The 56308-nt window shown below is 61.5% G+C and carries 54 protein-coding genes (2 of these 54 only partly in view); 36 read left to right on the forward strand and 18 right to left on the reverse strand.

Annotation, left to right across the window (positions count from 1 at the left end):
• The 4 genes from AC07TV_RS01920 to mgtE all read left to right on the forward strand — a co-directional run.
• Positions 1-442: the 3' portion of an energy transducer TonB gene (locus AC07TV_RS01920; protein WP_494646708.1), read on the forward strand. It extends 455 nt beyond the left edge of the window; only the last 442 of its 897 coding nucleotides appear in the window; its start codon lies beyond the left edge, outside the window; its stop codon occupies positions 440-442.
• Positions 439-1263, forward strand: a complete 825-nt coding sequence (gene aroE, locus AC07TV_RS01925; protein ID WP_494646709.1) for a shikimate dehydrogenase — start codon at positions 439-441, stop codon at positions 1261-1263. Before AC07TV_RS01920 ends, aroE begins: the two co-directional genes overlap by 4 nt.
• The gene (gene mtgA / locus AC07TV_RS01930; RefSeq protein ID WP_494646710.1) at positions 1260-1955 is read left to right on the forward strand and encodes a monofunctional biosynthetic peptidoglycan transglycosylase; all 696 of its coding nucleotides are present in this window, start codon (positions 1260-1262) and stop codon (positions 1953-1955) included. The genes aroE and mtgA overlap by 4 nt, the downstream gene beginning before the upstream one ends.
• A gap of 94 nt (positions 1956-2049) precedes the next feature.
• Complete coding sequence (gene mgtE, locus AC07TV_RS01935; protein WP_494646711.1) at positions 2050-3492, forward strand: magnesium transporter; 1443 nt, start codon at positions 2050-2052, stop codon at positions 3490-3492.
• Here mgtE and AC07TV_RS01940 read toward each other — a convergent pair.
• From AC07TV_RS01940 to thiD, 5 genes are all read right to left on the reverse strand, one after another.
• On the reverse strand, positions 3473-6103 hold the full coding sequence (locus AC07TV_RS01940) for a chemotaxis protein CheW (protein WP_494646712.1): 2631 nt from the start codon (positions 6101-6103) through the stop codon (positions 3473-3475). The two genes, mgtE and AC07TV_RS01940, sit on opposite strands and share 20 nt — an antisense overlap.
• A gap of 174 nt (positions 6104-6277) precedes the next feature.
• Positions 6278-6616 (reverse strand): quaternary ammonium compound efflux SMR transporter SugE, encoded by a 339-nt coding sequence (gene sugE / locus AC07TV_RS01945; RefSeq protein ID WP_494646713.1) that lies wholly within the window; start codon positions 6614-6616, stop codon positions 6278-6280.
• The gene (gene hemL / locus AC07TV_RS01950; protein ID WP_494646714.1) at positions 6613-7896 is read right to left on the reverse strand and encodes a glutamate-1-semialdehyde 2,1-aminomutase; all 1284 of its coding nucleotides are present in this window, start codon (positions 7894-7896) and stop codon (positions 6613-6615) included. The genes sugE and hemL overlap by 4 nt, the downstream gene beginning before the upstream one ends.
• Positions 7893-8537, reverse strand: a complete 645-nt coding sequence (gene thiE / locus AC07TV_RS01955; RefSeq protein ID WP_494646715.1) for a thiamine phosphate synthase — start codon at positions 8535-8537, stop codon at positions 7893-7895. Before thiE ends, hemL begins: the two co-directional genes overlap by 4 nt.
• Positions 8530-9399, reverse strand: coding sequence for a bifunctional hydroxymethylpyrimidine kinase/phosphomethylpyrimidine kinase (thiD, locus tag AC07TV_RS01960; RefSeq protein ID WP_494646716.1), 870 nt, complete (start codon positions 9397-9399; stop codon positions 8530-8532). The genes thiE and thiD overlap by 8 nt, the downstream gene beginning before the upstream one ends.
• Before the next feature lie 220 nt (positions 9400-9619).
• On the opposite strand from thiD, the gene AC07TV_RS01965 reads away from it, so the two are divergent.
• Genes AC07TV_RS01965 through AC07TV_RS01985 form a run of 5 tightly spaced genes read left to right on the forward strand, consistent with a single transcriptional unit; the run spans position 9620 to position 18685 of the window.
• Positions 9620-9994, forward strand: coding sequence for a response regulator (locus AC07TV_RS01965; protein WP_494647370.1), 375 nt, complete (start codon positions 9620-9622; stop codon positions 9992-9994).
• Positions 9995-10008: 14 nt separating this feature from the next.
• Positions 10009-10374, forward strand: coding sequence for a response regulator (locus AC07TV_RS01970; RefSeq protein ID WP_494646717.1), 366 nt, complete (start codon positions 10009-10011; stop codon positions 10372-10374).
• A gap of 5 nt (positions 10375-10379) precedes the next feature.
• Positions 10380-10892, forward strand: coding sequence for a chemotaxis protein CheW (locus AC07TV_RS01975; RefSeq protein WP_494646718.1), 513 nt, complete (start codon positions 10380-10382; stop codon positions 10890-10892).
• 38 nt (positions 10893-10930) lie between these two features.
• The gene (locus tag AC07TV_RS01980; protein ID WP_494646719.1) at positions 10931-13051 is read left to right on the forward strand and encodes a methyl-accepting chemotaxis protein; all 2121 of its coding nucleotides are present in this window, start codon (positions 10931-10933) and stop codon (positions 13049-13051) included.
• Between the two features lie 18 nt (positions 13052-13069).
• Complete coding sequence (locus AC07TV_RS01985) at positions 13070-18685, forward strand: hybrid sensor histidine kinase/response regulator (RefSeq protein ID WP_494646720.1); 5616 nt, start codon at positions 13070-13072, stop codon at positions 18683-18685.
• A 50-nt stretch (positions 18686-18735) separates the two neighbouring features.
• Here the strand turns inward: AC07TV_RS01985 and AC07TV_RS01990 are convergent, their stop codons facing one another.
• Positions 18736-20142: a cryptochrome/photolyase family protein gene (locus AC07TV_RS01990; protein WP_494646721.1), complete on the reverse strand. Its 1407-nt coding sequence runs from the start codon at positions 20140-20142 to the stop codon at positions 18736-18738.
• Positions 20143-20180: 38 nt separating this feature from the next.
• Between AC07TV_RS01990 and AC07TV_RS01995 the strand changes: the two genes are divergently transcribed.
• The 7 genes from AC07TV_RS01995 (at position 20181) to AC07TV_RS02025 (ending at position 28261) form a co-directional block, all read left to right on the forward strand.
• Entirely contained in the window at positions 20181-20741 is a 561-nt protein-coding gene (locus tag AC07TV_RS01995; protein ID WP_494646722.1) for a YqgE/AlgH family protein, read from the forward strand.
• Positions 20742-20757: 16 nt separating this feature from the next.
• Positions 20758-21186: a Holliday junction resolvase RuvX gene (gene ruvX / locus AC07TV_RS02000; protein WP_226402640.1), complete on the forward strand. Its 429-nt coding sequence runs from the start codon at positions 20758-20760 to the stop codon at positions 21184-21186.
• Positions 21170-21679: a bifunctional pyr operon transcriptional regulator/uracil phosphoribosyltransferase PyrR gene (gene pyrR, locus AC07TV_RS02005; protein WP_494646723.1), complete on the forward strand. Its 510-nt coding sequence runs from the start codon at positions 21170-21172 to the stop codon at positions 21677-21679. Before ruvX ends, pyrR begins: the two co-directional genes overlap by 17 nt.
• A complete protein-coding gene (locus tag AC07TV_RS02010; protein WP_494646724.1) occupies positions 21672-22631 on the forward strand; it encodes an aspartate carbamoyltransferase catalytic subunit in 960 nt (319 codons plus the stop codon). The genes pyrR and AC07TV_RS02010 overlap by 8 nt, the downstream gene beginning before the upstream one ends.
• Before the next feature lie 4 nt (positions 22632-22635).
• Complete coding sequence (locus AC07TV_RS02015) at positions 22636-23883, forward strand: dihydroorotase (protein ID WP_494646725.1); 1248 nt, start codon at positions 22636-22638, stop codon at positions 23881-23883.
• A 72-nt stretch (positions 23884-23955) separates the two neighbouring features.
• Entirely contained in the window at positions 23956-27348 is a 3393-nt protein-coding gene (locus AC07TV_RS02020; protein WP_494646726.1) for a hybrid sensor histidine kinase/response regulator, read from the forward strand.
• Positions 27335-28261, forward strand: a complete 927-nt coding sequence (locus AC07TV_RS02025; RefSeq protein WP_494646727.1) for a response regulator — start codon at positions 27335-27337, stop codon at positions 28259-28261. The genes AC07TV_RS02020 and AC07TV_RS02025 overlap by 14 nt, the downstream gene beginning before the upstream one ends.
• A gap of 115 nt (positions 28262-28376) precedes the next feature.
• Here AC07TV_RS02025 and AC07TV_RS02030 read toward each other — a convergent pair whose 3' ends face one another.
• On the reverse strand, positions 28377-30986 hold the full coding sequence (locus AC07TV_RS02030) for a PAS domain S-box protein (RefSeq protein WP_494646728.1): 2610 nt from the start codon (positions 30984-30986) through the stop codon (positions 28377-28379).
• Between the two features lie 393 nt (positions 30987-31379).
• Here AC07TV_RS02030 and urtA point away from each other — a divergent pair, with 393 nt between their 5' ends.
• Together urtA and AC07TV_RS02040 are read left to right on the forward strand one after the other, a co-directional pair.
• Complete coding sequence (gene urtA / locus AC07TV_RS02035; protein WP_494646729.1) at positions 31380-32642, forward strand: urea ABC transporter substrate-binding protein; 1263 nt, start codon at positions 31380-31382, stop codon at positions 32640-32642.
• 226 nt (positions 32643-32868) lie between these two features.
• Positions 32869-33339 (forward strand): hypothetical protein, encoded by a 471-nt coding sequence (locus tag AC07TV_RS02040; protein WP_494646730.1) that lies wholly within the window; start codon positions 32869-32871, stop codon positions 33337-33339.
• Positions 33340-33353: 14 nt separating this feature from the next.
• On the opposite strand, the gene AC07TV_RS02045 is transcribed toward AC07TV_RS02040, so the two are convergent.
• From AC07TV_RS02045 to AC07TV_RS02055, 3 genes are all read right to left on the reverse strand, one after another.
• Complete coding sequence (locus AC07TV_RS02045) at positions 33354-33929, reverse strand: hypothetical protein (protein WP_494646731.1); 576 nt, start codon at positions 33927-33929, stop codon at positions 33354-33356.
• A gap of 171 nt (positions 33930-34100) precedes the next feature.
• Positions 34101-34319, reverse strand: coding sequence for a Nif11-like leader peptide family natural product precursor (locus AC07TV_RS02050; protein WP_226496396.1), 219 nt, complete (start codon positions 34317-34319; stop codon positions 34101-34103).
• 48 nt (positions 34320-34367) lie between these two features.
• The gene (locus AC07TV_RS02055) at positions 34368-34649 is read right to left on the reverse strand and encodes a DUF6156 family protein (protein ID WP_494646732.1); all 282 of its coding nucleotides are present in this window, start codon (positions 34647-34649) and stop codon (positions 34368-34370) included.
• 199 nt (positions 34650-34848) lie between these two features.
• Here AC07TV_RS02055 and urtB point away from each other — a divergent pair, with 199 nt between their 5' ends.
• From urtB to urtE, 4 genes are all read left to right on the forward strand, one after another.
• The gene (gene urtB, locus AC07TV_RS02060) at positions 34849-36426 is read left to right on the forward strand and encodes an urea ABC transporter permease subunit UrtB (protein WP_494646733.1); all 1578 of its coding nucleotides are present in this window, start codon (positions 34849-34851) and stop codon (positions 36424-36426) included.
• A gap of 161 nt (positions 36427-36587) precedes the next feature.
• Positions 36588-37703, forward strand: coding sequence for an urea ABC transporter permease subunit UrtC (gene urtC, locus AC07TV_RS02065; protein WP_494646734.1), 1116 nt, complete (start codon positions 36588-36590; stop codon positions 37701-37703).
• Between the two features lie 56 nt (positions 37704-37759).
• Positions 37760-38533, forward strand: coding sequence for an urea ABC transporter ATP-binding protein UrtD (urtD, locus tag AC07TV_RS02070; RefSeq protein ID WP_494647371.1), 774 nt, complete (start codon positions 37760-37762; stop codon positions 38531-38533).
• An 88-nt stretch (positions 38534-38621) separates the two neighbouring features.
• Entirely contained in the window at positions 38622-39314 is a 693-nt protein-coding gene (urtE, locus tag AC07TV_RS02075; RefSeq protein WP_494646735.1) for an urea ABC transporter ATP-binding subunit UrtE, read from the forward strand.
• A 75-nt stretch (positions 39315-39389) separates the two neighbouring features.
• Here the strand turns inward: urtE and AC07TV_RS02080 are convergent, their stop codons facing one another.
• Complete coding sequence (locus tag AC07TV_RS02080; RefSeq protein WP_494646736.1) at positions 39390-40664, reverse strand: AGE family epimerase/isomerase; 1275 nt, start codon at positions 40662-40664, stop codon at positions 39390-39392.
• A 180-nt stretch (positions 40665-40844) separates the two neighbouring features.
• On the opposite strand from AC07TV_RS02080, the gene AC07TV_RS02085 reads away from it, so the two are divergent.
• From AC07TV_RS02085 to ureG, 7 genes are read left to right on the forward strand one after another with little or no spacing between them, the layout of a single operon-like run.
• Complete coding sequence (locus tag AC07TV_RS02085) at positions 40845-41711, forward strand: urease accessory protein UreD (RefSeq protein WP_494646737.1); 867 nt, start codon at positions 40845-40847, stop codon at positions 41709-41711.
• Between the two features lie 9 nt (positions 41712-41720).
• Entirely contained in the window at positions 41721-42023 is a 303-nt protein-coding gene (gene ureA, locus AC07TV_RS02090) for an urease subunit gamma (RefSeq protein WP_494646738.1), read from the forward strand.
• Positions 42024-42032: 9 nt separating this feature from the next.
• Complete coding sequence (locus AC07TV_RS02095; RefSeq protein ID WP_226496389.1) at positions 42033-42338, forward strand: urease subunit beta; 306 nt, start codon at positions 42033-42035, stop codon at positions 42336-42338.
• Positions 42335-44041 (forward strand): urease subunit alpha, encoded by a 1707-nt coding sequence (gene ureC / locus AC07TV_RS02100; RefSeq protein ID WP_494646739.1) that lies wholly within the window; start codon positions 42335-42337, stop codon positions 44039-44041. Before AC07TV_RS02095 ends, ureC begins: the two co-directional genes overlap by 4 nt.
• A gap of 60 nt (positions 44042-44101) precedes the next feature.
• Positions 44102-44707, forward strand: coding sequence for an urease accessory protein UreE (gene ureE / locus AC07TV_RS02105; RefSeq protein ID WP_494646740.1), 606 nt, complete (start codon positions 44102-44104; stop codon positions 44705-44707).
• Entirely contained in the window at positions 44704-45390 is a 687-nt protein-coding gene (locus tag AC07TV_RS02110; protein ID WP_494646741.1) for an urease accessory protein UreF, read from the forward strand. The genes ureE and AC07TV_RS02110 overlap by 4 nt, the downstream gene beginning before the upstream one ends.
• 4 nt (positions 45391-45394) lie before the next feature.
• Complete coding sequence (gene ureG / locus AC07TV_RS02115) at positions 45395-46000, forward strand: urease accessory protein UreG (protein WP_494646742.1); 606 nt, start codon at positions 45395-45397, stop codon at positions 45998-46000.
• A gap of 10 nt (positions 46001-46010) precedes the next feature.
• Here ureG and AC07TV_RS02120 read toward each other — a convergent pair whose 3' ends face one another.
• Genes AC07TV_RS02120 through AC07TV_RS02135 form a run of 4 tightly spaced genes read right to left on the reverse strand, consistent with a single transcriptional unit; the run spans position 46011 to position 48332 of the window.
• The gene (locus AC07TV_RS02120) at positions 46011-46304 is read right to left on the reverse strand and encodes a DUF167 domain-containing protein (RefSeq protein WP_494646743.1); all 294 of its coding nucleotides are present in this window, start codon (positions 46302-46304) and stop codon (positions 46011-46013) included.
• Positions 46301-46834, reverse strand: a complete 534-nt coding sequence (locus AC07TV_RS02125) for a YggT family protein (protein WP_494646744.1) — start codon at positions 46832-46834, stop codon at positions 46301-46303. Before AC07TV_RS02125 ends, AC07TV_RS02120 begins: the two co-directional genes overlap by 4 nt.
• Complete coding sequence (gene proC / locus AC07TV_RS02130; RefSeq protein ID WP_494646745.1) at positions 46834-47646, reverse strand: pyrroline-5-carboxylate reductase; 813 nt, start codon at positions 47644-47646, stop codon at positions 46834-46836. Before proC ends, AC07TV_RS02125 begins: the two co-directional genes overlap by 1 nt.
• Entirely contained in the window at positions 47643-48332 is a 690-nt protein-coding gene (locus tag AC07TV_RS02135) for a YggS family pyridoxal phosphate-dependent enzyme (protein WP_494646746.1), read from the reverse strand. Before AC07TV_RS02135 ends, proC begins: the two co-directional genes overlap by 4 nt.
• 56 nt (positions 48333-48388) lie before the next feature.
• Here AC07TV_RS02135 and AC07TV_RS02140 point away from each other — a divergent pair, with 56 nt between their 5' ends.
• The 6 genes from AC07TV_RS02140 to AC07TV_RS02165 all read left to right on the forward strand — a co-directional run bounded on the left by AC07TV_RS02140 (position 48389) and on the right by AC07TV_RS02165 (position 54253).
• Entirely contained in the window at positions 48389-49432 is a 1044-nt protein-coding gene (locus AC07TV_RS02140) for a type IV pilus twitching motility protein PilT (RefSeq protein WP_494646747.1), read from the forward strand.
• Between the two features lie 33 nt (positions 49433-49465).
• Positions 49466-50602: a PilT/PilU family type 4a pilus ATPase gene (locus AC07TV_RS02145; RefSeq protein ID WP_494646748.1), complete on the forward strand. Its 1137-nt coding sequence runs from the start codon at positions 49466-49468 to the stop codon at positions 50600-50602.
• A gap of 16 nt (positions 50603-50618) precedes the next feature.
• The gene (locus AC07TV_RS02150) at positions 50619-51308 is read left to right on the forward strand and encodes a DUF4197 domain-containing protein (protein ID WP_494646749.1); all 690 of its coding nucleotides are present in this window, start codon (positions 50619-50621) and stop codon (positions 51306-51308) included.
• Positions 51309-51352: 44 nt separating this feature from the next.
• Positions 51353-51670, forward strand: a complete 318-nt coding sequence (locus tag AC07TV_RS02155; protein ID WP_494646750.1) for a hypothetical protein — start codon at positions 51353-51355, stop codon at positions 51668-51670.
• A gap of 137 nt (positions 51671-51807) precedes the next feature.
• Positions 51808-53799 (forward strand): UvrD-helicase domain-containing protein, encoded by a 1992-nt coding sequence (locus AC07TV_RS02160; RefSeq protein ID WP_494646751.1) that lies wholly within the window; start codon positions 51808-51810, stop codon positions 53797-53799.
• 139 nt (positions 53800-53938) lie between these two features.
• Positions 53939-54253 carry an amine oxidase gene (locus tag AC07TV_RS02165; protein WP_494646752.1) on the forward strand — a complete coding sequence of 105 codons (315 nt, stop codon included), beginning with the start codon at positions 53939-53941 and terminating at the stop codon, positions 54251-54253.
• A 140-nt stretch (positions 54254-54393) separates the two neighbouring features.
• Here the strand turns inward: AC07TV_RS02165 and AC07TV_RS02170 are convergent, their stop codons facing one another.
• From AC07TV_RS02170 to mobA, 3 genes are all read right to left on the reverse strand, one after another.
• Positions 54394-54837 carry a c-type cytochrome gene (locus AC07TV_RS02170; RefSeq protein WP_494646753.1) on the reverse strand — a complete coding sequence of 148 codons (444 nt, stop codon included), beginning with the start codon at positions 54835-54837 and terminating at the stop codon, positions 54394-54396.
• A 316-nt stretch (positions 54838-55153) separates the two neighbouring features.
• Positions 55154-55336, reverse strand: coding sequence for a hypothetical protein (locus AC07TV_RS02175; protein ID WP_494646754.1), 183 nt, complete (start codon positions 55334-55336; stop codon positions 55154-55156).
• A gap of 99 nt (positions 55337-55435) precedes the next feature.
• Positions 55436-56032: a molybdenum cofactor guanylyltransferase MobA gene (gene mobA, locus AC07TV_RS02180; RefSeq protein WP_494646755.1), complete on the reverse strand. Its 597-nt coding sequence runs from the start codon at positions 56030-56032 to the stop codon at positions 55436-55438.
• 32 nt (positions 56033-56064) lie between these two features.
• Between mobA and pncC the strand changes: the two genes are divergently transcribed.
• On the forward strand, positions 56065-56308 hold the 5' portion of the coding sequence (gene pncC / locus AC07TV_RS02185; RefSeq protein WP_494646756.1) for a nicotinamide-nucleotide amidase. The gene runs 257 nt beyond the window's last position; only the first 244 of its 501 coding nucleotides appear in the window; the start codon lies at positions 56065-56067; its stop codon lies beyond the right edge, outside the window.

Consider the following 56308-nt stretch of genomic DNA (forward strand, 5'->3'; position numbering starts at 1 on the left):
GGACCTTGCCGAGTCGGCGCGGGCGATGGCCCGTCTCGAGGGTGAGATCAGCAAGTCGGCCGACGAATACAGCAAGCGGCCACGCAAGAAATTTGTCGGTGCGCGGACCGAGGAATACGGCCTGGCCGCCTACCTTGACGCCTGGAAGCAGAAAATCGAGCGCATCGGCACACTCAACTATCCGCCCGAAGCGCGCGGCAAGCTCTACGGCGCGGTGGTGATCTTCGTCGAATTGCGGGCCGAGGATGGCAGCCTGTACAGCGCCGAGATTTCGCGTTCGTCCGGGCACAAGATTCTCGATCAGGCGGCGCTGCGCATCCTCAGAATGTCAGCGCCGTTCGGCGCCATTCCTCAGCAGGCTTTGGGCGGGGCGACCGTTCTTTCGTTTGCCCGGACCTGGTATTTCACGCAGGGCGATGCCCTCAATACGGCCAGCAAATGAGCGATCTGTACTGCGTGTTCGGCAACCCGATTGCCCATTCGAAATCGCCGGCCATCCATGCTGCCTTCGCCGCGGTTAGCGGGCAGGATCTGGTCTATGAAGCGCGTCTTGCTGCGGTCGACGGCTTTAAACAGGCGATTTCCGAATTCGTTGCGGCGGGTGGCAAGGGGGCGAATGTCACTGTACCTTTCAAAGAGGAGGCGTTTCGTCTGGCGACGCGCCTTTCCGAGCGCGCGGCGCGAGCTGGGGCGGTCAATACGCTGGCCTTCAACGGTGCCGAGATCTTCGGCGACAACACCGATGGCGCCGGGCTGGTTCGCGACATTACGCACAACCTTGGCTTTTCGCTGTTGGGCAAACGCATCCTGCTGCTCGGCGCCGGCGGTGCTTCGCGCGGCGTGATCGCGCCGCTGCTGGCTGAACAGCCGGTGTCACTGTTCATCGCCAATCGGAGCGCTGACAAGGCCGTTTTGCTGGCAGAGGCGTTTTCGGACATCGCTCCGGTCGATGCCGGAAGTTTTGCAAAAACTGCAGGTAAAAGCTTCGATCTGGTGGTTAACGCAACTTCAGCCAGTCTTTCCGGCGAAAGCCTGCCCTTGCCGCCGGGAATCTTTGCGTCGGGCAGTCTGGCCTACGACATGATGTACGGCAAAGGCGAAACGCCTTTTCTGGCGCTGGCCCGCGAGCAGGGTGCAGTGCAGCGGGCGGATGGCCTTGGCATGCTGGTCGAACAGGCAGCCGAAGCCTTTTTTGTCTGGCGCTCTGTGCGCCCGGCAACCGCTCAGGTGCTGGCTGACCTGAGAGCCAAACTGGCCGCATGAAAGTCGTCGGCCGCTGGTTGAAATGGGCCGTCCTTGGCCTGCTCGGGTTGTTCCTGATCTGGCAGTTGTGGCTGCTTGGCTGGGTTTTGCTTTGGAGTTGGATGAACCCCGGCGAAACCCGTTTCATGGAAATTCGTCTGGCCGAAATTCGCCAGAAGGCGCCCGACGCGCAGCTCAAAAAGCAGTGGGTGCCCTATGAGCGGATTTCGATTCATCTCAAGCGCGCCATCATCTCGGCCGAGGATGCCAAATTCGTCGATCATGAAGGCTTCGACTGGGAAGGGATGCAGAAGGCGCTGGAAAAGAACCAGAAGCGGGGTCGTTTGGCGGCTGGCGGTTCGACCATCAGTCAGCAGCTGGCGAAGAACCTGTTCCTGACACCGACGAAGTCCTACTTTCGCAAGGCCGAAGAGGCGATCATCACGTTGATGCTGGAAAACCTGTGGAGCAAGCGGCGCATTCTTGAGGTTTACCTCAACGTGATCGAGTGGGGCAACGGTGTCTTCGGGGCCGAAGCCGCCGCTCGCCATTACTACAACACCAGCGCCGCCCAACTCGGGCCGGAACAGGCTGCCCGACTGGCCGGCATGGTGCCGAATCCGCGCTTTTACGACCGCAATCGCAACGCGCCCGGTTTGGGGCGCAAGACTTCGATCATCCTCGGGCGGATGGCTGGTGCTGACGTGCCGTGAAATATCACCGGAATAGGGGTTTTCCGCAGTAATTTTGTCGGAACCCGGTCCTTCGCCCGGTGCTAAAATGCCCCACCTTTTGCGGCGCCGCACCATGAGCGAAGAAGCCCAGCTGACTGATACCGAAGACTTGCAGGAGCGCCTCGCCGAGGTGCAGACCCTGCTCGCCCGGCACAAGCTGGTGGAGGAACTGGTGCACCGGCAGGAAGGGCCGCGCCACGATCTGGTCGAAGACATGGTGCACAAGCAGCATCTGAATGCGCTGCAGGCCCGCCTCGAGCCGATGCACCCGGCCGACATTGCCTACGTTCTCGAAGCCTTGCCGCAGGACGATCGCCTGATTGCCTGGGGGTTGGTCAATCCGGAGCTCGAAGGCGAAATCCTGCTCGAAGTATCGGACGCCGTTCGGGAAACCCTGATCGACTCGATGGAGCGCACCGAGCTGGTCGCCGCCGCCGAAACACTCGACGCCGACGAACTGGCCGACCTCGCGCCCGACTTGCCACAAGGCGTTATCGACGACGTTTTCCGCGGTTTGCCAATCGAGGAGCGCGAGCAGTTGCGCGCCGCGATGTCTTATCCCGAAGAGTCGGTCGGTTCGATCATGGACTTTGACATGGTGACCGTCCGCGAGGACGTTTCTCTGGAAGTGGTGCTGCGTTATCTGCGCCGTTTCGACGAACTTCCCGACCATACCGACCAGCTTTTCGTCGTTGATCGCAACGAGCACCTCAAAGGCGTGCTGCCGCTCAACATCCTGCTCGTCAATGAGGTCGACGTCGAAGTCGGTACGCTGATGCAGACCGATTTCGTCGAGTTCGAACCCGACGACCTTGCTGAAGAGGCGGCCAAGGCCTTCGAACGTTACGACCTCGTCTCGGCACCGGTACTCGATCCGGATGGCAAGCTGGTCGGCCGCGTGACAGTCAATGAGGTGGTGGACTACATCCGCGAAGAAGCCGAGCACGAACAACTGGCCCAGGCCGGTCTGCGCGAGGAAGAAGATATTTTCGCCTCGGTCTGGGACTCGGTGAAAAACCGCTGGGCCTGGCTGGCGGTCAATCTGGTGACGGCCTTCATCGCCTCACGGGTGATCGGCGCGTTCGAGGATTCGATTGAAAAGCTGGTGGCGCTGGCGGCCCTGATGCCGATTGTTGCCGGGATCGGTGGCAATTCCGGCAACCAGACGATCACCATGATCGTCCGTGCCATCGCCATGGGGCAGGTCCAGCCCGATGCCATGCGCCGACTACTGCGCAAGGAACTCGGCGTGGCGACGATCAACGGCTTGATCTGGGGCAGCTTGCTCGGCATCGCCGCGTGGTGGCTCTACGGCAGCGTCAAACTCGGCCTGGTTATGACCTCGGCAATGACGCTGAACCTGCTGCTGGCGGCGTCGGCCGGCGTCGGCATTCCGCTGCTGCGCCAGAAATTCGGCGCCGATCCGGCGGTCGGCGGCTCGGTGATGATCACCGCACTGACCGACTCCGGTGGTTTCTTCATTTTCCTCGGGCTGGCTACGCTGCTCCTGATGTAAGGCTGCTACCGCCCAGGCGATGCAGCATGCGACTGGCGGAGAGCACCATCAGGATGCGGCGCTCGACGTCGTCGGCATGCGGCTTGACCAGACTTTCGATTGGCGAATTACCCTCGCTCAACATGCCGGGCAGTGTTTCGATGCGAACTGCCGGAATTTCGCTGACGGCGCCCAGGTGGTCGACCAGGATGCCGAAGCGGGCCTGCTGTTCCGGCACCTGGAGAACGACGATCTGCTGCTTGCCGCCCCTGTTCGCCCGGCGACGCTCGGTCGCTGGCTGGCGCGACGACAGGATGGCCGACAGGTCAAATACGCTGATCGCCTGGTCACGGTACATCAGGCAGCCGCAGAGAGCCTCCGAGACGCCGGGCAACGGAGTCAGGCGGTCGGTATCGACGGCTTCGACGATATGGCTGGAGCGCACGCCGTACCAGTTGCTGCCGACATAAAAACAGGCGACATCGACGCTGTCGACGGTAGCCGCCAGCGGCCGCCGGGCGTAGGTGTCGACCAGCGTATCGCGGCGCACTGCCAACTGTTCGGCGTCGACGATGCGATCCGACAGCGGCGAGAAGACCAGTGCTACGACCCCGCCACGCTGACCGTCGCCAGCTCCCTGGTATTCGCGGTAGCCGGCGCTCATTGACGAGCCGACGGCGTAGTAGCAACCGTTGTAGATGACTACATTGGTGCAGCTGTCGCCCGCTTGCAGCTTGAAAAACTCGTAGCCGATCATCAGCCGGCTGCCTGGCGGCAAATCGGGGTCGGTTGCGGCGATGACCCGGCCGTCGCGTCCGGCAAACACGGCAAAGGCGCCGGCTACCGGCTGGCCGTCGGTCCGGCGCGGCAACGCGTCGTGCAGCATGGCGCGAAACTGCGGCGTGGCATCGAAGACGATAGCGATGCCGCCGACCGGCTCGTCATCGGCAGCGCGCACCCCGGCCGCATAGATGTAGGTGGACTGATTGTCGTACAGCGCGCTCGGCTCGAAGCCTGACACGTTATAGCTCTGGGCATCAGCCAAGCCGAGGGCCGGCCGCACCCAGCTTTCGCTGAGTATTTTGCCCAGCCAGTCCTGGTAGGCTGGATTGGAGACGGCCAGCACGCGGCCACTCTGGTCGAACAGGATCAGGTTGCTGTAAACGGTGTAGAGGCCGTTGATCCGGCGCAGCACTTCGCTCAGTCGCTGGCGCTGTGCCTTGTCGTGCGGGTCGGCCTGGGCCAGTTCCTCGCGGAAACTGCGGGTCAGCGCCCACCAGCGGCAGTCATTGGCCCGTTCGTAAAGGTTGCGGTCCATCAGTTCAATGGCCAGTGCTGCCTGTCGCGTGCATGTGGAAAGCGCTGATGACACCACGGTCTTGTACAGACTGTCGGTCGATTCGCTGAACACCTGGTGGGTGCGCACGCCGGTGCTGCCGATTTCGCGCAGCAGTACCTTGGCGAAGTCGGCATTCTGGGCGGCCAGCGCATCGCGCACCAGCCAGACATAACCGTTCCAGACGGCGCGGTTCAACTCGCGCTGGATGCTCGTGGCACGCAGCGGAATATCGCGCAGTTCCGGGCTGAACAGGATGCTGGTCTCCAACACACCATCGAGAAAGTCTTCCGGCACCTGCTCCAGTTCGTGCGCCTCGGCCATCTCGAAGGCATGGTTGAGCGGGGCCAGCGCGTGACCGACCCAGCCAGGCCCGGCGTAGCCTTGGTAGCCTTGGGTTGGCCGGCTGGTTGCCAGGTATTCGCGGCCGGCGAAACGGACCACCCGGCAGGCAGCATCGTCCACGATTTCGAGCTGGACCCCGGCCGGAAACTGGTAGGGGTCACTGCTCGCAATAACTCGCCCCTGCGCGTCAAGCAGGGTGATCACCGTCCACTCGTCTTCGCCAATCAGGCTGTCGAAAATCCGCCGGCACTCGTCCTGGAAGCGGAAGCAGAGGCACAGCACGCCGAGCGGCCGACTACCGTCGGCAGCCATGACGCGATAGGCATAGACCAAAGGGCTGGTTTCGCCGGGCAGCAGATCGGTCGGGCGGAATACTTCGACATAGGCCTGTTCGGTCGTGAGCGCTTCATGGAGCAAGGGATCGGCCGAGTGGGCGACGGGATTGCCTTCATCAAGCTGGGCTAGCACATCGCCGGTTGGCGAGAGCAGGATGATGTTGTGGTAGACGGAGTATTTGCGCACATATTCGGCGAAGTGCGCCTGCAAGGCTTGGCGTTCGGCAGCCAAGCCGGCTGCCGGCACGGCTTCGGTTGCCTCGGCGAAGGCGCGGATTTCGGCATCGCTGGCCAGGAAGCCGATATCGGCTGTACGCTCGAATAGGTTGCGGGTCAGGATGTCGATGGCCACCCGGGCGCAGGAGTCGAGGTTGAGAGCGGCTTTCTGGTAGTGCTCGCGGGCCAGTTGGTCGAGCAACTGGCTGGCCAGCTTGTTGAAATCCTCGCGCATGCGGGAAATATCTGTACCGGAGCAGAGCAGTTGGCCGAGCAGGCTCAGGTTGTCGTAGGTGGCCTGGATTTCGGTCAGGCGCTTCTGGTCGGCGCGCAGCCCTCCCATGAAACCGGACAGATAATCGAGGGTGTTTTTCGAACGTGATCCGATGCGCTTGCTCATGCTGGCTCTCCCTGTTTGCAATGTACGGCGACCATCCTGGAGGATGTTGCAGTACAGCAAAAAGGGTGCCGGCTAGCTAAAGGCCGAATTTCACCGGGTGGGGCCAAACTGGGGCACCAAATGGGTGCTCTTGGTATTCAGGCATCATGGCGGGCACCGCGGCAGTGCGCCAACTCAGGGAGTGCCCGGCGTCACCAGTTTGAGGCCGACAATGCCGGCGACGATCAGCCCGATGCAAACAAAACGCATCACCTCGCGCGACTCGCCGAACAGGAAAATGCCGAGGATCGCCGTGCCGACGGCGCCGATGCCGGTCCACACGGCGTAGGCGGTGCCCAGCGGCAGCACCTTTAGCGACCAGCCGAGCAGGACGACGCTGGCGATCATCGCCACCAGCGTTGCGGCCGAGGGCCACAGGCGACTGAAACCTTCGGTGTATTTGAGGCCGACCGCCCAGCCAACCTCGCAGAGGCCGGCGATGAAGAGGATCAGCCAGGCGGAGCCGGTGCTCACTTGAGTGTGGCGAACCAGGCGTCGGCGGCGGCGATGGTTGCCGCGATGTCGGCGTCGGAGTGAGCAGCCGAGACGAAGCCGGCTTCGAAGGCCGACGGCGCGAAGTAGTGGCCGGCGTCGAGCATGGCGTGGAAGAAGCGGTTGAAGGCTTCCTTGTCGCAGGCCAGTACTTCGTCGTAGGTGCCTGGGCACTTCTCGGCGAAATAGAGGCCGAACATGCCGCCAATGTTCTGGGCGGAGAATGCAACGCCGTGTTTTTTCGCGGCGGCAACCAGTCCGTCGCACAGAGCCTTGGTCTTGGCGGTCAGGTTTTCGTAGAAACCGGGCGCCTGAATGAGCTTCAAAGTGGCCAGACCGGCGGCCGTGGCAATCGGGTTGCCGGACAGCGTGCCGGCCTGGTAGACCGGACCGAGCGGGGCGATCTGTTCCATGATTTCGCGCTTGCCGCCAAAGGCGCCGAGCGGCATGCCGCCGCCAACCACCTTGCCGAAAGTGGACAGGTCGGGCGTGATGCCAAACAGTCCCTGCGCGCTCTTCAGGCCGACGCGGAAACCGGTCATCACTTCGTCGAAAATCAGCACCGAGCCGTTTTTCGTACACAGCTCGCGCATGGCGTTGAGGAAGGCTTGGGTCGGGGCGATCAGGTTCATGTTGCCGACCACCGGCTCGACGATCACAGCGGCGATTTTGTCGCCATGTTTGGCAAATGCCTCGGCCAGTTCCTGCGGGTCGTTGTAGGTGAGCACCATGGTGTTCTCGGCAACGCCGGCCGGGACGCCGCTCGACGAAGGATTGCCGAAGGTCAGCAGGCCGGATCCGGCTTTGACCAGCAGGCCGTCGGAATGGCCGTGGTAGCAGCCTTCGAACTTGATCAGGATGTCGCGACCGGTGTAGCCGCGGGCCAGCCGGATGGCGCTCATCGTCGCTTCGGTACCCGAGGAAACCAGACGCACCATGTCCATCGACGGGACCAGTTCGCAGAGCAGGTCGGCGATGTCGACTTCCTTCTCGGTCGGCGCGCCGAAGGACAGGCCGTCGACGACAGCGGCCTGCACGGCAGCGATGACGTCAGGGTGAGCGTGACCAAGGATCATAGGGCCCCACGAGCCAACGTAGTCGGTGTACCACTTGCCATCCGCATCCTGCACCTTCGGGCCAATGCCCTTCTGGAAGAAACAGGGCGTGCCGCCGACCGAACGGAAGGCGCGGACGGGCGAATTGACGCCGCCCGGGATGTGGCGCTGGGCGCGCTCGAACAGTTGCTGGTTGCGTGAGGTCATGACTGGGCTTCCTCGAAAAGACGTTGATAGGCAGCAGCGCGGGCCGCGATGTCGGGGGCGCTGAACAGGTCGGTGATGACGGCGAGCAGGTCGGCGCCGGCGGCGATCAGTGGTGGGGCGTTGGCGAGCGTGATGCCGCCGATGGCGCAGGTTGCCACGGTCAACCGGGTTTTTGCCGCAAAAAACAAATCGGTTCCGGCGAGCGGGGCGTTCGGTTTGGTCGGTGACGGATAGACGGCGCCGAAGGCGACGTAGTCGACCCCGGCCGTTTCGGCCGCCTGTGCGGCTGCGAAGTCGGCGTAGCACGAGGCGCCAAGGATGCGCTTCGGCCCGAGTATGGCGCGGGCGGCCATGAGGTTGCCATCGTCCTTGCCCAGGTGCACGCCGTCAGCTTCGACCAGAAAGGACAGGGCAAGATCGTCGTTGATCAGCAGCTTTGCATTGTGATGGCGGGTCAGTTCGCGCAGCGCCCGGGCGCGAGCGACGCATTCGGGCATCGCACTGGTTTTGTCGCGGTATTGAACGATGCGGCAACCGCCGACCAGCGCGGCTTCAACCTCGCTGAGCAGCCGGGCGCCATCAGCGTGCTCCGGCGTGATGGCGTAAAGGCCACGCAATTCAGGCCTCATCTGATTAGACATCGGGCTTCTCATCCTTGTTTTTTGCTGCCTCGTCGTCCTCTCCGCGCGCCCAGAAAAAGCGGTCCGGAATGAACTGGCCCATGCCGGCCCGGAAGCCGGCGGCCAAGGCTTGCCACGTGTAATCCTGGGCATCGTGCACAGCATCCTCCATGCTGGCCCCGCCGGCGATGCAGCCAGCAACGGCCGAGGCCAGCGTGCAGCCGGAACCGTGGTAGCTGCCCGGCAGACGTTCCCACTGGTCGCGCCGAATGACCCCGTCGGCGCCGTACAGCGTGTTGACTACTTGCGGGGTGTTTTCATGCGTGCCGGTAATCAGCACATACTGCGCGCCCATTTCAATCAGGCGCTGGGCGCACACGTCGATCGACGGCTCGCCTTCGTCCTCATCGCTTTCGGCCAGTCGCCGCGCTTCCGGCGCATTCGGTGTGAGCAGCGTGGTCTGTGGCAGCAGCATTTCACGAATTGCGGAAATGACATCCTCGCTCGACAGCTCATCGCCCCGCCCGGAAGCCAGCACCGGATCGAAAATTACCGGGATTTCCGGGTAGTCCGAAATGATTTCGGCCACTGCGATGACGTTCTCGACGCTACCCAGCATGCCGATCTTGAAGGCAGCGACCGGCATGTCCTCCAGAACGGTTCGTGCCTGCTGTTCAAGCAATTCGGCGCTAACCGGCTGAACGCTCTGCACGCCCACCGTGTCCTGCACCGTCAGTGCCGTCAAAGCGCTGAGCGGATGGCAGCCAAGACTGACCAAAGTGAGGATGTCGGCCTGCATGCCGGCACCGGCTGACGGGTCGCTGGCGGAAAAGACCAGCACCATCGGTGGGCAGGGCGGCGTTGGTGCGGTGGTATTCATCATTTTTCGCACCCTTGGCGGGAGCGAAGGGAATTGGGTAAGATGGCCGCGATTTTATCCGAATCTCGAGGCGGTCGAAGTAGTCATCAAAAAGCTGTAACACTGTTGTTGGCATTGCCTCGCGGTAATACTTCCGTAGTATGATGCACCGATAGAGCCTCCATCAGAGGCACAGGGGACAGGGAAAGTGGCTGATTTATCCAGACTGCGCGGCGTCAGGGTCATGGTCATTGACGACAGCAATACGATACGGCGCAGCGCCGAGATTTTTCTCGTGCAGGCAGGGTGTCAGGTCGTCCTCGCCGAAGATGGCTTCGATGCGCTGGCCAAGATCGCCGACCACCAGCCGAGCGTCATCTTCTGCGACATCATGATGCCGCGCCTTGATGGCTATCAAACCTGTTCGCTGATCAAGAAGAACCCGAAATTCAAGGCTACGCCGGTCATCATGCTCTCGTCCAAGGACGGGTTGTTCGATCGGGCGCGGGGCCGCATGGTCGGCTCCGACCAGTATCTGACCAAACCATTTACAAAAGACAGCCTGCTGCAAACGGTTGCTGCGTTTGCCTTGCCGGCCGAGACAGAATCCAATACGTAGCTCAGGGAGAGCACATGCCCGTAAAGAATATTCTCGTTGTCGACGATTCGCCCACTGAGCGCTTTTTTACCGTCGATGTGCTGACCAAGGCCGGCTATCAGGTAACCACAGCGGAAAATGGCGAAGAGGGGATCGCCAAGGCCAAGGCCAACAAGCCTGACCTGATCCTGATGGATGTCGTGATGCCTGGGTTGAACGGCTATCAGGCAACGCGCACCCTGACTCGCGATGAAGAAACGAAAAACATTCCGATCATTGTCTGTACCTCCAAAGGGCAGGAAACCGACAAGATCTGGGGCTTGCGTCAGGGCGCGGTGGACTACCTTGTCAAGCCGTTGATTCCGGAAGAGTTGCTGCAACGAGTCGCTGCGCTGCCGTAATCCAGATGGCCCGGAAAACCAGCCTTCGTGATTTTCAGGAATATCTGGCGACGCGTCTGAGCAATGCGGCCAAGGGTAAGGGATCGTCGTCCTGGCTTGGTGTTGAGGCCGGCGGCGAATCTTGGCTGGTTGATCTTTCCGATGGCGGAGAAATTGTCCAAGCCTCGCTTCTTGCGCCTGTTCCGATGACCCGGCCATGGTTCGCCGGGATCGCCAATATTCGCGGCAACCTGCACGCTGTCAGCGATTTTTCGCTCTTTCGCGGTGGCCCGCCCATCGTCCAGAACGCCAACGCGCGCTTGCTGTTGATCGGTGCCCGTCACGGCGTCAATGCCGCCCTGCTTGTATCGCGCATGCTCGGCCTGAAAAACCCTGACGATTTCACTGTCGAACCGGCCGATGTTTCGATGCCGGCCTGGGGCAGGCAGCGTTTTGCCGATACGCAGGGAAAAATCTGGCACAAACTTTCGGTGCGCGAACTGCTCGCCGATCAGGATTTCATGAATATCGGGGTTTGACAGAGGGCTTTCGCCCCTACCCCAAGTGGAGGATTTCCATGGCTTTCAGCTTCAAGCTTCCCAAGATTGCTGGTCTCGGCAACGGTGGTTCATCGGGGCAGATGACCGTTTCGGCAGATATGCCTCCCGGCAAAATGCCGTTGCCCGGGTTCCTCGCGGGGCAGCCTGTTGTACAACAGATGAAGACACTGGGTGGTATTTTTATCGCCCTTCTGTTGCTGATAGCCGGCCTGGTTTTCCACGACAACCGCGAATCAACCCACAACACTGCCTACATCGCTGCTTCCGGAGAAATGCGCATGCTGTCGCAGCGGCTGGCCAAGGCTTCATCGCTGGCGCTGCAGGGCAACGTGGTTGCCTTCGGTCAGTTGAAGGAATCGCGCGACACATTCGGAAAGCTGTTCGATCAGCTTTCGAACGGTGGCGAAATTGGTAGCGTCAGCGTCCCAGCCTCGCCTGACAGCGTTCGGCCGCAGCTCGAAGCCTTGGGGCAGCGCTGGGCAACCACCGACAAGGACGCGGAAACGGTTATCGCGCAGGAAGCGAATCTGGTCGCACTGGGCAAGAACGTTGCCACCATCGACAACAAGAATTCCGCGATGCTTGAACTGACTGAACAGTTGGCAACCCTAAAGCTGCAGGGTGGGGCGGCTTCCCGAGAGATTGCGTCGTCCAGCCAGTTGGTCATGTTGACCCAGCGGATTGCCAAGAATGCATCGGCGCTGCTCGTCGGTGACGAAATCAATCCGGAAGTGGCGTTCCTGCTCGGCAAGGATACCAATGCCTTCCGCGACATCCTGAGCGCTTTGAGCAAGGGCGGCAACGATGCCGAAAGCCGTACCAAGCTCGATAGTCTTGAAGTCGCGTTCAAGGAATACCAAGGTGCCATTTCCAGCATTCTTGGCAACATGCAACCGCTGGTTCTTTCGAAACAGGCTGGATCCCGGATTTTCCGCGAGAGCGAAGACCTCCTGAAGGCAACTGACGAACTGGCTTTGGGTTATCAGCAGGGGCTGGCTGAACGCGGCATGTATATCGTGTTGCTGATCGCGCTGAGTCTGATCGCGCTGGCCACGCTGGCCCTGTTGGCCAAGATCTATCTTGACGATACCGGTCGTCGTGCTGCAGATGCAGAAGAGCAGCGCCACGCATCGGAACAGACCAACCGTGAAAACCAGGACGCGATTTTGCGTCTGATGAATGAACTCGGCGATCTGGCCGATGGAGATCTGACTGTTACCGCCACGGTTAGTGAAAACATTACCGGCGCCATCGCCGACTCGATCAACTACACCATTGAAGAACTGCGCGTGCTGGTCGGTCGTATCAACGATGCGGCAAACCGCGTGACCGCGGCAACCGAAATCGCCCGCCAGACGTCGGCCGAACTGCTCAACGCAGCCGAGCGGCAATCTTCCGAAATTCAGGAGGCGGGTCAGTCGGCTCTGGAAATGGCCCGTTCCATGTCCGAAGTTTCCGGCAACGCGACAGAGTCGGCCCAAGTCGCCCGGCAGTCGCTGCAGGCTGCCGAAAAAGGTACGCTGGCCGTGCAGGATTCGATCAAGGGCATGAACGAAATTCGCAACCAGATTCAGGAAACCTCGAAGCGCATCAAGCGTCTGGGCGAAAGCTCGCAGGAAATTGGCGAAATCGTGGAGCTGATTTCCGACATTACCGAACAGACCAACGTGCTGGCGCTGAACGCCGCCATTCAGGCCGCGTCTGCCGGCGACGCAGGGCGCGGTTTTACGGTGGTTGCCGAGGAAGTGCAGCGCCTGGCAGAACGCTCCGGCGAGGCAACGAAACAGATCGCGGCCATTGTGAAGACCATTCAGACCGACACGCAGGATGCTGTGTCCGCCATGGAACAGTCGACCCGCGGTGTGGTCGAGGGAGCCAAGTTGTCAGATGCGGCCGGTCAGGCACTGTCCGAGATCGGCGACGTGTCGCGCAATCTGGCCGACCTGATTCAGAGCATTTCCACCTCAACCCAGAACCAGGCGGATTCGGCTACCCAGGTGGCGCGCCTGATGCAGGATATTCTGCACGTCACGGAACAGACAACAGCAGGTACGCAGCGTACAGCGCAGGCGGTCGATGAACTGACTGCGCTGGCTTCCGAACTGAAGGGCTCGGTCGCCGGCTTCAAGGTCGACTGACGATAATCGCGAGAAATCATGAACGCGGCAACGGAATTTGATTTGGGCCCGCTGACGTGGGTCAAGGGCGAAATTGACCTGGCTTTGCAACGCGCCGAGCAGGCGCTCGACGAATACGTTGCGAGTGCCGACCGGACGCAGCTCAAGTTCTGCCGGACCCACGTTCACCAGGTGCATGGCGCACTGGCCATGGTTGGTCTGGATGGCGTAACCCTGCTGACGGAATCGACCGAGGCCTTGCTCGCCGGCATGGAAGACGAGCGACTGCCTTCCGGTGATGCTGCTGTCGCCGTTCTGCGCCAGACAATGAGCGCCTTGCGCCAGTATCTTGATGACCTGATGGCGGGTGAACCCAACCATCCGCTCGTGCTGCTGCCTGTCTATCAGGCGCTGGAGAAGGCCCGCGGCCTGCCCGGGGCGCATCCATGCGATTTGTTTTATCCCGATCTCTCGCGTCGTCCGCCAAAGCGCGAGACGGAAGCGCCTGTGCTGGATGCTGAAGAACTGTTGCGCACCCTCAAGGTCAAGCGCATGCAGTTCCAGAAGGGGCTGCTGCGCTGGCTGAAAGACCCGGCTGATGCCGAAACAGGTCGCCGCATGATGCGCGAAGCCATCGCCGAAATCGAGGCGGTTCAGCCAACGCCGGCAACTCGTTCGTTCTGGTGGATTTCACTCGGTGTGCTTGAAGCTCTGGCTGATCCGGTGCTCGGCACCGATCCTTCGTCGCGCCAGCTTTGTTCCCGTATCGATGCCCAGATCCGGCGTCTGGTCGGGGGATCGAACAACGTCGCCGAACGCGTTCTGCGTGAGTCGCTTTATTACATTGCCCAGGCGCCGGCCGATTTGAATCCCGGCATTGCCGAGGTACAGTCGGTTTTTGGCCTGGCTGATCTGTTGCCGAGCGCGGCACCGCAAGCGGCGTCGTTGCCGCACCACGGCGAATTGCGCAAGTTGCGCGAGGTGCTGACGGCGGTTGAAGAGTTATGGAGCCGGTTTTGTACCGGCAACACGGGCAGCCTGGCCGGGTTTGTTGAAAACGCGCGCCACTGTGCCCAGCTGACCGAGGAAATCGGCCAGACTGATCTCAAGCGTCTTGGCCAGGGCCTTGGTGCCGTCGCCAACTGGCTGTCCGAAGACACGTCGCGCTTCAATGACGCGGTGGCGATGGAAGTGGCCACCACCATCCTGCTGCTCGAGAATGCGCAGGAGAATTTCCGGCGTCTGGGTACCGATTTTGCCCAGCAGGTCGATCTGATGGTCGCCCGCCTCTACGCTTGCATTGCCGGTCGACCTGCGGCTGACGAGGGGATACCGCTACTCGACGAGATGACGCGGCGGGCACAGGAGAAGCTGCTGATCGGTCAGGTGGGTCGGGAAATACAGAACAATCTGGCCCAGATCGAGCAGGCTCTCGACGGATTCTTCCGCGATCCGAGCAAGGCACACGATCTCCTTCAGCTTGATAATCCGATCAAGCAGATCAGCGGAGCGCTGGCCATGCTTGGCCATTTTGGGGCGGTCAACAGCCTCAAGGAATGCGCGGCCAGTATCCAAAAATTTGCGCAGCCCGATTATCAGCCGGCCAATGAGGATTTCGAGGTGGTTGCCGACCAGTTGTCGTTGCTCGGCTTCTTTGTGGACTCGCTGCAGAACGGCGAAGCTGATTTCGATGCCTTTGTTCATCGCATGAGTGGCGAGGTGTCGGATGAGCCAGAGCCGGAACCGGAGGCTCCTTCGGCACCGACGGTCGAAGCGCTGCTGGCCCAGCAGGCGCGGGACATGCAGGTTCTTGCCGACGCGCTCAAGGAAGCGCCGCAAGATGCTCGCCTGCAGGACGAGCTCAAGCAAAACTTGCAGGATATCCAGAAGGATGCCGACCTTGTCGCCAATCGCGAACTGGGCGAGTCGGCCAAGGCCGCGCTGGCCGCCTTGCAGTCAGGCGTCGAGGTCGATGCCGCCCTGTCCGGGCTCAAGCCGTTGGCGCCTGAAGCACCGGCGCCTTCTGCAGAAACGCTCCAATTGGCTGAGTCCAGCCACGAAGAGATAGATGCCGAACTGCTGTCGATCTTCCTCGAGGAGGCCAACGAAGTTTTGGCCACTATCGCTGAGCAGAAGGCCTTGCTGGCGGCCGCTCCGGATAACGTCGAGGCGTTGACGACGGTTCGTCGCTCAATGCACACCTTGAAGGGTAGCGGCCGGATGGTTGGCCTCAAGGATCTTGGCGAGGCGGCGTGGGAGTTTGAACAGACCCTGAACCTGTGGTTACGTCAGGACACGGCGGTAACGCCGGACCTTCAGCGCCTGATCGAGGAGGCGCATGCCTTGTTTGCCGACTGGGTCGTGTATCTCGAGTCCGGCCACGGTCGAGCCCCCGATCCGGCAGCATTGGTTGCCCTTGCTGCACGGTTGCGCGGCGTCGAAGTTCCCGTCGCTCCACCGATAGAGGCTGCGCCGGTGGCGGCTGAAGAGACGGTGATTCTCATCGAGGAGCCTGTCGAGGCGGTGGTGCCTGAATTGTCCGAAGAGCCGCTTGAGCCGGTCGAAAAGGCGTTTGAATTGGCGGACGTCCCGGCCGAAGTTGTTGAAGAGACGCTTGCTGAGATCGAAGACGAGCTTCCGATTGTCGAAGAGACAGTTGCGCAGGCCGAAGAAGTGTTTGAATTAACGGAAGTTCCGCCTGCGCCGTTTGAAGTGCCGACTGCCATTGTCGGCGAACTTCAGGAGGTGGAAACGCCCTCCGAAATGGTCGGTCGGTCAACTCAGGAAGTCGAAGAAATAGAAGCGCTGGCCTTGCCTGAAGAACCGGAAGCGCTGGTCGAGCCGGAAGAGGTGATGCTGTCGGCAACGCTGGAAAGTGAGCAGCCAGTGCTTGTTTCGCCGGAGCCGGTTGGCGAGTCGCCAACGCTTTACGACATATTCCGCGAAGAGGCCCGTGGTCACCTGCAGACGCTGGTCGACAGCTATGCGGTCATTGACGCTGATCCATCAGCTCCGACTACTTTTGAAATGACCCGTGCCGCGCATACCCTTGGCGGCATTGCCGCAACGGTTGGCCTGATGCCGCTCAACCGGCTCGCTGTGGCGCTCGAGCACGCCTTGTTGCGGCGCGATGGCTCGGGGCAGGCGGAAAGTATCGAGGGCATTGAAACAGTTCGCCAGGCCATCATTACACTGGAAGAAATGTTTGCCGGCCTCGCCATGCAGCGTTCGCCGGACGAGCAGACGCAGTTGATCGCGGCGCTGGAGGATGTATTCCATGCCGCCCTGCCCGGCGAGGAGAGATTGCCGGCAGGGGCCGAGATCATCGCAATGCCAGGCCAGGCGGAGGCTCCCGAAGTTGTCGCTGAGGCGCTTCACGTCGCGCCAGTACCAGCTTTGCCGTTGCTCAACGACGAGCTCGACGAGCAACTGTTGCCGATCTTCCTTGAGGAAGCCGTCGATCTGACACGCGACCTGACCACCCAGGTCCGTGCCTGGCGCGGCGATCTGGCGGGTGATGCGGCGCCGCATGCGATTGCCCGACTGTTGCATACCTTCAAGGGCAGCGCGCGCATGGCTGGGGCGATGAATCTCGGCGAAGCGACGCACCAGCTTGAGGCTCGGGTTGAAGAAGCCCTGCGCGCCGGACACGTGACGCCGGCATTCATCGATGAAATTGAAAACGGTTGTGATGCGCTGGATCAGGTTGTCGAGCGTTTGCGGGCAGGCCCTCAGGAGCCCGTTGCTCCGGAAGTCCAGCATACGGCTGCCGAGATGCCGGCTGTTGCGGGGCCGTTGCCGCCGGTGGAAACCGAAGCGGATGCCGAGGCCGAGGCATCCGGTCAGCGGCCTACGCTGCGTGTCCGCGCCGATCTCATCGATCGTCTGGTCAGCGAGGCCGGCGAATTGTCGATCGCCCGCACGCGGATTGAGGGCGAGATGCGCAGCCTCAAAGGGTCGCTGCTTGAACTGACCGAAAACGTCATTCGTCTGCGCCGCCAGTTGCGCGAAATCGAAATCCAGGCCGAGTCGCAGATCCAGGCGCGTGTAGCCCAGACGCCAGACAGCGAGGTTGATTTCGATCCGCTCGAACTCGACCGTTTTACCCGTTTCCAGGAACTGACCCGTTTCATGGCCGAGTCGGTGAACGACGTGGCAACCGTCCAGCAGAGTCTGCTCAAGAACCTCGACGACGCCAACGCGGCGATTCTTGCCCAGTCGCGCCTCAATCGCAGCCTGCAGCAGGAACTCATGGGCGTGCGCATGGTGCCGTTCGCCAGCCAGACTGAGCGCCTCTACCGTATTGTCCGGCAGACCGCCAAGGAAGTCGGCAAGCGGGCCAATCTTGATATCGTCGGCGGTCAGGTTGATATCGACCGTTCGGTACTCGACAAGATGCTGGCGCCGATCGAACACATGCTGCGCAATGCTGTCACGCACGGCGTCGAGAGCCGCGAGGAGCGGCTTGCCGCCGGCAAGCCGGAGGCCGGCGAAATCGTCATCAAGCTGTCGCAGGAAGGCAATGAAATCATTCTGGCCATGAGCGACGACGGCAAGGGCCTCGATCTTGCCCGCATCCGCGCTCGCGCCGAGGCCATGGGCCTGCTCCAGCCGGGGCAGGCGGCCGATGAAAAAACGCTGTACGACTTCATCTTCCAGCCCGGATTTTCGACGGCCACCGAAGTGACCCAGCTGTCCGGCCGCGGTGTCGGCATGGACGTCGTGAAAACTGAGGTCGGCGAAATCGGCGGGCGCATCGAAATCCAGTCGCAGCTCGGTCAGGGCACCACTTTCCGTCTCTACCTGCCGCTCACGCTGGCAGTGACGCAGACTTTGCTCGTTCGTGTCGGCACCCATCTATATGCGGTGCCATCGACGATGATCGAGCAGGTCAAGGAAATGAAGGAAAAGGTACTCGCCTCCGTTCGCGAAAAGGGCGAGGTGGAGTGGCAGGGCATTCGCTATCCCTTCCATTTCCTGCCGCACTTGCTCGGTGACATGGAAGCCGTTCCGGAGGCGCATCGTCAGTACTGGGTGCTGTTGTTGCGTTCCGGTTCGCAGCGGGTTGGCGTTCTCGTCGATGAGCTCAAGGGCAACCAGGAAGTCGTCGTCAAGAATATCGGCGCCCAGCTCGCCCGCGTCGTCGGTATTGCCGGTGCTACGGTACTTGGTGACGGCAAGGTCGTGCTGATCCTCAACCCGGTCGCTCTGGCCAGCCGGACGACGGTTTCCAGCGTGCACACCGCTGTGCCGTCGATGTTGCCGCCAGTTATCACGGAAGTGGCCCGCCTGCCGACCGTCATGGTCGTCGACGATTCGCTGACGGTGCGCAAGATCACCAGTCGCCTGCTCATGCGCGAGGGTTATCAGGTCATTCTGGCCAAGGACGGTGTCGATGCACTGGAGCAACTGGTCGAGGTGACGCCCGATGTCGTCCTTTCCGACATCGAGATGCCGCGCATGGACGGTTTCGATCTGGTCCGCAACATGCGTGCAGATGCCCGTTTGCGCTCGTTGCCGGTGGTCATGATCACCTCGCGGACGGCCGACAAGCATCGCAACTACGCACTCGAAATTGGTGCCAACCACTATCTCGGGAAACCTTACGACGAAGCCGAGTTGCTGGGCATCGTGGCCGGTTATTGCAAGAAATAGCCCGAATTTCCGGTTGACCGTGGCCTTCCACGGTCAACCGGAAATAATGCCTAATTTTTGAGTATGGCGTAGCGCGCCAAGGTCTTTTCCCGGGCAGTAGCGTGATCGACGATCGGCGCCGGGTAGTCCCGCCCGATCACCACGCCAATGCTTTCCTGCTCGATCCGCCCCATTTGCCACGGCGCATGGATGTATTTGTTGGCGACTTTGGCCAGTTCGGGGACGTAGCGGCGGATGAACTTGCCCTCCGGGTCGAAGCGCTCGGACTGCGTCACCGGGTTGAAAATGCGGAAATACGGTTGCGCGTCGCAGCCGGTCGAGGCTGCCCATTGCCAGCCGCCATTGTTGGCCGACAGGTCGAAATCGTTGAGCTGATCGGCAAAGTATTGTTCGCCGAGCCGCCAGTCGATGCCCAGATCCTTGCTCAGGAAGGAAGCGACAATCATGCGCAGCCGATTGTGCATCCAGCCGCTGTGGTTGAGCTGGCGCATGGCCGCATCGACCAGCGGATAGCCGGTGCGGCCTTCCTTCCAGGCGGCAAAGGCGTCCGGCCAGTTATCCCACTGCACGGCGTCGTAGGCAGGTTTGAAAGCGCTGCCGACGACGTGCGGGAAATGGTCGAGGATCATGAAATAGAAGTCGCGCCAGATCAGTTCGTTGAGCCAGGTAGTGTCTCTTGCGTTGAGTGCCGTGCGGACCAGTTCGCGAATGCCGATGGTGCCGAAGCGCAGATGCACCGAAAGATAGGAAACGCCCTTGACCGCCGGGAAGTTGCGCAGCGCGCCGTAGCGCTCGATACGTCCCTGACGGAACTCGTCCCACAAGGCGCGGGCGCCTGACGTGCCGGGGCGAATGCCCAGAGCGTCCAGGTCGCTGGTTTCGAAGCCGATTTCGGTCAGGGTTGGGATGCCCGTAAACTCGCCACCGGCCAGTTTTCCATGACATGGCCACTCGGCATAGTCTGCTGCGGTCAACCGCTTCAACCAGGCGTTTTTGTATGGCGTGAACACCGAAAAAGGCTTGCCTGCCTGCGTCAACACTTCATTGCCATCGAAGATGGCCTGATCCTTGAAAGTGTGGAAATCAATGCCATCGGACTTCAGTGATCCGGTGACGAGGACGTCGCGCTGCTTGGCCGCAGGTTCGTAATCGCGGTTGGCAAACACCGCCGATACGCCGAGTTCTTTGGCCAACGCGGGGATTTCCTCGGTGGCCCGGCCGTGACGGACGATCAGTCCGCCACCCTTGGCGTGCAGGGCGGCATCGAGTTCGACCAGCGATTCGCGAATGAAATGAACGCGCCGGTCACATCGGGCGGGCAGTGCATCGAGAATTTCCGAGTCGAAAACAAAGGCGCAATAAACCTGTTGCGCCCCGGCCAGTGCCGCGCTCAGGGCGGCGTGGTCATGGTCACGCAGGTCACGGCGAAACCAGACAAGGGCTTTTTCTTTTTTCATGGTTGGTTTGTACCCTCCCGGCGATTAAAATTCCAGTCATGGACAACGTCAACCTGACCGACAACTTCCTCATCGCCATGCCGACGCTGGAAGACCCGTATTTCTCGAACGCCCTGATCTACATTTGCGAACACAATGAGAACGGGGCGCTGGGGATCATCGTCAATCGCCCGATTGACCTGAATCTGGCTGGTCTGTTCGACAAGATCGACATCAAGCTGGCGGCCGAAAATCTGGCCAACCTGCCCGTCTATTTCGGTGGCCCGGTGCAGCTTGACCGCGGTTTCGTCCTCCATCGTCCGATCGGCAAATGGCAGTCCACGCTGGCCGTCAACAGCGAGGTCGGCCTGACCAGTTCGCGCGATGTGCTCAATTCGGTGGGCAGCGAAGGCCTGCCGGCCGAAATCATCGTCACGCTGGGTTACTCCGGCTGGGATGCCGGGCAGCTTGAAAATGAGCTGGCGCAAAATTCCTGGCTGACCGTGCCGGCCAAGGCCGAAATTCTTTTCGACCTGCCGCCGGAAGAGCGCCTGCCGGCCGCCATGCAGAAACTCGGCATCAGCTTCACGCAGCTTTCCGACGTGGCCGGACACGCATGAGACGGCCAGCTCGTTGATGGGCACTGTCCTCGCATTCGATTTTGGCGAAAAGCGCATCGGAGTCGCCACCGGCGAAACGATGCTCGGCACGGCCCACCCGTTGACCACCATTCACGCCGAATCGAACGACGACCGTTTTGCCGCCATCGGCAAACTCGTCGCCGAATGGCAACCGGTGCAACTGGTCGTCGGCCTGCCCATGCATGCTGACGGTACGCCACATGAAATGACCCGGCTGGCCACCAAGTTCGCCGAGCGCCTCAAGCGCCGCTACAACCTGCCGGTCGGCTTTGCCGACGAGCGCCTGACCTCCGTCGATGCCGAATCCCGCCTTCGTGAAACCGGTCGCAACAGCAAATCTGCCAAGCCGCTACTCGATGCCGTGGCCGCCCAACTCATCCTTCAAACCTGGTTCGAAAGCCCGCACCATGTCACCCCAGCCTGAAGTATTACCCGATGCCGAGGCGCAGTGTCGCCAACTGGCCGACCTGATTCGTCCTCAACTGTCGCGCAAGCCCGCGCTGGTTGGCATCTACAGCGGCGGCGCCTGGATTGCCGAACGCCTGCGCGAATTGCTCGATTTGCCGGAAGAGATCGGCCTGATCGATGTTTCCTTCTATCGCGACGACTTCGCCGAGAAGGGTCTGCACCCGCAATGCAAGCCGACGGTCATTCCCTTCGACGTCGAAGGCCGCCACCTGATCCTGGTCGATGACGTGCTGTACACCGGCCGCACGACGCGGGCGGCGATCAATGAACTGTTCGACTACGGTCGTCCGGCCTCCATCGAACTGGCCGTGCTGGCCGACCGCGGCGGCCGCGAGTTGCCGGTGGCCGCAACCTACGGCGCGTGGGCCGTGGAGCTCAATGACCACCAGAATCTGGTGCTCGCCAAGCAGGACGACGGTCGACTGGTTTGGAGGATGGAAAATGCATAACCCGCAGTTGAACAAGGACGGCGAACTGACCCACCTGCTGTCGATCGAAGGTCTGCCGCAGCGCATCCTGACGCAGATTCTCGACACCGCCGAGTCGTTCATGGAGGTCTCGGCCCGCGACGTCAAGAAGGTGCCGCTGCTGCGTGGCAAGAGCGTCTTCAATCTGTTCTTCGAAAACTCGACGCGTACCAGGACGACCTTCGAGATTGCCGCCAAGCGTCTCTCCGCCGACGTCATCAACCTCGACATCAACAAGTCGTCGACGGCCAAGGGCGAGACCCTGCTCGACACCATCGACAACCTCGTCGCCATGCACGCCAACCTGTTCGTCGTGCGCCATGCCTCGAGCGGCGCGCCCTACCTGATCGCCGAACACCTGCAGCGCATCGGCCGCGACGACGTCCATGTCGTCAATGCCGGTGACGGTCGCCATGCCCACCCGACGCAGGGCCTGCTCGATATGTACACGATCCGTCACTACAAGAAGGATTTCACCCAGCTGCGCGTCGCCATTGTCGGCGACATCCTGCATTCGCGCGTGGCCCGTTCCGACATCCACGCCCTGACCACGCTGGGCGTCCCGGAAGTCCGCGCCATCGGGCCGGAAACCTTGCTGCCCAAGCATCTCGACAAGCTCGGCGTGCATGTCTTCCACGACATGAACGAAGGTTTGAAAGACGTCGACGTCGTCATCATGCTGCGCCTGCAGAACGAGCGGATGACCGGCGCCCTGCTGCCCTCGGCTGGCGAATATTTCCGCCACTACGGCCTGACGCCGCAAAAGCTCGCGCTGGCCAAGCCGGACGCCATTGTGATGCACCCGGGGCCGATGAATCGTGGCGTCGAAATCCATTCGGCAGTGGCCGACGGCGCGCAGGCCGTGATCCTGCCGCAGGTCACGTTCGGTATCGCGGTCCGCATGGCCGTCATGAGCATCGTTGCGGGGAATTGATCAAATGAACATCGAAATCAAGAACGGTCGCGTAATTGACCCGAAAAACGGCGTTGACCGCAGCACTTCGCTCTACATCGCCGACGGCAAGGTCGTCGGGCTGGGCGAGGCGCCGGCCGGCTTTGTCGCCGACAAAAGCATCGACGTCGCTGGCTGCGTTGTCTGTCCGGGCCTGATCGACCTCGGCGCCCGCCTCAACTCCATCGAAGCCGAACTGGCCGCTGCCGTCGCCGGGGGCGTGACTTCGGTGGTCGTCCCGCCCGATGCCGATCCGCCGCTTGACGAGCCCGAACTGGCTGACCGTCTGGTCCATCGCGGTGCCGAAATCGGCAAGGCGCGCGTCCTGCCGCTTGGCGCCTTGACCCTCGGCCTCAATGGCGAGCGTCTGGCCGAGCTAGCCGGCCTCAAGAAAGCCGGCTGCGTTGCCTTCTCGCAGGCCAACCGGCCGGTCACCGACACCGAAGCCCTGCTCCGCGCCATGGAATACGCCGCCACCTTCGGCTTCGCCATCTGGCTGCAGCCGCAGGATTACTGGCTGTCGCGCAACGGCATTGCCCATGAGGGCGAGGTTTCCAGCCGTCTCGGTCTGGCCGGCATTCCGGTCGCCGCCGAAACCATTGCCGTCGGCACCATCGTCCAGCTCGTGCGCGATACCGGCTGCCGGGTGCATCTGACCCGCCTGTCGTCGGCCGCCGGTGTGGCGCTCGTCCAGCGGGCACAACACGAAGGCCTGCCGGTCACTTTCGACATCGGCGTCCATCACCTGCTGCTGACCGAAAACGACATCGGCTACTTCAATCCGCACGCCCGTTTCAGCCCGCCGCTGCGCGCCCAGAGTGATCGTCAGGCCTTGTCGAAAGCAGCCGCTACCGGGCTGGCCGCCATCTGTTCCGACCACACGCCGGTCGGTGCTGACGACAAGTTGCTACCTTTTGGCGAAGCCAAGCCGGGGGCGACCGGGCTTGAGGTCTTGCTGCCGCTGACCCTGAAATGGGCCGAAGAAGCCGGTGTCAGCCTGCCTGACGCGCTGGCCCGCATCACCTCGGCACCGGCTGCTGTCCTCGGCCTGCCCAGTGGCCAACTCGGCGTCGGTGCTGCAGCCGACATCTGCATCTTCGACCCGGAAGCAACCTGGCAATTGACGCCGGAAGCCCTCAAGAGTCGTGGCAAGAATTCGCCATGGACGGGCTACATGATGACCGGCAAGGTGAAGTCCACGCTGGTTGGCGGACGCGTTGTTTATCAGGCTTGAGGTGTTTGCGCGGGACGTTCAGCAGTAATTCGCCTGCCCGTCCGAGCTGTCTATTCATGGTTTAATCGCCGCATGGATCCACAGCTCACGACGGCCACCCAGCGCATCATCAAAATCCGGCGCGACTACAACACCTGGGTTGCCAACGAAACCCTGGAAGACTACGCGCTGCGGTTTACCCCGCGCAGCTTTCGCAAATGGTCGGAACTGCGCGTCGCCAATACGGCCTTTGGCGCGGCCTCGTTTCTCGTGCTCGAAGCGGTCGGTGCGACGATGCTCGTCCAGGCCGGTTTTCTCAATGCCTTCTGGGCGATTCTCGCCACCGGCCTGATCATTTTCCTGATCGGCCTGCCGATCAGCGTCATGGCGGCGCGGCACGGGCTGGACATGGACCTGCTGACGCGCGGCGCCGGTTTCGGCTACATCGGCTCGACGATCACCTCGCTGATTTACGCCAGTTTCACCTTTATTTTCTTCGCCCTCGAAGCGGCGATCATGGCCTACGCGCTCGAACTCGCCTTCAAGATACCGCCGGTCTGGGGCTATCTGATCTGCGCGCTGGTCGTCATTCCACTCGTCACCCATGGTGTCACGGCGATCAGCAAACTGCAGGCATGGACCCAGCCGCTGTGGATTTTCCTGCTCGTCCTGCCCTATGCTTTCCTCTTCCTTGAAGACCCGCAGGCGCTGTCCGGCCTCTGGCAATACGGTGGCGAGCGGGGGGGAGATGCCAGTTTCAATCCGCATCTGTTCGCAGCGGCGCTGACCGTCGGCATCGCGCTGGTCACGCAGATGGCCGAGCAGGTCGATTACCTGCGTTTCATGCCGGAAAAAACGCCGGCCAACAACCGTCGCTGGTGGCTGGCCGTCATCATCGGCGGGCCGGGCTGGGTCGTGCCCGGCGTGCTCAAGATGCTCGGCGGGGCGCTGCTCGCCTGGCTCGTGCTGCGCAACGGCATCCCGGCCGAGAAGGCGGTCGACCCGAACCAGATGTACCTGATCGGTTTCTCGCACGTCTTCGACAACACGACGCTGGCGATTGCCGCGACGGCGCTGTTCGTCGTTATTTCGCAGCTCAAGATCAATGTCACCAACGCCTACGCGGGCTCACTGGCCTGGTCGAATTTCTTTTCCCGGCTGACCCACAGCCACCCCGGTCGCGTGGTGTGGGTCGTCTTCAATACCCTGATCGCGCTGTTGCTCATGGAACTGGATGTTTTCCAGGCGCTCGGTCAGGTGCTCGGCCTCTACTCGAATATCGCCATTTCGTGGATGGCAGCCGTGGTCGCCGACCTCGTCATCAACAAGCCGCTCGGCCTGTCGCCGCCAGGGCTGGAGTTCAAGCGGAGCCATCTTTACGACATCAATCCGGTCGGCGTGGGCGCCATGGCCATCGCCTCGGCGCTGTCGGTCGGCACCTTCGTCGGGCTGTTCGGCGAGGCGTTGCAGCCTTATGCCCCCTTCGTCGCGCTGGCCGCCGCCTTCCTTGTTTCGCCGCTGATCGCATGGGGAACGGGCGGTCGCTACTACCTGGTCCGCCCGAAAGAGATTCCCACGGTCAACCGGAAAAAATGCTCAATTTGCGAACGTGACTACGAGGGCGAGGACATGGCTTACTGCCCCGCCTATCAGGGCGCGATCTGCTCGCTGTGCTGCACGCTCGATGCCCGCTGCCACGACTTGTGCAAGCCACAAGCCAGTCTTGGCGCGCAATGGAACGCCGTGCTCCGGCGCATCCTGCCCAAGGCTGCGCTGCCTTATCTTGAGACCGGTCTCGGCCATTACCTGCTGCTGATGACGGGCATCGTGCCGATTCTGGCGCTCATCCTCGGCGTGCTCTACACCCACGAACTACTCGCGCTGGGCGCGCCGGACTCAGCCGTCATTGCCCGCCTGCAGGACAGCTTCATCAAGACCTTCGCCGCGCTGCTCATGCTCTCCGGCGTCATCGCCTGGTGGATGGTCTTGACGCAGGAAAGCCGGCGTGTCGCGCAGGAGGAATCGAACCGCCAGACGCAGCTGCTCATGCAGGAAATCGAATCGCACCAACGCACCGACGAGGCGCTGCAGAAAGCACGGGTCGTCGCCGAGCACGCCAACCAGGCCAAGAGCCGCTACATCACGGCGATCAGCCACGAGCTGCGCACGCCGCTCAACAGCATCCTCGGCTACGCCCAGATCCTCGCAGCCGACGAGGACGTGCCGCCCAATCGCGCCCAGGCGGTCAGCGTCATCCGCAAATCCGGCGATCACCTGCTGTCTGTCATCGAAGGCACGCTCGACATTGCCCGCATCGAAGGCGGCAAGCTGACGCTCGACGTCAAGGCCATGGACTTTCCGGAACTCATGCAGCAGATCGTCGGCATGTTCGAACTGCAGGCGCGCAACAAGGGCTTGTCGTTCGAATACCGCCCGCTCGGCGAAGTGCCGGCCGTCGTTCGTGCCGACGAAAAACGCCTGCGCCAGATCCTGATCAATGTATTGGGTAACGCCGTCAAATTTACGCTGCGCGGCGGCGTCACTTTCAGCGTCGAATGCCGGCGCGACATGGCGATCTTCGAAATCCGGGATACCGGCCCCGGCATCCCGGCCGCTGACATGGAGCGCATTTTCGAGCCCTTCACGCGCGGCAGCAGCGTGCAGGCCGGTGGCAGTGGCGTCGGCCTGACCATCGCCCGCATGCTGACCGACCTCATGGGCGGCGAGATGCAGGTCTCCAGCACGCCGGGCGAGGGCACGCTGTTCCGCATCCGGCTCTTCCTGCCCTCCGTCCATTCGGCACAGGCGGCGAAGGAGTTGCCCAAACTCAACCGCATCGGCTACGTCGGCGTGCGCCGGCGAATCCTCGTCGTCGATAACGAAAAGGTCGATCGCGACCTGCTGCAGAACGTCCTCGAACCGCTCGGCTTCGTCGTCGAGCAAGCGGCCAGCGGCTATGAATGCCTCGCCGCCGTGCCCCGTTTCGCGCCGCACCTCATTTTCATGGACCTCGGCATGCCCGGCATCGACGGTTGGGAAACTATCCGCCGCCTGCGCCAGCAGGGCCACAACGAGGCGGCCATCGCCATCCTGTCGGCCAATGCCTACGACAAGGGGCTGGACAACGATGTCGGCGTGACGCCTGAGGATTTCATCGTCAAGCCGCTCAAGGTCGACGAACTGCTCGCCTGGCTCGGCCGCAAGCTCGACCTCGAATGGGTGACGGCCGACGCCCCCGCCGCAGTGGCACAGCCCACGCCGGCCGAACCCCTGCCGCTGCTGCCGCCCGATGAAACCGAACTGGCCGCGCTCGATGAACTGATCACCCTCGGCTACCTGCGCGGCATCCTCAACAAACTCGCCGAAATCGAGCGCCTCGACGCCAGTCACGGCGAATTCGTCCGCGTCCTGCGCGATCTTGCGCGACAATTCCAGTTCGATGCGATGAAGGAAATTCTCAGGAAAATGCGCGATGCCGCCCGTTGATCGCACCATCTCCGACATCGTCCTGATCGTGGACGATGTGCCGGAAAACCTCTCCCTGCTGCACGATGCGCTCGACGAGGCCGGCTACACCGTGCTCGTCGCGACGCACGGCGAAGCGGCGCTGCAACGCGCCCGGCAGAGCCTGCCCGACGTCATCCTGCTCGATGCGCTGATGCCCGGCATGGACGGCTTCGAGGTGGCCCGCCGCCTGAAGGCCGACTTCACGACCCAGCACATCCCCATCGTCTTCATGACCGGCCTGACCGAAACCGAGCACGTTGTCGCCGCCTTCGCTGCCGGCGGCGCCGATTACGTCACCAAGCCGATCCGCCCGGCCGAGGTGCTCGCCCGCATCGCAGCCCACATGGCCAACGCCCGGCAGATGAAACAGGCGCGCAGCGCGCTCGACGCCTTCGGCCAGGCCACCGTCGCCGTGCGCGCCGCCGACAGCAAGGTTGTCTGGCAGACGCCACTGGCCCGCAGCCTGCTCAACGCCTATTTCGCCAACCCGGAAACCGTCGCCCCGGAAGAACTGCTGAGCTGGATCGCCGCCGCCCTGCGCGCCCGCGCCGACGGCCGCGATGCGCCGGCGCTACTCATCGCTGAAGGCAACAAACGCCTGCTCGCCTCCTTCCACGACCAGACCGGCGACGACGAATGGCTCGTCGTGCTGCGCGAAGAAAACGACGCCTCAGCCGTCGAATCCCTGATCGCCGCCTTCCGCCTGACCCAGCGCGAGGCCGAAGTGCTTTATTGGGTGGCGCAGGGGAAGACGAGCAACGACATCGGCGAAATCCTCGGCAACAGCCCGCGCACGGTCAACAAGCACCTCGAACACGTTTTCGAGAAACTCGGCGTCGAAACCCGCACGGCCGCAGCCAATCTGGCCATGAGCAAGATGCGCGGCGCCTGAGACATTTCAATTTTGGCCGTTTTTTCGGGTTGACCGTGGATGGCTGTTGTCGACCCGCTGCCGACGTACAAGTCACCGACGTCTCAATGGCGGTTTTTTGCGGTCAAGCCGTCGCTCAGCCCCTCCTCTTTTCAAACCAGTTCAGCAAGGTCTCGTAAAGTACCTCCGGCATGACTGGCTTGGAAATGAAGTCATCCATCCCCGCTTCGAAACACTGATCCTTGTCCTCGGCAAAAGCATTTGCCGTCATCGCGAGGATGGGGGGCGTTTGATGGCCAAGCAATTGCCGTATCTCTCGGGCTGCATCCAGGCCGTCCAGTACCGGCATCCGCATGTCCATCAGGATCACATCGTAATTGCCTGAACGGGATTTTTCTACGGCCTCCCGGCCGTTTTCGGCCAGATCGATCTGGAGTCCCACGTCCTCGAGCAGCGCCTGGGCAATTTCCCGGTTGATCGGTTCATCTTCCGCCAGCAGGATGCGCTTGCCGACATGGTCGCGCTGTATCGTCTGCTCGACGGGTTCGAGTCTGGCCTTGGCGGCTTCCTCGGCTGAATGCGGGCTCTTCTTGAGGACAACGGTGAACCAGAAGGTACTGCCTTGGTTTGGGGTGCTGGTGACGCCGGCGGTGCCGCCCATCACTTCGGCGATCTTCCGGGTGATAGCCAGGCCCAGACCGGTGCCGCCGTACTTGCGCGTGGTCGAGTTGTCGGCCTGCTCAAAGGCACTGAAGAGCTTGGGCAGGGCTTCGGGGGCGATGCCGATGCCAGTATCCTCGACCTCGAAACGCAGGGTCGTGGTTTTATCGGCCTGTGCTTCTTCATTGACCCGCAGGGTGATGTGGCCGTGCTCGGTAAACTTGATGGCATTGGCTACATAGTTAAGCAAAGCCTGTTGCAGTCGGGTGGCGTCTCCATGGAGATGATGGGGTATCGAGGCAGTTTCGATGCTGAAGCGCAAACCTTTGTCCCGTGCCTTCTGACCAAGCAGGAGGGCGACATTGTCGAGCATGGCTTCGAGGTGAACCGGAGCGTCTTCCAGCGCAAACTTGCCGGCTTCGATCTTGGAGAGGTCGAGTACATCGTTGATGATCCGTAGCAGGTGACTGCCGGCGTTCTCGATTTTGTTGATCTTGTCGGCCTGCTCCGGTGTCAGGACGCTACAGCGCAAGATGTGGGTCATGCCGGTGATGGCATTGAGCGGGGTGCGTATCTCGTGGCTCATATTGGCAAGGAAAGCGCTTTTGGCCACGTTGGCGGTTTCGGCTGCTTCCTTGGCGACGCGCAGCTCCCGGGTTTGCGCTTCGACGAGTTGCTGAAGGTGATGGCGATGCTGCAGCAATTCGAGTTCATCCTGCTTGCGCGCGGCAATGTCGGTATGGGTCCCGCACATGCGCACCGGCCTGCCATCCGCGTCACGCTGCATCACGCTGGCCTGGTCGAGAATCCATCGAATGCTGCCGTCCTTGTGAAGCATCCGGTACTCAAGTTGATGCATGTTCGAGCGCCCTTCAATCACCGCTTTGATCGAATCCCACGCGCGCTCCCGATCTTCCGGGTGAATGAAGTCGGTCCACTGCATCACCGTATGCTGGATTTCGCTGTGCGTGTATCCCAGCATCACGGCCCACCGTTCGTTCCGGTCCACTTTGCCGGCGGCAATGTCCCAGTCCCAAAAACCGAGCTCCGACCCTTCCAGCACGAAGCGCAGTTGTTTTTCGCTGCTCTCCAGGGCAAGTTCCGAACGCTTGCGGTCCGAAATGTCCTCTACCATGGCAACGACATAATCCAGACTACCATCCGGCTTGCGCACATGGCTGACCGCCAGGCGCGTATAGACCAGGTGACCATCCTTGTGGATGAAGCGCTTGTCCATCGCATAGCTGTTGATTTCGCCAGCCAGCATGCGGTTGAATTGGGCGAGGTCGGGTGCCAGATCCTCGGGGTAGGTCAGCTCCGTCCATGTCATGCGGGCCAAGTCATCCCGTGTGTATCCCAGCGTCTGGCAAAGAGCGTCATTGACTTCGATCCAGCCCTTTTCCAGACTGGTGATGGCAAGACCGACGATAGAGTGATCGAAGTAGGCATGGAAACGCTCCGCGCTGGCACGCTCTTCTGCGATGACAGCCTTCTGTGCCGCCTGCAATGCCTCCCGCTCCTCGACCCGCTGCTCGTAATTGCGAAAAATCTGGCATAGCAGCATTGTCGCGAGGGGATAGAACAACAGGAGGATCCACCAGGACTGTTCGATGAAGGCATATCCGGCCCGGTTGGGAACCTGTGTGAAGGCCGCCAACTGCATCAACTGCACCACCACCCCAAGCGCAAGGTAGTGCACATGATGCGGCGGGCTGCTGCGCCGCTGCCACCACTGCCGCGCCAGCGCCCCGAGCAAAGCCGCAAACACAATGACCGTGATGCCCACCGGGGCACCAATACCGCCCAGTTGGTAGCGATAGAAGGCCGCCATGCATGCGGCGATGGCCGCGGTCAGGCCCCCGCCGACCACACCGGCCACGGCCAGCACAATCGACCGCCCGTCAAAAAATACGCCGGGCGCGAAGTTCACCGGATTCGACATGCCCAGCAAGGTCACGCTGCCAAACAGAACCCCAAGCACCAGTTGATATTTCAGCGAGGCCTTGTGAAATCGTGAAACGATAAGCTGACCCGTGGCGGCCAGCGCAATCAGGAAGGCAATGTTATCGATCAGATTGATCAGCATTTGTCAGTCGATCTTCGGGCCGCTAAGCAGGATGTTCAGGGAATTCATTCGGGACAACCGACAACCAGTACTGCAATCGAGTCTAACCCATCATCCGCTTACCGACAGGAAGCGGAGGCGTGGGTCATGATTTTTTTTTGGATCTGAAAGTCTCTTGATGGCCGATTGCCGCTTATCACAAGCTCCACGGCATTCGATGGCTAATACCGGCCACCTTCTCTCCTCTGCGTGTCGACATGTCCATTTTGGTCAATTTTTCGGGTTGACCGTAGCAAAGCGGTCGCTGCGTATCCCTACGCAATCTAACGTATTTCTCGCGAACCACCCCGGTCGTAATCTGGCGCTGCACTGCAACAACGCAGTTTGACCAGATTTCCATTCCGAGGAGCTTCCATGAGCAATCGTCGCAACTTCATCAAGGCAACCGTTCTCGCCGTCGCCCTGTCGTCCATCGGCATGGCTGCCCATGCCGCCGACACCATCAAGGTCGGCGTGCTGCATTCCCTGTCCGGCACCATGGCCATTTCCGAGACCGCGCTCAAGGAAACCGTGCTGATGACCATCGACGAAATCAACAAGGCCGGCGGTGTGATGGGCAAGAAGCTCGAGCCGGTCGTCGTCGATCCGGCTTCCAACTGGCCGCTGTTCGCCGAAAAGGCCCGCCAGCTGCTGACCAAGGACAAGGTCGCCGTCACCTTCGGCTGCTGGACGTCCGTTTCCCGCAAGTCCGTGCTGCCGGTTTACAAGGAACTGAACGGCCTGCTCTTCTACCCGGTCCAATACGAAGGTGAAGAGCTTGAAAAGAACGTCTTCTACACCGGCGCCGCACCCAACCAGCAAGCCATCCCGGCCGTCGAATACCTGATGTCCAAGGACGGCGGCGAAGCCAAGCGCTTCGTGCTGCTCGGCACCGACTACGTCTATCCGCGCACCACCAACAAGATCCTGCGCGCTTTCCTGAAGTCCAAGGGTGTGGCTGACGCCGACATCATGGAAGACTACACGCCGTTCGGCCACAGCGATTACCAGACCATCATCGCCAAGATCAAGAAGTTCGCTTCCGAAGGCAAGAAGACCGCCGTGGTTTCCACCATCAATGGTGACTCCAACGTGCCGTTCTACAAGGAACTCGGCAACGCCGGCCTGAAGGCCACCGATGTGCCGGTCGTCGCCTTCTCGGTTGGCGAGGAAGAATTGCGCGGCGTCGATACCAAGCCGCTGGTCGGCCACCTGGCTTCGTGGAACTACTTCATGTCGCTCAAGAACCCGGAAAACGACAAGTTCGTGAAGATGTACCGCGACTGGGCCAAAAAGGCCAAGCTGCCAAACGCCGACAAGGTCGTGACGAATGACCCGATGGAAGCCACCTACATCGGCATCCACATGTGGAAGCAGGCCGTCGAGAAGGCCAAGTCGACCGATACCGACAAGGTCATCGCCGCCATGGCCGGCCAGACCTTCAAGGCGCCGAGCGGCATCATGTCGAAGATGGACGAAAAGAACCACCATCTGCACAAGTCCGTGTTCATCGGCGAAGTGAAGGCTGACGGCCAGTTCAACGTTGTCTGGAAAACGCCCGGCCCGGTCAAGGCCCAGCCATGGAGCCCGTTCATCGCTGGCAACGACAAGAAGAAGGACGAGCCGGAAATGAAGTAATCCGGATTGACTGTCAGTCGCAGAAACGGGGGCCTCGGCCCCCGTTTTTCATTTTGGGCGAAATTTCCGGTTGACCGTGGGAGTGACGGCGGCGGCGGGGTTTGGGCCGCACTTTTGGCATCGAAACTGCTTACTCCCTGCCGGAGGCGACGATGACTGCAGTTTTGTCTGTCATTTGTCGCACATTCATCCTGTCCTTGTTGCATTCGATACTACGGAGAGCATCGTGCCCGTACTGACTGAAAATACCGCCCTGATCGCACTCAAATCCGCCAAACCAACCGGCCTGGGCATGACCCAGCTTGGCATTCCCGTGCTCGACAGCACTCAGGTGAAGAAGGGCAAGCTGCATGAATTTCTGCAGTCCACCGAGGACGGCAAGGTCGGCCGCCGCTACCAGAACATCCGGGTGACCGCGGTCAGGACAGCCGAAGGCGGCGTCGAGTCGGCCAAGGTCTTCCTGCAGTTCGAGGTCTTCGGCGACGACAACGTGCCGGAAGGCGCCTGTGGCGGCTACACGGTGGCGTTGCTGAGCGGCGCGGAGGTTCTGCTGACCCTGCCGGCGAGCAGCCTCTTCCTGCCCTATGGCCGCGCCTGGTACGAGAATCAGGTGGTCTTTGATGTGCCACTCACCATCTTCGACAAGGCGGACCAACTGCAAGTTACGGTTGCGGCCGATCGGGTGCGGGCAATCTGAGCGCTGACGATGGTTCAGGCGGGCGGTGCGATGCCACTGGCCGCCAGCTGTCGTTCCAGCGTGTCGGCGGCGGCCGCGATATCCAGCACGCGCCGGCGCATCAGCGCCAGCATTTCGCCGAGCAGCACGGCCGGCGGCGCTTCCATGACGCCCAGACCAACCAGCCAGCTGGCCAGGGCCGCCTCGTTGCGGTCAAGGGCGCGCGCGGTTTCGCGTTGCCAATCGCTGCCGTAGAGCAGGTGCGCGTTGTCGCGAAAGAGCTGGCGTGCAGTTTCATCGGTAGCCATGGCGTCAAGCGGCAGGGTCGTGCTGCCGTCTACCTCGGCGGCCATCGGCTGCGCTTGCATAACCTCGGCCAGACGGCTCAGTTCGGGCAGGATGGAGCGCACCAGTTCCAGGCCGCTCAGCGGCACGATCCAGCAACGGTGCCTGGCACTCCAGCGCGTCTTCGGTACCCAGCGCAGCAGGCGCTCGATGGTGTCGGTGTACTCGGCCTTGATGATGATGGCGCGGTCGGTGGCATAAACCCACGGGTTGGCAGGCAACGGATGGATGGCGAGGCGGGAAAGGGCTTCTTCGTCGGTCAGCATGGCAGGTGGCGTGCCGGATTAGTCCGGAGGCACAGCCGCAACAGCACTACGACTTGCCAGTTGGCGAGACGGAGGCCTTGGCCGCCGATTTTGATTTTGGCCATTATTTCCGGTTGACCGTGGAATCGCCGTTTTGGCTGCTACAGCGACCCACGGCCTCCGGGCGGTGCCTCAGACGCGCAGCAGGGCCTTGACCAGGCGTTCCGACAGCTGGTCTTCGGTGAATTGCGGCTCATTCGGCGGGTACAGGGAGTTTTCCTCGATCTCGAAACCCTCGGCGGCGGACAGGGCACGGAGTTCCTTGATTTTCAGGCAGGCCTTCAACTGGGCGCCCAGTTCGGGATTGGCTCTGGCTTTTTCAGAAAAGGCCTTGATCGGTGCAACGGACATGATTTCTCCTTGGGTTAAAACAAAATGGGCATTGCTTTGGCAGCCTGCTCAGGCCGGGTAGTCGAGCGTTTCCGGATCGTCTCCGGCGTTCTGAATCACGGCCTGGGCCAGCCTGCCATCCGAGTGATAGTGGTAATCGTGACAAACCTCGATCTCGCCATAAACCACCTTCTCGCAGCGCGTCAGCAAGCCGCCAGCGTCGAACGCCCCGCGGTAGAAAGTGTTGCGGTTGCGCATGTCGTCAGCGGCGAGTTCGCCCACCAGGTGGAGTGGCAGGCGAGCCCCGCTGTAGCTCGTGAAGTAGCGGATCGTCAGATCGGAGGAGTTCATGGCTGGTTCAGGATTGTCGGATAGACCACAAAAACCCGCCAAAAAAGCAGGTCAGGGACTGAACTAGCAAATTCAGGACCAAGCGCCTCCGGCGGCGCCAAAGCCGCGCCGGCACACCCTACGCAATTCATCGTATTCCTGATCGCCGGCCCGCCCCGTAACCTGTCGTTGCACTGCACAAATTGCGGACGGGAATTTGATGAAAAAAACGCTAATAACACTATTGCTCAGCCTCGGCAGCCTGTCGGCGCAAGCCGCGCTCGACCCGGCGCAGGTGCGCCAGCTGGCGGCCGAGGATTCGACGGACAAGGTGGCGGCCATTCGCCAGCTGACGCAGACGGCTGACCCGGATGCCGTGCGGGTCCTCAAGGCAATGTCGGAAGACAGCCTGTTTCTGGCTGGCGACAAGGTCGTGATCATCGACGGCGGCAAGGCTTTCGACGGGGCGACTGGCGAGGCGATCAAGATGCCGGCCAATCCTGAGAGTCCTACGGTCAACAACCGAATCCGGGGTGAATTGGCGAGCGGGCTAGCCGCGCTCAAGTTATTCGACGCCGATGCCACCGTCCGCCTCGCCTCCGCCCAGAAACTGCAAAGCCAGGTGACGCCGGAAATGGCGCCGTTGCTGGCGCGCGCGCTGGACAAGGAAAGCGATGCCGAAATCAAGGCATTGCTCACCCTGGCCTACGCCCAGGCCAACCTGGCCAACACCGACCCCGCCGCCCGTCTCGCCGCCGTCAAGGCGCTGGCCGAAACCTCGTCGCCGACGATCAAGAGCGTCCTGCTACCGCTCACCGAAAAGGCCGGCGAACCCGACGACAAGGTGCGTTACGAGGCCATCGCCGCGGTTAAGGCCATCGACAGCCGGCTGGCCATCGCCGAGAACGTCGGCCGCGCCTTCTCCGGCCTGTCGCTCGGCAGCATCCTGCTCCTCGGCGCGCTCGGGCTGGCCATCACCTACGGCGTCATGGGCATCATCAACATGGCGCACGGCGAATTGCTGATGGTCGGCGCCTACGCCACCTACGGCATGCAGACGCTGTTCCGCGCCTACTTTCCCGACGCTATCGACTGGTACCTGCCGGCCGCCATCCCGGTCGCCTTCTTCGCCGCGGCGCTGGTCGGCGTCGTCATGGAACGCACGGTGATCCGCTGGCTGTACGGCCGCACGCTGGAAACCCTGCTCGCCACCTGGGGCCTGTCGCTGGTGCTGATCCAGTCGGCCCGCGTGCTGTTCGGCGCGCAGAACGTCGAAGTGTCGAACCCGAGCTGGATGTCGGGCGGCATCGAAGTCATGCCCAACCTGATCCTGCCGTGGAACCGCATCATCATCGTCGGCTTCGCCATGTTCGTCCTCTTCCTGGTCTGGGTGCTGATGAACAAGACGCGCCTCGGCATGTTCGTCCGCGCCGTGACGCAGAACCGCCCGATGGCCGGTTGCGTCGGCGTGCCGACGTCGCGCATCGACACCATGGCCTTCGCGCTCGGTGCCGGCATCGCCGGGCTGGGCGGCGTGGCGCTGTCGCAGATTTCCAACGTCGGGCCGGACATGGGCCAGGGCTACATCGTCGATTCCTTCATGGTGGTTGTGGTCGGCGGCGTCGGGCAACTCGCCGGCGCGGTGTGGGCGGCGCTCGGCCTGGGCATCTTCAGCAAGCTGCTCGAAGGCTGGGCCGGGGCGGTCATCGCCAAGATCAGCATCCTCGTCTGCATCATCATCTTCATCCAGAAACGGCCGCAGGGCATCTTCGCTCTCAAGGGTCGGTTCGTCGAGTAAGGCTGAAAACGTCATGAACACGCGCAACACCTTAACCCCCCCCAGCCCCCCCTTGTCAGGGGGGGAGTGCGCCGGCGGTGAATTGACCACCTCTCCCTCCCCTGTCAAGGGGAGGGCCGGGGAGGGGTTTGCCTTTCACATCACCCCCACCCGGAGCCACCATGCGTAAGCCCCTCACCCTCCGCATCCTGTCCTCCCTCGACAAGAAAAGCTGGATCGCCCTCGGCGCTTTCCTCGCCCTCGCGCTGATCGTCGTCCCGGTGCTCCACCTCAATTTTCCGGAAGACAGCGCCCTGCACGTCTCGACCTACGCCATCACGCTGATCGGCAAGATCATGTGCTACGCGCTGGTCGCCGTGGCGATGGACCTGATCTGGGGCTACGGCGGCATCCTGTCGCTCGGCCACGGCCTGTTCTTCGCGCTCGGCGGCTACGCCTTCGGCATGTACCTGATGCGCCAGATCGGCCGCGACGGTTCCTACGGCGCCGACCTGCCCGACTTCATGGTTTTCCTCGACTGGAAGGAACTGCCGTGGTTCTGGGTCGGCAGCGACAGCTTCGGCTGGGTCGCCTTTCTGGTCATGGCCGTGCCGGCCATCGTCGCCTTCGTCTTCGGCTACTTCGCCTTCCGCTCGCGGATCAAGGGCGTCTATTTCTCGATCATCACTCAGGCCCTGACCTACGCCGCCATGCTGCTCTTCTTTCGCAACGAAACCGGCTTCGGCGGCAACAACGGCTTCACTGATTTCAAACGCGTGCTCGGTTACAGCATTACCTCGTCGGAAACCCGGCTGGTGCTGTTCGGCCTGACCGCCATCGCGCTCGCAGTGACGCTGGTTTTCTCTGCGTGGCTGGTCAAATCGAAGTTTGGCCGCGTGCTCACCGCCATCCGCGATGCCGAAAGCCGCGTCATGTTCATCGGCTACAACCCGCTCTGGTACAAACTGACCATCTGGGTCATCTCGGCCGTGCTGTGCGGCATCGCCGGGGCGCTCTACGTGCCACAGGTCGGCATCATCAACCCGTCCGAAATGAGCCCGGGCAACTCCATCGAAATCGCCATCTGGGTCGCCGTCGGCGGGCGCGGCACGCTGATCGGGCCGATCATCGGCGCCTTCGTGGTCAATCTGGCCAAGAGCTGGTTCACCGTCAGCTTCCCCGAATACTGGCTGTTCTTCCTCGGCCTGCTCTTCATCGTCGTGACGCTGATGCTGCCGCAAGGCCTGGTCGGCCTGTGGAAGAAACTGATGGCGAAGAAAGGAGACGCAGCATGCTGAATACCGTCAATATTTTCGAAGACGACCGCCCGGAAGGCAGCGACGGCGCCGATCAGATGGGCCACCTCGTCACCGGCGAACTCGATCTCTCGCACGGCGTCGCGCTCTACCTCGAAGACATCACCGTCAGCTTCGACGGCTTCAAGGCACTCAACAACCTGAATCTCGAAATCAACGCCGGCGAGCTGCGCTGCATCATCGGCCCGAACGGGGCAGGAAAGACGACGATGATGGACGTCATCACCGGCAAGACCCGGCCCGATTCCGGCAAGGCCTTCTTCGGTCAATCGATCGACCTGACCCGCCTGACCGAACCGGAAATCGCCCACGTCGGCATCGGCCGCAAGTTCCAGAAACCGACCATCTTCGAGCAGCACACGGTCTTCGAAAACCTCGAACTGGCCATGAAGACCGACAAGCGCGTATGGAAGAGCCTGATGGCCTGGCTGGCCGGCGACGAACGCGACAAGATCGCCGAAACCCTGCGCCTGATCCGCCTCGATGGCGAAGCCGACCGCCAGGCCGGCCTGCTCTCGCACGGCCAGAAACAATGGCTGGAAATCGGCATGTTGCTCATGCAGGAACCGAAGCTGCTGCTGCTCGACGAACCGGTCGCCGGCATGACCGACGACGAGACCATGCGCACCGCCGAACTGTTCGTCTCGCTGGCCGGCAAGCATTCATTGGTCGTCGTCGAGCACGACATGGCTTTCGTTGAAAAGCTCGGCGGCCTCGTCACCGTGCTGCACGAAGGCTCGGTGCTGGCCGAGGGCGATCTGGCTACTGTGCAGAACGACCAGCGCGTCATCGAGGTGTATCTCGGCCGCTGAGTTGGCCGCTGTACGGATTTCATTTTTGGGCATTTTTTCCGGTTGACCGCAGCAATGCGCTCAGCCAACCCGAACAGGACAAAACATTATGTTGAAAGTCGACACCCTCAACCAGGCCTACGGCGGCAGCCACATCCTGCGCGGCCTTAGCTTCGAGGTCAAAACCGGCGAAGTCACGACCCTGCTCGGCCGCAACGGCGTCGGCAAGACGACGCTGCTCAAGTCGCTGATGGGCCTCGTCAAAACCAAATCGGGCAGCATCACCTTCGACGGCAAGGACATCACCCACCTGCCGCCGCACGAGCGCGTCAAGGCCGGCATCGGCTTCGTGCCGCAAGGCCGCGAGATCTTCCCGCGCCTGACCGTCGAGGAAAATCTGCTGATGGGCCTCGCCACCAAATCCGGCAGCACGCCCATCCCGCAACGCATCTTCGACATGTTCCCAGTCTTGAAACAGATGATGCACCGCCGCGGCGGCGACCTCTCCGGCGGCCAGCAGCAGCAACTCGCCATCGGCCGCGCCCTGGCCATGGGACCGAAACTGCTCATCCTCGACGAACCGACCGAAGGCATCCAGCCCTCGATCATCAAGGACATCGAACGCGCCATCCGCATGCTCGCCGAAACCGGCGAAATGGCGATTTTGCTAGTGGAGCAATACTACGATTTTGCCGAGTCGCTGGCCGACCAGTACCTGCTGATGGAGCGCGGCGAATTCATCATGCGTGGCCGCGGCGAAACGATGCCGCAGGACGGGGTGCGGGAGGCGTTGGCGGTTTGATCACTGAAGTCGCCGTGCCCAAAGTGGCTGATCAGCCAGCGAGCCCTCGCCGCGCTCTCCACCGGATAAAGGCCGCTAGCGCTCGGGTTTTACGAGGTTGAGCGCTGTGAGGTGCATGCCAAGCATGTGATACGGCTCTGGTTGCTCAGATCCACAGCGACCCGAGTCACAGGTCCGCTTGCCAGAAAATTTCCAGCCCCCATTGATCTCATCAATGAATTGATCCTTGACCAGCTCTTGAGTTTGTTCATATCGGCGCCAAAGGTCACGACGGTTGCTGGTCGATGCTGCTACCAGCAGAGCTCGCATACCCTCCGCCTGTTGCCACCAATACTTGTCACGATCAATTGAGCCGTCAGGGTAGGCTCTGTTGAATACGCCACCTTCGATTTCATCGTAACCGGCTTTTATCCCGTATTTCAGCAATCGTTCTGCCACCTCACCATACAGCGCAGGTAGCCCTCGGCGCTCCGAGGTGGCAAGCAGATGGCTCCATTCGAATTGATGGCCGAAGTCAATGTAGCCGCCCTTTTCCTTGGTGGCAAGCGGCTTCCAGTGTTCGTCATACCACTCGGGAATGTAGGCTCCGCCATCATTTTGGCCCTCCAGCAATTTGTAGATCACGAAATTTCCAACACTTTGCGCACCAGCCACCGCTCGTGCGTCGCCTGTTGCATCAATAAGCGCAAGCAAGGCTTCAAACATGTGCATGACCGGGTTTTGATTTCGCAAACTACTTGATGGTCCGAAGTCACGAGGGGCCCCAGGCCGAAACCCGCCATCGGAGTCCCTCAGGTGCTTGTTGATGTCGCTCCACGCAGTTAACGCGGCTGCGCGGAATTTTTCCTCCTTGGTTACCCGAGCAACGTGGGACAGAGCGAAAAGCGCAAAAGCATGACCATACGTATTTTTGCTCTCGTTGATTACTTTGCCATCAGCCGCAACGCTGGAAAAAAAGCCCCCATGTTGAGGGTCGTAGAATCTATCTAGTAAAAACTCGGTGCCTCGAATGGCTGCTTCAAAATAGCGCTTGTCGCCAGTGGTTTCGTATCCAATGATCATCGTAAAAAGCAGGCGACTATGCGTAGTCAGATCGCCCCCCTGAGCGGGCATGGCTTTCCACTGACGATCAAATCCGCTTAACAGAAGACCGGATGGTGTTGGTGCAATGGTTATCCAACGAGCCAAATGGGCATCAAGATCTTGTTTGTGCCATTTGGCGACGATGAATTGACTGGTGCCTGCCGGTCCTTCACATCCGCTCAGAAAAAAGGAAGTAGCCAACAAGCCGCACACAAAGAACAGAGAGGCAAAGATTGAAATAATCGGGGACTTGCTTTTATTGTCCATGAGCTTATGCGTTTTGAGATTCCACTAGGTTGGTTTTACGGCTGCCTCAAGATTGGCGTCCAGAAGAATAGCATTTGTCATCACATTGAATTTTGTCCCAAGAGCCCGAAATCTAGCTAAACATGGCCTGCGCATTCCTGCGTATTCCCCGCCGCCTTGGCTTTCCCGGATAATCCCGCCATGACCTCGCGCCTTCCCGTATCGCAGCCGGAGCATTCGCCCAGCTGGCATGCCGAGTTGCATCTTGGCTTCGTCCGCCAGGGCGAACGGACGGTGCTGCGCGAAAACCGGCATCGCGGACCGTTGCGGGTGCAGAAGGCGCTGTATCCGGAGGGCGATGCAGTCTGTCAGGCCATTGTGCTTCACCCGCCTTCGGGCATTGCCGGCGGCGATCATCTGGCGATTTCGGCCGAGCTTGGCGCCGGTGCGCATGCCCAACTGATGACACCGGGGGCCGGCAAGTGGTATCGCAGTGGCGGTGCTGAGGCTTCGCAGTGCATCGCTTTTACGGTGGCCGAGGGCGCCACGCTGGAATGGCTGCCGCAGGAAACCATCGTTTTCGATGGCGCCCGGGCACGCATGGAAACCCGCATTTCGCTGGCCGCCGATAGCCGCTATATCGGCTGGGACATTCTGTGCCTCGGTCGCGCGGCGGCTGGCGAGCGTTTTGAGAAAGGTCGTTTTGACCTGTTTTTTCGGGTTGACCGTGGCAACCATCTGATCTGGCTTGAGCGCGGCGGTTTCGACGGCAGCGATCCAATGTTGAGCAGCCCGGCCGGCTGGGCCGGCGCCACGGTGTGCGGCACCTTGCTGTGCACCTTTCCCGAATTGCCGCAGCAGGCAGCGGCCCTGCTCGAAGCCTGTCGAAAAATCCCGCCCGTCGATGGCGCCAATCATGGCCTTTCTGCCTTGCCCGGCATGCTCGTCGCCCGTTACCTCGGCGACAGCAGCGAAGCCGCCCGTTCGTGGTTCGCCGAGCTCTGGGCCATCCTGCGCCCGGCCTGCTCCGGTCGACCGGCCGTTACCCCCCGAATCTGGAATACCTGAGGAGTCTTCATGGAACTGACACCGCGCGAAAAAGACAAGCTGCTGATCTTCACCGCCGGCCTGCTCGCCGAGCGGCGCATGGTCAAGGGCCTGAAGCTGAACTACCCGGAAGCCGTGGCGCTGATCACCTGCGCGATCATGGAAGGCGCCCGCGAAGGCAAAACCGTCGCCGAACTGATGCACGCCGGCACGCAGGTATTGACCCGCGCCGACGTGATGGACGGCATCGCCGAGCTGATCCCGGAGATTCAGGTCGAAGCCACCTTCCCGGACGGCACCAAGCTGGTCACCGTGCACAACCCGATTGTTTGAGGAGCTGACATGATCCCCGGAGAACTCCTCGCCGAACCCGGCGAACTCGAACTCAACGCCGGCCGGCCGACGATCACGCTGGTCGTCGCCAACACCGGCGACCGGCCAATCCAGGTCGGCTCGCACTACCACTTTTACGAAACCAACGCCGGTCTGAGCTTCGATCGCGAAGCAGCGCGCGGCTTCCGCCTCGACATCGCCGCCGGCACCGCCGTGCGCTTCGAGCCGGGCCAGACGCGCACGGTGCAACTCGTCGCGCTGGCTGGCGACCGCAAGGTCTATGGCTTCCGTGGCCTGATTCAGGGGGCGCTATGAGCACAAAAATCACCCGTCAGGCCTATGCCGAGATGTTCGGCCCCACGACCGGCGACCGCCTGCGCCTGGCCGACACTGACCTCATCATCGAGGTCGAGAAAGACCACACGATCTACGGCGAAGAAGTGAAATTCGGCGGCGGCAAGGTCATCCGTGACGGCATGGGCCAGGGCCAGCGCGTCTCGGCTGAAACCGTCGATACCGTGATCACCAACGCGCTGATCGTCGACGCCGTCACCGGCATCATCAAGGCCGACATCGGCTTGAAGGACGGCCGCATCGCCGCCATCGGCAAGGCCGGCAACCCGGACATCCAGCCCGGCGTCACGATTGTGATCGGCCCCGGCACCGAAGTCATCGCCGGCGAAGGCATGATCGTCACGGCCGGCGGCATCGACAGTCACATCCATTTCATCTGCCCGCAGCAGATCGACGAGGCCTTGTATTCGGGCGTGACGACAATGATCGGCGGCGGCACCGGGCCGGCCACCGGCACCTTCGCCACGACCTGCACGCCGGGTCCGTGGCACATCCATCGCATGCTCGAAGCCGCCGATGCCTTCCCGATGAATCTCGGCTTCCTCGGCAAGGGCAACGCCAGCCTGCCGGAAGCCTTGCGCGAACAGGTCGAGGCCGGCGCCATGGGTCTCAAGCTGCACGAAGACTGGGGCACGACGCCGGCTGCCATCGATTGCTGCCTGACAGTGGCCGACGAGATGGACGTCCAGGTCGCCATTCACTCCGACACGCTCAACGAATCGGGCTTTGTCGAAGCGACGCTGGGCGCCTTCAAGGGCCGCACCATCCATACCTTCCATACCGAGGGCGCCGGCGGCGGCCACGCGCCGGACATCATCAAGGCGGCCGGACTGCTCAATGTCCTGCCCAGCTCGACCAATCCGACCATGCCGTACACGGTCAATACCATCGACGAACATCTCGACATGCTGATGGTTTGCCACCACCTCGACCCGAGCATCGCCGAGGACATCGCATTTGCGGAGAGCCGCATCCGCCGCGAGACCATTGCTGCCGAAGACATCCTGCACGACCTTGGCGCCTTCTCGATGATGAGCTCTGACTCTCAAGCCATGGGCCGCGTCGGCGAAGTCATCATCCGCACCTGGCAGGCGGCGCACAAGATGAAGCTGCAGCGCGGCGCCTTGCCCGAAGACAACGCCCGCAACGACAATTTCCGCGTCAAACGCTACATCGCCAAATACACCATCAACCCGGCGCTGACCCACGGCATCGCCCACACCGTCGGCTCCATCGAAGTCGGCAAGCTGGCCGACCTCGTGCTGTGGAAACCGGCTTTCTTCGGCGTCAAACCGTCGCTGATTCTGAAAGGCGGCATGATCGCCGCCGCCGCCATGGGCGACCCCAACGCCTCGATCCCGACGCCGCAGCCGGTGCATTACCGGCCGATGTTCGGCAGCTTCGGCAAGGCGCTGAAGACCTCGGTGACTTTCGTCTCGCAGGCGGCGCTGAACAATCCGGCCGTCGCCGTGCTCGGCCTGAGCAAGCCGCTGGTCGCTGTCTCCGGCACGCGCAAGCTGCAGAAATCCGACATGGTGCACAACGGCGCCACGCCGGAGATCACCGTCGATCCCGAAACCTACGTGGTCATGGCGGATGGCGTACATCTGGTTTGCGAGCCGGCGACCGAGTTGGCGCTGGCGCAACGCTACTTCCTGTTCTGAGGGCTTATGAAGCAAACAAACCCAAACCCCTCCCCGGCCCTCCCCTTGTCAGGGGAGGGAGTGGCAGCTCCGCACACGCCAACCGATCCCCACCCTGACAAGGGGGGGCTAGGGGGGGTTAGCCTTTCCCTGATTCTTAACAAAAGAACTACCGCTCCCGCCACCGACTCCGTAGCCCTCGCCTACGACGAGCGCAAACGCAGCCGCCTCAAGGTCACGCTCGCTTCCGGCCTGGAAGCCGGCATCTTCCTCGAACGTGGCGACCACCTGCAGGGAGGCGACAAATTGCTGGCAGAGGAGGGCAGTACCGTCGTCGAAATCCTGGCCGCCCCGGAAAAGCTTATCGAGGCTATCGCCGATAGCCCGTTGCTCTTCGCCCGCGCGGCCTACCACCTCGGCAACCGCCACGTGCCGGTGCAGATTCTGCCCACCGATAACGGTGGCAAGCTCCGCTTTCAGGCCGACCACGTGCTCGCCGACATGGTGGGCGGCTTGGGCTGCACGGTGATCGAAAGCGAAGCGCCGTTCCAGCCGGAATCCGGTGCCTATGGTTCGCACGGCGGCCATCACCATCACGCTGAAGACGGGCCAACGCCCGACCTTCACAATCCCGGCCACGGCCCGCACCGTTCCGTGCCGAAAATCCACCAGTTCAAGCCGCGTTGAACACCAACCTGCAACTCGCCCGCCTGCTCCAACTGGCCAGCCCGGCGCTGCCGGTCGGTGCCTACACCTATTCGCAGGGGCTGGAATGGGCGGTTGAATCCGGCGTGATTCGCGACGAAGCGGGGGCGGGTCAATGGATCGCCGACCTGCTTCACCATGGCATCGGCAGTTACGAGGCGCCGCTGGTCGTTGCCTTGATGGCAGCCTGGTCGGCCGGCGATCTCGCCGAAATCGACTGCCTCAACGCCGAATTCCTGGCCAGCCGCGAATCGGCCGAACTACGCGCCGAAACGGCCCAGATGGGCTTCTCGATGCGTCGCCTGCTGCGTGATCTGCGCGACGATTCGCTCAGCAGCGTGATGACCACGGTCGAAGCCCTGCCCGAAGTGGCGTTTCCGACGGTCTGGGCCGGCATCGCGGCCGCTTGGCAGATCGACCCGGAAGCCGCGCTCACCGCCTACCTCTGGTCGTGGGCTGAAAACCAGGTGATGGCCGCGCTGAAGGCGGTGCCGCTCGGTCAGGCAGCCGGACAACGCCTGCTGGCCCATCTCGGCCGGAAAATCCCCGATGTCACGGTCAACCGGAAAAATTGGCCAAAATCGAAATGGTCCAATTTCACCCCGGCCTTTGCTATCGCCTGCGCCCGCCACGAAACCCAATATTCACGTCTCTTCAGATCGTAAAAACATGAGCAAACAAGCCTTACGCGTCGGTATCGGCGGCCCCGTCGGTTCCGGCAAGACAGCACTGACCCTCGCCCTCTGCCAGGCCCTGCGCGAGCAGATCGACATGGCCGTCGTCACCAACGACATCTACACGGCCGAGGACGCCAAGTTCCTGGTCAATCACTCGGCGCTGGCGCCGGAACGCATCATCGGCGTCGAAACCGGCGGTTGCCCGCACACGGCCATTCGCGAGGATGCCTCGATCAATCTTGAGGCCATCGATCGCCTGCAACGGGCCTTCCCTGAAGTTGAGCTGATCCTCGTCGAATCGGGCGGCGACAATCTCGCTGCCACCTTTTCGCCCGAGCTTTCCGATCTGACGCTGTACGTGATTGACGTCGCCGCCGGCGAGAAAATCCCGCGCAAGGGTGGGCCGGGCATCACCAAATCCGACCTGCTGATCATCAACAAGATCGATCTTGCGCCGATGGTCGGCGCTTCGCTCGAGGTCATGGCGCACGACGCCAAGGTTCAGCGCGGCGAGCGGCCTTTCGTTTTTTCCAACCTGAAAACCGGCGAAGGGCTGGACAAGATCATCGCCTTCATCCGCGAACGCGGGATGCTTTAAGTTCCCGAATTTACGCCGAGGCGAAAGCGGCGATGGCGCCAATCTCGGCACCCTGAACTTCGAGCACCTTGCGCCGCGACGTCTGGCCGCTTTTGAGGTTGACCGCCGACTTCGGCAGTTTCAGCGTTTCGGCAACGAACTTGACCAGCGCCTCGTTGGCCTTGCCGTCCACCGGCGGCGCGGCGAGGCGGATTTTCAGCGCATCGCCATGCAGCCCGGCAAACTCGGTTTTCTTGGCGCCGGGCTGGATGTGCAGGGTCAGCGTGATGCGGCCGTCGGCGGCTTGGCGGAACCACTCGCTCACAGGAACATCAGCACCGCTTGCAGCAGAAGGATGGCGACCAGCGGCGACAGGTCGATACCGGAAATCGCCGGCAGGATGCGGCGAATCGGGTCGAGCAGCGGCCGGGTCAGCTGGTGGGCCGGGGCCGACAGCGGCGAGTAGGGATTGATCCACGACAGCACGGCCTGCAGGATCAGCGCGCCGATCATGATGTAAACCGAGAGGCGGAGCAGACCGCGCACAGCGAGCCAGAGAATCATTGGCGCCATGCTGGCGCCATCAACTTCGCTCAAGCCGACTGATGCGCCGACGATGATGCCGGTGAACAGCAGTTGCAGGGCCAGCGCGGCGACCAGGCTGGCCCAGTCGAAACCGCCGGCGCCGGGTATGACGCGGCGCAGCGGCTTGACCGCCCAGTTGGTCAGCTTGACGACGAAATCGCCAATCTGCCCGGCAAAGGAAACGCGCATCGCCTGCATCATGAAGCGCAGCAGGAACAGCGTGCAGAAGAAGCTGACGACGGCGTCGAGCAGGAAAACGATGGCTTGCATCAATCGGCTCCGAGAATTTTGCCAAGTTCCTGGCCACGCGCCGCGGCGGCCATGCAGCCGGCAACGATGCCGTCCTTGACGCCGCGTTCGGCCATGACGTTCAGGGCCGCGGCAGTGGTGCCGCCCTTCGAGGTGACACGCTCGCGCAGGATAGCCGCCGGCTCGCTCGACTGGGCTGCCAGCGCGGCAGCACCCTGAACCGTTTCGATGGCGAGCAGGCGACCCTGTTCCGGCGTGAAGCCGAGGTCGGCAGCGGCCTGTTGCAGTGCTTCGATGAACAGGAATACATAGGCCGGGCCGCTGCCCGAGATGGCGGTGACGCCGTCAATCTTCGCCTCATCCTCGATCCATACCGTGGTGCCGACAGCGCGCAAAACCCGGTCGGCAGCAGCGCGCTGGTCAGCGCTCACTTCCGGCAGGGCGCACAGCCCGGTGATGCCGGCGCCGATCAGGGCCGGCGTGTTCGGCATGCAGCGGACCATCTGGCGATGGCCACCGAGCCAGCGCGACAGGGCCGTCATGTCGAGGCCGGCGGCGATGCTGATGACGACCGCGTTGCCGAGTTTGCCGACGAGTGGCGCGACGGCTTCCTTCATCTGCTGCGGCTTGACGGCGAGCACCAGGATGTCCGGCGCGGCCGGGGCGCTGGCGGCGCCGTCATGGCAGGTGACGCCATACGAGGCGGCCAGCTTGGCGCGGGCGTCGGCACCCGGGTCGATGACATCGATGTCGCCGGCCGCGAAGCCCTGCTTGAGCAAGCCGCCGATCAGCGCGTTGGCCATGTTGCCGCCACCCAGGAAAACAATCTTCATCTGTAATTTCTTTCACCAAAAATTGCCGTGCCGATGCGGACGATGGTCGCGCCTTCGGCAACAGCTGCTTCAAGATCGTGGGACATGCCCATGGAAAGGGTATCGAGCGGTATGCCCGCCGCCCGGATATGGTCGTAAATTTCCCAAACATGATGGAACTGCGCGCGTTGGGCGGCGGGGTCGTCGGTTGGCTCGGGGATGGCCATCAGGCCGCGCAGCTGGAGGCCGGGCAGGGCGGCGACAGCCTGGCACAGGGCCAGCGTTTCATCCGGGGCGCAACCGCTCTTGCTGGCTTCGCCGGAGACGTTAACCTGGATGCAGACCTGCAAGGGCGCTAGGTTGGCCGGGCGCTGGGCTGACAAACGTTCGGCAATTTTCAGGCGCTCGATCGAGTGGACCCAGTCGAAGTGCTCGGCCACGGCACGCGACTTGTTGCTCTGCAACGGGCCGATGAAATGCCATTCGATATTGCGTCCGGCAGTCGCCGTTACCTTGTCAATACCTTCCTGCACGTAGTTTTCGCCGAAGGCGCGCTGACCTGCATCGGCGGCTTCAAGAACGCTGGCCAGCGGCCAGGTTTTGCTGACCGCCAGCAGGTGGATGCTTTCCGGTGAACGGCCGGCAAGCGCCGCAGCATCGCTGATACGGGCCTGGACAGCTTGCAGGTTGTCGGCGATTGCGCTCATAATCCATTGGGAATTAACAACAAACCAAGTATACACGCGCTCCGAGGACGATCCGCATGGACATCACCGAACTGCTGGCTTTCAGCGTCAAGAACAAGGCATCCGACCTGCACCTCTCCGCCGGCCTGCCGCCGATGATCCGGGTGCATGGCGATGTCAGACGCATTAATCTGCCAGCCATGGAACACAAGGACGTTCATGGCATGGTGTACGACATCATGAACGACGGCCAGCGCAAGGTGTATGAAGAAACGCTGGAGTGCGACTTTTCCTTCGAAATCCCGAATCTGGCCCGTTTCCGGGTCAATGCTTTCAATCAGCATCGGGGCGCCGGTGCCGTGTTCCGGACCATTCCGACCAAGGTACTGACGCTCGAAGAGCTGAATTGCCCGAAGATTTTCAAGGAAATTTCCGAATATCCGCGCGGCATCGTTTTGTGTACAGGGCCGACCGGTTCCGGAAAATCAACGACGCTGGCGGCGATGGTCAATCACGTCAATGAAAACGATTACGGCCACATCCTGACCGTCGAGGATCCGATCGAATTTGTCCATGACTCGAAGAAGTGCCTGATCAACCAGCGTGAAGTCGGGCCGCATACGCTGTCCTTCGCCAACGCCCTGCGGGCGGCCCTGCGTGAAGATCCGGACGTCATCCTGGTTGGTGAAATGCGCGACCTGGAAACCATTCGCCTCGCCCTCTCCGCTGCAGAAACCGGCCACCTGGTGTTTGGCACGCTGCACACCTCGTCGGCGGCGAAGACGGTGGACCGTATCGTCGACGTCTTCCCGGCGGCCGAAAAGGAAATGGTTCGTTCGATGCTCTCGGAATCCCTGCGCGCAGTTATCTCGCAGACGCTGCTCAAGACCAAGGACGGCACTGGCCGGGTCGCGGCGCACGAGATCATGATCGGTACGCCGGCCATTCGCAATCTGATTCGCGAAAACAAGGTTGCCCAGATGTATTCGGCGATCCAGACCGGCCAGAATTTCGGTATGCAGACGCTCGACCAGAACCTGGTCGACCTGGTCCGGCGCAACGTCGTATCGAGCGCGGAAGCGCGCTTCCGCGCCGCCAACAAGGATGCTTTCCCGGCTTGATCGGGCATCTGACAGAACAGACAAGGGGAAACCATGGAACGCGATCAGGCAATGAAATTCATGCACGATCTTTTGCGTCTGATGTCGCAAAAGAAAGGCTCCGACCTCTTCATCACCGCCGGTTTTCCGCCGGCCATCAAGATTGACGGCAAGATCACGCCGGTCTCGAACCAGATTCTGACGCCGCAGCACACCGCCGAACTGGCCCGCTCAATCATGAACGATCGCCAGGCGGCCGAGTTCGAAGCGACCAAGGAGTGCAATTTCGCCATTTCGCCGGCCAGCATCGGACGTTTCCGGGTCAATGCTCTGGTTCAGCAGGGTCGTGTCGGCGTTGTTTGCCGGACGATCAACATGACCATTCCGACGCTGGACGAACTGCTGTTGCCGCCCGTGCTCAAGGATCTGGCGATGACCAAGCGCGGCCTGATCATCTTTGTCGGCGGCACGGGTACCGGCAAGACGACCTCGCTGGCGGCGCTGGTCGATTATCGCAACGAGAATTCCTACGGTCACATCATCACCATCGAAGACCCGATCGAGTACGTCCACGAGCACAAGAACTGCATCGTCACGCAGCGCGAAGTCGGCGTCGATACCGACGACTGGGGCCCGGCGCTCAAGAACACGCTGCGCCAGGCACCGGACGTTATCCTGATGGGCGAAATCCGCGATCGCAACACCATGGACTATGCCATTGCCTTCGCCGAAACCGGCCATCTGGCATTGGCGACGCTGCACGCCAACAGCGCCAACCAGGCGATTGATCGGATCATCAACTTTTTCCCGGAAGAGCGTCGTCAGCAACTGCTCATGGACCTCTCGCTCAACTTGCGCGCACTCGTTTCGCAGCGCCTGATTGCGAAAAAGGACGGCCGGGGGCGGATGGCGGCCATCGAGGTCATGCTCAACTCGCCGCTGATTTCCGATCTGATCTTCAAGGGCGAAGTGCACGAGATCAAGGAGATCATGAAGAAGTCGCGCGAGCTTGGCATGCAGACTTTCGACCAGGCACTGTTCGACCTCTACGAAGCCGGCAAGATCACTTACGAAGATGCGCTGCGCAATGCCGACTCGCTCAACGACCTGCGCCTGCAGATCAAGCTGCACGGCAAGGAATCGAAGGACCGCGATCTATCGACCGGCATCGGTCACCTCGACATCGTCTGATCCAAAGGAGCCTCTTATGCACGCCTTGAAACATTCCGTTTTTGCCCTTTTTTTCGGGTTGACCGTGGGATTCGCCCAGGCCGGGGCACTTGATGCCATTTCCAGCGGCGACGCCAGTGCCGGTGTCAAGGAAGCACTGGCCAAGGGCGCTGACTACGCCGTTGCCTCCCTTGGCAAGAACGGTGGTTTTCTCGGTAACGACAAGGTCAAGATCAAGCTGCCCGGCTATCTGGAAAAGGCCGATTCGGCGCTGCGCATGTTCGGCATGGGCAAGCAGGCTGACCAACTGGTCGAAACGATGAACCATGCAGCCGAAAATGCCGTGGCCGAAGCCAAGCCGATCCTGACCGAATCGATCAAGAAGATGAGCGTCAAGGACGCCAAGGACATCCTGACCGGCGGCGAGGACAGCGTGACGCAGTATTTCAAGCGCACCTCGACCGACCAACTGACCGCCAAGTTCAAGCCCATCGTCAAGAAGGAAACTGCCAAGCTTCAACTGGCCGACCAGTACAACAAGTTTGCCGGCAAGGCGGCGAGCGCCGGGCTGGTCGACAAGCAGAATGCCGACGTCGATAGCTACGTGACGCAGAAGGCCATGGATGGCCTGTTCCTGATGATCGCCGAAGAGGAAAAGAAGCTGCGCGCCAACCCGATGGGCGCCGGCAGCGATCTGCTCAAAAACGTCTTTGGCGCGCTGAATTAAAGCTGTCGGCTTTAAATGCCGTAATTGGGGGCAAGGAGCCCCCAATGAAACTCACCCGTCTGTCGAGCACCACGCAACGCCCCACTCGTGAATCGAGCGAGCGCGTGCGTCCGGTCGACAACGAACAGATTCGGCGGGTCGAAGTCATGGAAGGCATCGAAGGCGATCGCCAGCGCACGCTGCAACAGGAGATCGCCGAAGTCGCCCCCGGTGCCGTCGGCGACTTTCACGGTCAGGAGCGCGTGCTGCAAGGGGCGCGCGACGTTGCGGCGCAACTGCTCGAAATGGATTTCGGCACGGACAGCCTGATCAAGCCGGGTGTGCCGCTGGATCGCCTGATCGGCATCGACGACACCGTTTGAAGCGGCTTCCACGGTCAACCGGGTTTACTACGTGAAACGTAAAAATGGTCGATTTTCAGCATTGAGTCGGTAGGTTAGAATCAAGGCAACCTATCTAGCGCGCCCCGCCTCGTCGGGGCGCCGTCATTTGCAGAGTCATGTCCGGCCTCAATCAACCGCAACGCGAAGCGATCCATTACCTCGACGGCCCCCTGCTGGTGCTGGCGGGCGCCGGCTCGGGCAAAACGCGGGTGATCACGCAGAAAATCGCTTATCTGGTGCAGAGTTGCGGCTTCAACCCGCGCAATATCGCCGCCATCACCTTCACCAACAAGGCGGCGAAGGAAATGCAGGAGCGCATCGGCAAGCTGCTCTCCAAGCAACAAGCCGACGAATTGCAGATTTCGACTTTCCACTCGTTGGGCGTCCGCATTCTGCGCGAGGAGGCCAAGGCGCTTGGCTACAAGCCGCGTTTCTCGATTTTCGATTCGGCCGATTGCGCCGGCATCATCAGCGAAACGGCCGGCACCGTCGACAAGGCAACGCTGCGCATCGTCCAGTCCACCATTTCCAACTGGAAGAACGGGCTGATCACCCCCGAAGCAGCGCGCCATCTGGCCACCGACGAGCACCAAAAGCTGGCCGCCCACGCCTTCCTTTCCTACGAAGCGACGCTCAAGGCCTATCAGGCGGTCGATTTCGACGACCTGATCGGCCTGCCGGTCAAACTGTTCACCGAGCACCCGGAAATTGCCGACAAGTGGCAGAACCGCCTGCGTTACCTGCTGGTCGATGAATATCAGGACACCAACGCCTGCCAGTACCAGCTACTCAAGCTGCTGACCGGCGTCCGCGCCCAGTTCACGGCCGTCGGCGATGACGACCAGGCCATCTACGGCTGGCGCGGCGCCGACATCGAGAATCTCAAGAAACTGCCGACCGAGTTTCCTGCCCTCAAAGTCATCAAACTGGAGCAAAATTACCGGTCAACCGTAAGAATCCTCAAGGCCGCCAACAACGTCATCTCGCACAACGAAAAACTGTTCGACAAGAAGCTGTGGTCCGACCTCGGCCACGGCGAACAGATTTCCGTCACCGCCTGCCGCGACAATGACGCCGAGGCCGAAGGCGTGGTCATGAAACTGCAGGCGCACAAGTTCGAGCATCGCGCCAAGTTCAAGGATTACGCCATCCTCTACCGCTCCAACCATCAGGCGCGGATTTTCGAAGAATATTTGCGCGACCACCGCATTCCCTACCTGCTCTCGGGCGGCAAATCCTTCTTCGACAAGGCCGAGATCAAGGACATCACGGCCTATTTGCGCCTGCTCGCCAACGAAGACGACGACCCGGCCTTCATCCGCGCCGCCACCACGCCCAAGCGCGGCATTGGCGCCGCGACGCTGCAGGTGCTCGGCATTTATGCTGGCGAGCGCCACGTCTCGCTGTTTCAGGCGGCCTTTGAAGAGGGCTTTGCGCAACGCGTCCAGCCCCGTCAGCTCGACCCCTTGCTTGAGTTCTGTAACTTCATCAACCGCACCCAGTCGCGGGCCAGCAAGGAACCGGCGCATGAGGTCCTGCCCGATCTGCTCAAGGCTATCGACTACGAAACCTTCCTCTACGACCACGAAGAGGAGCGCACGGCGCAAACGCGCTGGGCCAACGTCTGCGAATTTGCCAACTGGCTCAACAAAAAAGGCGAGCTCGATGGCAAGACGCTGGTCGATCTGACCCAGAGCATTGCGCTGATCAACATGCTCGACAAGCAGAACGACGACGATTACGACGCCGTCCAGCTGTCGACCCTGCACGCCGCCAAGGGGCTGGAATACAAGAATGTCTTCCTGGTCGGCGTCGAGGAAGGCATCCTGCCGCACCGGGAATCGGTCGATCCGGTCAAACTGGAAGAAGAGCGCCGCCTGATGTACGTCGGTATCACCCGCGCCCAGCACACCCTGAATATTTCCTACTGCGAACGCCGCAAACAGGCGCGCGAATTCGTGCCCTGCGAGCCATCGCGCTTCATCGATGAAATGGGCAAGGAGGATGTCCGGTTCACCGGCGGCAAACAGGATGCCCCGCCCGACAAGGCCACCGGCAGTGCCCGGCTCGACGCCATGAAGGCCATGCTGGCCGGAAACAAGCGCTAACCGCTTGGTGACACCCTGTTACAACGGGTTACGCTGCTCATGACATCCGGGCTGTAACCAGTCGCGTTATTCGGCACAAGGCAGCGCAATTTTGCAAAGCCGGATCAAAAACCGAACCAACAACACTGGAGAATCAAAAATGACCAAACAACTCGTCGCCATCATCCTTGCCACCGCTTTTGGTGTTGCCCACGCCGCTGACGTCAAACCAGCCGCCGCTGAAGTCAAGGCAGCCACCGCTCCGGTTGCCGCTACCGTCAAGGCCGAAGCCCCGAAGGCTGCCGAAGCAGTCAAGGCCCCGGAAGCCAAGCCGGCCGTCGCCGCGCCGGAAATGAAGAAGGATGAAGCCAAGCCGGTTGCCAAGGTCAAGAAGGCGAAGAAGGTTGCCGAGCCGGCTGCCGCGCCCGCTGTCGTTCCGGAAGCCCCGAAGGCTGTCGAAGCGGCCAAGAAGTAAGGAATCCGCAGGAGGTCAGTCGCAGCCCTCCAAAAGCTCCACTGACCAGGGCGCCCACGAGGCGCCCTTTTTTACGTCCACAAAAATTACGGCCATGAAAAAGGGAGGCCGCAGCCTCCCTTTGTATGGGCAATGAAGACTTATTTCGCCTTGCCCATCACGTATTCGACAACACCCTTGATTTCGTCGTCAGAAAGTGTGGCGCCGCCCTTCGGGGGCATGGCACCCTTGCCATTGGTCACGCTCTTGATCAGCGCATCCTTGCCGGTAGCCAGACGCGGCGCCCAAGCAGCCTTGTCGTCGATCTTCGGAGCACCGGCAGCGCCAGTGTTGTGGCAGGCACCGCAGACCGTGTTGTAAATCGTTGCGCCATCGCGGGGGCCGCTGGCGGCAGGTGCTTCGGCCTTGGCCAGTTCAAACCGGGCAACCGGCTGAATGCGAATATCTGCTTCGTCGGCTGCGCTGCTGGTGGTTGCCGTCGAGCCGCTCTTGTTGGCGGTCAGCGGGTAAATGACAGCAATCAGAATGGCGGTGACGATGATCGTTGCCCACATGATGCTCTTGGAAGAATGTTGCTCGGCCATGCTCAAGACCCCAGTGCAATGTTTAAAAACACCATTATAACGGCCCGGTGCGGTGACTGAGCAAAAAAAACCCCGCCAGTGGCGGGGTCGAAATTCTCGAAAGGGGGAGTTTCGAGAGGAGGGGTTCAATGCACAACTGCAGTGTAAGTTCCCGTGCTCCCAAAGTCTGTCGTACTTTCGTAGCCTTCTGTAACAAAATGTGGTTGTTCTAAAATTGTGCGACGCACAACGTCAGTGTGCAGTCGTGAAAAAGGCACGGAGACGCCCTTTCTGGCGTGCCGTGCCGATCATTTGGTGTGGGGACCGTCGGGGTGGTTCAGCTCTCGATGCGGCAGATCTGGACAGCGCTTTTCGGGACCTGATAATCGGTCGCCAGCTGATGGGTTGCGGTGTCTTCGATTGCTTCGCCTTCGCTTACTACAAAGTGGCGGGCGCCGGTGTAGTCCTGCGGGATGCCGGCGCGGTCCTGGGTTATGCGGTAATGGATCTTGACGTTCATGGCTGTTCTCGATTTATGGACAATTATTGTTCCTGCGCATCGAGTATAGCTTGAATATGTTGCGGTGCAATATCGGTTTTCCACAGGTTCTTGGCGAACTCAGCTTCTGGTCAGGTCGCCCAGGGTGTTGAAATTGTCGAAGGCTTGGCACTGGTCCGAAAAATCGACTTCGATGGCGCCCATGTCGGCACACCATGCCGCAACCTTGCGCCCGCCGCCCAGCAGATAGGCTTCGAGTTGTGCCAATAGCGAGCGGCGGCACAGGCAGAAAACCGGGTGAAGACGGCCGCCCGCCGTGGCGATGGCCAGGTTTGCATGACTGCTCTGCTGCGCGTCGTGCAAACGACCGACCAGATCAAGCGGCAATCCGGGTGAATCGCAGGGCACGGTGAGCACCAGTGGCGTGCTGGCAGCACTCAGGGCGGCATGAAGTCCGGCCAGCGGCCCGGCGAAGCCGGTTATCCGATCGGCAAACACCGGATAGCCAAAGGCCGTATAGGCTGCTTCGTTGCGGTTGGCATTGATCATGAGCTGATCAACCTGGGGGGCCAGTCTTTCGGCGACGTGCCTGACCAGCGCTTTCCCAGCGTGCAACTGCAGGCCTTTGTCGACGCCGCCCATGCGTGTTCCTTGGCCCCCGGCGAGGATCACACCGGTGATCAGCGCTTCGGGTTGTATGGTGGCAATGGTCGGCATTCGTTTCGGGGCGCGTGCTAGGATTGAGCATTATGTCCGAACTGGAAAAACTTGCCGAAGGTCTGGGTCGTCTGCTCCTCGAGCGTGGCGAATGGCTGGCGGCAGCCGAATCCTGTACTGGCGGCTGGCTCGCCCAGTCGGTAACGGCCATCGCCGGCAGTTCGGCGTGGTTCGACCGCGGTTTCGTGACTTACTCGAACGCCGCCAAAGTCGATATGCTTGGCGTTCCTGAAAGCACTCTGGAGCGCCATGGCGCTGTTTCTGAGGCGGTGGCGA

The sequence above is a fragment of the Azonexus sp. GW821-FHT04F04 genome (genome assembly GCF_059420025.1).

What these genes read in the sequence shown, in the direction of transcription:
- aroE (WP_494646709.1), top strand. Translation starts at nt 439, where the DNA reads ATGAGCGATCTGTACTGCGTGTTCGGCAACCCGATTGCCCATTCGAAA.
- mtgA (WP_494646710.1), top strand. Translation starts at nt 1,260, where the DNA reads ATGAAAGTCGTCGGCCGCTGGTTGAAATGGGCCGTCCTTGGCCTGCTC.
- mgtE (WP_494646711.1), top strand. Translation starts at nt 2,050, where the DNA reads ATGAGCGAAGAAGCCCAGCTGACTGATACCGAAGACTTGCAGGAGCGC.
- AC07TV_RS01940 (WP_494646712.1), bottom strand. Translation starts at nt 6,103, where the DNA reads ATGAGCAAGCGCATCGGATCACGTTCGAAAAACACCCTCGATTATCTG.
- hemL (WP_494646714.1), bottom strand. Translation starts at nt 7,896, where the DNA reads ATGACCTCACGCAACCAGCAACTGTTCGAGCGCGCCCAGCGCCACATC.
- thiE (WP_494646715.1), bottom strand. Translation starts at nt 8,537, where the DNA reads ATGTCTAATCAGATGAGGCCTGAATTGCGTGGCCTTTACGCCATCACG.
- thiD (WP_494646716.1), bottom strand. Translation starts at nt 9,399, where the DNA reads ATGATGAATACCACCGCACCAACGCCGCCCTGCCCACCGATGGTGCTG.
- AC07TV_RS01965 (WP_494647370.1), top strand. Translation starts at nt 9,620, where the DNA reads ATGGTCATTGACGACAGCAATACGATACGGCGCAGCGCCGAGATTTTT.
- AC07TV_RS01970 (WP_494646717.1), top strand. Translation starts at nt 10,009, where the DNA reads ATGCCCGTAAAGAATATTCTCGTTGTCGACGATTCGCCCACTGAGCGC.
- AC07TV_RS01975 (WP_494646718.1), top strand. Translation starts at nt 10,380, where the DNA reads ATGGCCCGGAAAACCAGCCTTCGTGATTTTCAGGAATATCTGGCGACG.
- AC07TV_RS01980 (WP_494646719.1), top strand. Translation starts at nt 10,931, where the DNA reads ATGGCTTTCAGCTTCAAGCTTCCCAAGATTGCTGGTCTCGGCAACGGT.
- AC07TV_RS01985 (WP_494646720.1), top strand. Translation starts at nt 13,070, where the DNA reads ATGAACGCGGCAACGGAATTTGATTTGGGCCCGCTGACGTGGGTCAAG.
- AC07TV_RS01990 (WP_494646721.1), bottom strand. Translation starts at nt 20,142, where the DNA reads ATGAAAAAAGAAAAAGCCCTTGTCTGGTTTCGCCGTGACCTGCGTGAC.
- AC07TV_RS01995 (WP_494646722.1), top strand. Translation starts at nt 20,181, where the DNA reads ATGGACAACGTCAACCTGACCGACAACTTCCTCATCGCCATGCCGACG.
- ruvX (WP_226402640.1), top strand. Translation starts at nt 20,758, where the DNA reads ATGGGCACTGTCCTCGCATTCGATTTTGGCGAAAAGCGCATCGGAGTC.
- pyrR (WP_494646723.1), top strand. Translation starts at nt 21,170, where the DNA reads ATGTCACCCCAGCCTGAAGTATTACCCGATGCCGAGGCGCAGTGTCGC.
- AC07TV_RS02010 (WP_494646724.1), top strand. Translation starts at nt 21,672, where the DNA reads ATGCATAACCCGCAGTTGAACAAGGACGGCGAACTGACCCACCTGCTG.
- AC07TV_RS02015 (WP_494646725.1), top strand. Translation starts at nt 22,636, where the DNA reads ATGAACATCGAAATCAAGAACGGTCGCGTAATTGACCCGAAAAACGGC.
- AC07TV_RS02020 (WP_494646726.1), top strand. Translation starts at nt 23,956, where the DNA reads ATGGATCCACAGCTCACGACGGCCACCCAGCGCATCATCAAAATCCGG.
- AC07TV_RS02025 (WP_494646727.1), top strand. Translation starts at nt 27,335, where the DNA reads ATGCCGCCCGTTGATCGCACCATCTCCGACATCGTCCTGATCGTGGAC.
- AC07TV_RS02030 (WP_494646728.1), bottom strand. Translation starts at nt 30,986, where the DNA reads ATGCTGATCAATCTGATCGATAACATTGCCTTCCTGATTGCGCTGGCC.
- urtA (WP_494646729.1), top strand. Translation starts at nt 31,380, where the DNA reads ATGAGCAATCGTCGCAACTTCATCAAGGCAACCGTTCTCGCCGTCGCC.
- AC07TV_RS02045 (WP_494646731.1), bottom strand. Translation starts at nt 33,929, where the DNA reads ATGCTGACCGACGAAGAAGCCCTTTCCCGCCTCGCCATCCATCCGTTG.
- AC07TV_RS02050 (WP_226496396.1), bottom strand. Translation starts at nt 34,319, where the DNA reads ATGTCCGTTGCACCGATCAAGGCCTTTTCTGAAAAAGCCAGAGCCAAT.
- AC07TV_RS02055 (WP_494646732.1), bottom strand. Translation starts at nt 34,649, where the DNA reads ATGAACTCCTCCGATCTGACGATCCGCTACTTCACGAGCTACAGCGGG.
- urtB (WP_494646733.1), top strand. Translation starts at nt 34,849, where the DNA reads ATGAAAAAAACGCTAATAACACTATTGCTCAGCCTCGGCAGCCTGTCG.
- urtC (WP_494646734.1), top strand. Translation starts at nt 36,588, where the DNA reads ATGCGTAAGCCCCTCACCCTCCGCATCCTGTCCTCCCTCGACAAGAAA.
- urtD (WP_494647371.1), top strand. Translation starts at nt 37,760, where the DNA reads ATGGGCCACCTCGTCACCGGCGAACTCGATCTCTCGCACGGCGTCGCG.
- urtE (WP_494646735.1), top strand. Translation starts at nt 38,622, where the DNA reads ATGTTGAAAGTCGACACCCTCAACCAGGCCTACGGCGGCAGCCACATC.
- AC07TV_RS02080 (WP_494646736.1), bottom strand. Translation starts at nt 40,664, where the DNA reads ATGGACAATAAAAGCAAGTCCCCGATTATTTCAATCTTTGCCTCTCTG.
- AC07TV_RS02085 (WP_494646737.1), top strand. Translation starts at nt 40,845, where the DNA reads ATGACCTCGCGCCTTCCCGTATCGCAGCCGGAGCATTCGCCCAGCTGG.
- ureA (WP_494646738.1), top strand. Translation starts at nt 41,721, where the DNA reads ATGGAACTGACACCGCGCGAAAAAGACAAGCTGCTGATCTTCACCGCC.
- AC07TV_RS02095 (WP_226496389.1), top strand. Translation starts at nt 42,033, where the DNA reads ATGATCCCCGGAGAACTCCTCGCCGAACCCGGCGAACTCGAACTCAAC.
- ureC (WP_494646739.1), top strand. Translation starts at nt 42,335, where the DNA reads ATGAGCACAAAAATCACCCGTCAGGCCTATGCCGAGATGTTCGGCCCC.
- ureG (WP_494646742.1), top strand. Translation starts at nt 45,395, where the DNA reads ATGAGCAAACAAGCCTTACGCGTCGGTATCGGCGGCCCCGTCGGTTCC.
- AC07TV_RS02125 (WP_494646744.1), bottom strand. Translation starts at nt 46,834, where the DNA reads ATGCAAGCCATCGTTTTCCTGCTCGACGCCGTCGTCAGCTTCTTCTGC.
- proC (WP_494646745.1), bottom strand. Translation starts at nt 47,646, where the DNA reads ATGAAGATTGTTTTCCTGGGTGGCGGCAACATGGCCAACGCGCTGATC.
- AC07TV_RS02135 (WP_494646746.1), bottom strand. Translation starts at nt 48,332, where the DNA reads ATGAGCGCAATCGCCGACAACCTGCAAGCTGTCCAGGCCCGTATCAGC.
- AC07TV_RS02140 (WP_494646747.1), top strand. Translation starts at nt 48,389, where the DNA reads ATGGACATCACCGAACTGCTGGCTTTCAGCGTCAAGAACAAGGCATCC.
- AC07TV_RS02145 (WP_494646748.1), top strand. Translation starts at nt 49,466, where the DNA reads ATGGAACGCGATCAGGCAATGAAATTCATGCACGATCTTTTGCGTCTG.
- AC07TV_RS02150 (WP_494646749.1), top strand. Translation starts at nt 50,619, where the DNA reads ATGCACGCCTTGAAACATTCCGTTTTTGCCCTTTTTTTCGGGTTGACC.
- AC07TV_RS02155 (WP_494646750.1), top strand. Translation starts at nt 51,353, where the DNA reads ATGAAACTCACCCGTCTGTCGAGCACCACGCAACGCCCCACTCGTGAA.
- AC07TV_RS02160 (WP_494646751.1), top strand. Translation starts at nt 51,808, where the DNA reads ATGTCCGGCCTCAATCAACCGCAACGCGAAGCGATCCATTACCTCGAC.
- AC07TV_RS02165 (WP_494646752.1), top strand. Translation starts at nt 53,939, where the DNA reads ATGACCAAACAACTCGTCGCCATCATCCTTGCCACCGCTTTTGGTGTT.
- AC07TV_RS02170 (WP_494646753.1), bottom strand. Translation starts at nt 54,837, where the DNA reads ATGGCCGAGCAACATTCTTCCAAGAGCATCATGTGGGCAACGATCATC.
- AC07TV_RS02175 (WP_494646754.1), bottom strand. Translation starts at nt 55,336, where the DNA reads ATGAACGTCAAGATCCATTACCGCATAACCCAGGACCGCGCCGGCATC.
- mobA (WP_494646755.1), bottom strand. Translation starts at nt 56,032, where the DNA reads ATGCCGACCATTGCCACCATACAACCCGAAGCGCTGATCACCGGTGTG.